A 57,496-nucleotide genomic window follows, 5' to 3' on the forward strand; every position below is an offset into this window, starting at 1 on the left:
AAAAAAAGTACGGTGGCAAGAGCAAGAAGGAAACACCTGTAACCATGCCGAACACAGCAGTTAAGCTTCTTCACGCCGAGAGTAGTTGGTGGGAGACTGCCTGCGAGGGTAGGACGCTGCCGTGCTTTTTAGCATTCCGGCTTAGCTCAGTTGGTAGAGCGCTTGACTGTTAATCAAGATGTCGTCAGTTCGAGTCTGACAGCCGGAGCGAGCAAAGAGAAGAGGACCTGAAGGTCCTCTTTTTTTCTATTCATTAACCATAAAAGGCTAGTTTTAATATATTAGAAAAATGTTAGGCAATAGTTAGAGAAAGTGACACAGAGCCTGTTTCACGGTACAATATTAGCGGATACATTTTATCTAAAGGAGGAAATCTCATGGTAGGAATTGTTTTAGCCAGCCACGGTGGATTTGCCGATGGAATTGCGCAGTCTGCGCAAATGCTGTTTGGCGAACAAGACAATTTTGCTCATGTCATTTTAAAGCCTGATGAAGGGCCAGATGATATAAGGGGCAAAATGGAAACAGCAATAACTTCATTTGAAAATCAGGATGAAGTACTGTTAATAGTTGATTTGTGGGGAGGTACGCCGTTTAATCAAGCTAATACTCTGCTTGAAAAGCATCCTAATTGGGCAGTTGTCACTGGTATGAATTTACCAATGGTTGTTGAAGCTCTAACTCAGAGGATGACAAACCCTGACATTACCGCTCATCAAATTGCAACAGCTGTTGTTGAGCCAGCAAAAGATGGTATTAAAACCAAGCCGGCAGAATTAATGCCAAAGGAAACTGCAGGTACAAAACCGCAGGCACAAACAGCATCTTCAGCTAAAAAGAAGACTATCCCGGAAGGCACTGTTGTTGGTGATGGTCACATTAAATTTGTTTTAGCTCGGATCGATTCACGATTATTACACGGCCAAGTGGCTACTGGTTGGATACCAACTATGCATCCAGACCGGGTTATCGTAGTTTCAGACAATGTAGCTAAAGACGAAATGCGTAAAAGCATGATTCGTGAAGCTGCACCTGCAGGTGTTAAAGCGCACACTGTACCGTTGAACAAGTTAGTTGAGATAGCTAAGGATCCCCGTTTTGGTAACACGCACGCCTTACTACTTTTTGAAAATCCAGAAGATGTTTTAAAAGTGATAAAAGCAGGTGTAGACATTAAAACAGTTAATGTTGGTTCAATGTCCTATAAAGTTGGAGATGTCAATGCTAACAATGTATTGTCTATGAATCAAGAAGATGTTGATACTTTCCACGAACTTGAAAAAATGGGAGTTAAGTACGATGTGCGGAAAGTTCCAACTGATAAAGAAGGCAATATGGAAGCTATTTTAAATAAAGCTCAAAGTTTGCTTGACGAGCAAAACAAGTAAGAGAATAGGAGTAAAAAATGAACGCTATTCAAATGATTTTAGTTGTCATAGTTGCCTTTCTTGCAGGTATGGAAGGCATCTTAGACCAATGGGAATTTCATCAACCATTGGTTGCTTGTACATTAATTGGCCTAGTAACCGGAAATCTGGTTTTAGGTGTTATCCTAGGTGGTTATTTACAAATGATAGCCTTGGGTTGGGCTAATATCGGTGCCGCTGTTGCGCCTGATGCTGCTTTAGCTTCTGTGGCGTCGGCTATTATTTTGGTTCAAAGTGGTCAAGGAACAAAGGGTATTGGGATGGCTACAGGTATTGCGATGCCTCTGGCCGTTGCTGGACTCTTTTTGACTATGATTGTGCGGACAATTTCTACTGGTATTGTGCACATTATGGACGCAGATGCTAAAAAAGGTAATTGGCGTAAAATTAATATGTGGCAATGGATTGACGTTTGTCTGCAAGGATTAAGAATTGCCATTCCAGCTGCATTGCTGTTAGCTATTCCAGCATCGACTGTTAAATATTGGCTAGGTTTAATGCCAGCATGGCTAAGTGATGGTATGTCAATCGGTGGTGCCATGGTTGTTGCCGTTGGTTACGCAATGGTGATCAACATGATGGCCAGCCGTGAAGTTTGGCCGTTCTTTGCTATCGGTTTTGCTTTAGCAGCTATTAAAGATTTAACTTTGATTGCTTTGGGTGCCATTGGTTTGGCAATGGCTCTCATGTATTTAGCATTAGAGTCAAAAGGTGGCAATAACAGCAGTTCAAATTCTGATGATGAAGGTACCGGCGATCCACTCGGCGATATCATAGACGACTATTAGAGTGATATTTAAGAGGAGGATTTTATAATGGCTGATAAAAAAATAAAATTAACTAAAGCCGACCGCTTCAAAGTTATGTGGCACTCACAATTTTTGCAAGCTTCATGGAACTACGAAAGAATGCAGAATGGTGGATATGCATATTCACTTATTCCTGCTTTAAGAAAACTTTATCCTAAAAAAGATGATATGGCTGCAGCTTTGCAGAGACACCTGGTCTTCTTTAACGTTCACCCTTACTTAGTATCGCCAATTCTCGGTGTTACTTTAGCTTTGGAAGAGGATAAGGCTAACGGAGCTAAAGTTGAAGATGAAGCTATTCAAGGTGTTAAGGTCGGAATGATGGGACCTTTAGCCGGTGTCGGTGACCCTGTATTCTGGTACACTGTACGGCCAATTGTTGGTGCTCTAGGTGCCTCAATGGCTATTCAAGGCAATATTTTAGGACCAATTTTGTTCTTCGTTATTTGGAACGTAATTAGATTGGCCTTCATGTGGTACACACAGGAATTTGGCTACAAGGCTGGTTCTGCGATTACTAATGATATGTCTGGTGGTCTATTGCAAAAGGTAACCCGTGGAGCTTCGATGATGGGTATGTTTGTTTTAGGCTCCCTGATTGAACGCTGGGTTAACATTAAGTTCACTCCGATTGTTTCAAAGACGCCTGTCCAAAAGGGTGGCTATATTGATTGGGGCTCACTTCCAGCCGGTGCTAAAGGTATTCAACAAGCTTTAATTGATCAGGCAAATGGCTTATCTTTAACCAAGTTTAAAGTTACTACTTTGCAAAACAACTTGGATAGTTTAATCCCTGGTTTAGCTGGACTACTTTTGACTTTCCTGTGTATGTGGTTGTTAAAGAAGAAAGTTTCACCAATCGTAATTATTATTGCCATCTTCATTGTTGGTGTCGTTTTGCATGTTCTGCATGTGCTTTAATCTAAAATGGTTGAATCAAGTAACACCAAAGTTGATTTAACGACAAATGCGACTTGGTTTCGCTCGTTATCTACATACGGAAAAGTAATGGTCGGAGATAAGGCATTTGAATTCTATAATGACCGCAACATCTCTGATTATGTCCAGATTCCGTGGTCAGAAGTTACCTATGTGGTGGCGGATGTTTATTTCCATGGACGCTATATACCTCGTTTTGAAATTCGCACTCGTGCAAACGGAAAATTTATTTTTACAACACGTAATAATAAAAAAACTTTGCGCGCTATTCGTAAGTATGTCCCCGCCAATAGAATGCGGCAGGCACTTGGATTGTGGCAAAAAATCAAAAGAAGAATAATGCATAAATAAAAAGGTGTCTGGGAAAAAACTAAATCCCAGATAACAAAAGACGATCAATTTAACTCTTAATTTGATCGTCTTTTTCTGTCTCTTTTTATTCTTGAATAAAAAAGAATGGTCCTTAGGCCATCTTCTGTGCCAATATTTGCTTAAATTCATCATCATGAAGGCTATTCCAACATCGGTTTCTACCTTCTTTTTCCCTCTTAAATGGGTTCGGCGCATGCCAAAGACGTTCTTCAAATGCCCGAAAACTGGCTCGACATCATACTTTCTCATGCTATAGCTGTGTCTGCCTTCGGGACTTTGGAGAACTGCTTTGGCTTTTTCTTTTAAGTATTGCCAGTTAGGATTATAGCGTACTTGGCGCTGATGTCCGCTTTTGGTTTTTGCCAATTGCTCTAGTTCCGGCGTTAGTTGTACTTCATCTGCTTCATAGACCTTAAAATCACGTACTTGACCAGTCGAGCGCTCCTGGCGCTGGCTATAATATTTGAAGTTGAATTTAACGCCATTTTGATCAAGGTAGTAATCGTCTTTTTCATTATAGAACCAGTTAAGCAGCTTAGTCGGATCATTCTTATATTTCCGAGTTTGTTCCTTTTCGTACATAGTATAGGGAATGTAGTACTTTTTATTTGAATACTTGTCTTCTAGCAGTGAGTAGTTATATTCACTGCCATAACCAGCATCGGCGACAATCTTGTCAAACTTATCCAGTGTCGTCATTTGTTTTAGAAATGGTTCTAGGGTCTTAAAGTCAGTTGGATTAGGATACAAAGCAAAGTCAACTACATATTGATTCGTAGTCGCTGCTTGAATATTGTAGCCTGGCTTGAGCTGCCCATTCTTCATATGATCTTCTTTCATATGCATGAAAGTCGCGTCATGGTCTGTCTTGGAATAACTATTGCGCCCGGCAAAGATTTTTTCTGCTTCTTCATATTTCTTCATTCTAGGAACATAATCTTTTTTTAGCTGATGAAGCAGCTTCTTAAGACCACGTCTTCTGGCTTTTTTAGGAGAACCGCCAGGAATGACTTTAGGCTCTTGCGCAATTTCCTCAGTCAGTTTTTCAATCTCAGCTTCGGTTTCACGCGCTAGTTCGGTCAAACCTTGGCTGGTCTGCACTTGCTCTTGCGCCATTGCTTTAACGACTTCTTTAGCAATCAGTTCGTCATAAAGCTCTGCTGCTTGACCCTTTAGCTTTTCATGAAACTTCTCGACCGCCTTGCGCCAAACAAAAGTATAGCGATTAGCATCAGCTGCAATTTTTGTGCCATCAATGAAGAGCGCCCCTTCATTGATCAGGCCTTCTGCCTCTAAAAGATTAGCAAAGTAAAGGAAGCTTTTCTTAACCAATTCGTTAGCGTGGTCGCTTGATCTAAAGTTATTGATCGTATGATATGAAATCTGCTGGTGCTCAGCTAATACCATCATCGGCAGATTTTCTGCTAGCAGCAGCTCAATCTTTCTGCCTGAAAACACTCTGCGAGAATAAGCAAAGAGCAAAATCTTCAACATCATAGCCGGGTGATAAGCAGGTCGCCCAGTTTTGGCAGTATCACCCAGCAAAACTTCTTCTGGGATCGAGTCAACGAACCAGCCAATCACGGTCGCTAAGTGATTATTAGGAATAGTAAAGTCTAAATTAAGTGTTAAAGCAGTTTGGCCTGTGATATAATCTTTGTACATGTTAGTTTCCACCTTTTTGTTTTTATTTTGTGGTGATTTAATAATATCAAGGCAGAAGCTAAAAGTATAGCAAAAGAACGATGAAATCCGTGAGGAAATCATCGTTCTTTTTTCGTAGTCTGGGAACTAGTTTTTTCCCAGACACTTTTTTACTTAATTCTTGCTTTTAATATTTATTTTTTCCACAACACCCAATTCACCAACAATTTCTGTTTCAAAGCTTGCATTGCTATGCCTTCTTTTCTTCGTGCCAAATTTTAGACAGGGTTGACAAAACTATAAAGATTAACAGTGCTGAAATCATGGAAATCCTGTTTTCAGGCAAAATCAGCAGTAATATAATCATCAAAATAAAAAAGATCAAGGTGATATAGTCCCAGAAAGGGAAACCAGGCATTTTAAAATCGGTAAGTTCTTGTGCCGGTGTTTTTTTGCGGTAAGCAATGTGGGTTAAAAGCATCAAGCACCAGATAATTAAGAACATACTGGTGGAGGTTGAAGAAATAAAATTAAATGCCTCATTGCCGATGACAATGATAACAAAAGGTGCTAAGGCCATTAGGCAGGCTGATAAGGTTAAAGCATTTTGTGGTAATTGTCTTCTTAGATGACCAAATGTCTGGTTAAATTTACCCTTACCGTTAAAAGTAACAGAAAATAATAACCGGCCTGCACTGTAAAGAATACTATTGGTTGAAGAAACAGCTGCTGAAATAACAACAAAGTTGATAATTGAACCGGCATTGCGAATACCAGTTGCTGCTAGAGTCTGCACAAACGGACTGGAATTTGTAGCCACCTTATCCCAGGGAATCACTACTAAAATAGCAATAATGGCCAGTACATAGAATAAAATGATACGCATTGGAACCTCATTAATAGCCTTTCTAATTGTTACCTTAGGATTTTGGGCTTCGGCAGCAGTTAATCCGACTAGTTCAACGCCAACAAAGCTGAAGATAACCATTTGAAAGCCGGAAAAGAACCCGGTGCCGCCTTTAGCAAAAAAGCCACCATGTGTGGATAGGTTAGCAAGAGTAACGGGTCCAAAAGAGGTTTTGCCACCAGTTATTAATAAATAGGCTACTAAAATCACGAAGGCAATAACCGTCACAATCTTAATTATGGCAAAACTAAATTCTAGATTGCCAAAAAGACGGGCAGAAAGCAAATTGATAAATAGCAAAACAGCTATGGTTACTAAACCAGGTACCCACGTAGGCAAATCGGGAAACCAGTATTGAAAATATATTCCCAAGGCTGTCATTTCCGCCATACCCAAGGTAACCCAACTAATCCAGTAGAGATAACCAGAAATAAACCCGATATTTTTACCCAAGTACTTTTCGATAAAGTCAATATAGGTATGCTTAGATAAGTCTGAAATTATGAGCTCACCTAAAGCTCGCATTAGTAGAAACAAGAAAATACCGACAATGGCATAAATTAAAATGACGCTGGGACCGGCTCGTCTAATGCTATTACCTACACCTAGAAATAAACCTGTACCAATTGTCCCACCCAGGGCAATCAATTGAATATGCGCGTTTGTCAAGGTTCGTTCGTAACCAGAACCGTTATTTTCTTCTTCTTCGCTCATTAAATCACTCCAAATACTTAAAAATTAGTTACATTATTAAATTATAGCATTATACAAAAGCGTATGTTTTTAACAAAATAAAATTTGGTCAAATTGTAAGTTTTGTTATGTTAAAAAGGGCTTTATTTAAAGACAAATTGTAGTATCATATATTTTATTAAAAATAAATTAAGGAGGAAGATTTAATGTTTACCATTGGCCAATTTACTGTTAACAACTTGGAGATTAGTTTGGTATTACCGGAAGTCAGTCATGCGGAAACCTTATACGAAATTATTGTCCATGACTGTGATCAGCTGGCACATTTTTTACCTTGGGCAGGTAAGATTGCGAGTGTCAAAGATGAAGTTGATTTTATTAAGGCAATGCGAGTTGACACCGCTAATTATAAGAAACTGGTACTAGTTGTTCTTGTCAATGGCAAACCAGCGGGAATGGTTGACCTGCACAATATTAAGTTAAAAAATGAAAGCGGCGAAATTGGCTATTGGCTGGGGCAAAAATATCAGGGTAACGGAATAATGACCCATGCCGTTAAAAAGTTAGTAGACGTATCATTCAACCAGTTTGGATTACATAGTATTAAATTACTGGCAGATCATAATAATAAACCTAGTAGAGCCATTGCTGAAAGGCTGCATTTTGAATATGTGGCCAGGCTTAAAGATGAAGTTAAGTATCACGGTAAGTTCTGTGATATGGAGTTATATATCACATTTAATCCTAAAAACTAATCAACAAAATTGCTGGTAAAATTTACCAGCAATTTTGTTATTTGTCTTCGTATCCTTGAGGATGAGTTTGATGCCATTTCCAAGCACTTGCCATCATATCTTCAGCGCTCTCGTGTTGTGGCTCCCAGCCTAAAATAGTTCTGGCTTTAGCTGAATCGGCCACTAAACTGTCAGGGTCTCCTGCACGTCGTGGTCCCATAGTATATGGAATTTCAATATTGGTAACTTTACGAGCCGCCTGTAAGATCTCTAAGTTGGAATAGCCGTGAGCAGTTCCGAGGTTGAAAACATCGGATTTGTTGGTTTTAACTAAGTATTTTAGTGCCAGTACATGCGCGTCGATGAGATCTTCGATTTGAACGTAATCTCTGACATTAGTGCCATCTTTAGTGTCGTAGTCATTACCAAAAATAGTAAATTTACCATCGCCACTGACAGCACTTTTTAAAATATTAGGAATTAAATGCGTTTCCGGAGAGTGATCTTCTCCAATTGACCCATCACTTGCAGCACCAGCAACGTTGAAATAGCGTAGTGCAATTGATTTGATACCATCAGCTTTATCTGCCCAATGCATGATTTTTTCCATCATTACTTTGGTTTCGCCATAAGGGCTAATCGGATTAAGCGGTGAATCTTCAGTAATTGGCAATTTCTTAGGGATGCCGTATGTGGCAGCGCTGGAAGAAAAGACGAGGTATTTTACATCGGCATCTTTCATGGCCTCTAGGAGTGCGATCATACCTGAAACGTTATTATCATAGTATTTCAGTGGCTTTTCCACAGATTCAGGCACTAAAGAATATGCAGCAAAGTGCATAACTGCCTCAATTTTTTCTTGACGCAATATTTGGCTAACTAAAAACTTGTTCTCAATATCTCCTTGGTAAAACTTGGCTTTAGAGTTGACTGCTTTTCTGTGTCCAGTGTACAAAGCGTCAAGGACAACAACATCATTATTTTGTTCAATTAATTTTTTAACTGCTACTGAGCCTATATAACCGGCACCGCCGATAACTAAAACACGCATAAATTCCTCCAATTATTATATGGTAATGATCTTCTGTCTAAATTTTAGCACAGTCTGTTAATTTAAAAGACAATTATTGACAGTAAAATCATTTTGCAATACAGTTACTTTTAGTAAGATAGCTAGAAAGAAGTATCAAAATGATTCATAATTCCACAATTAACCAGCAAATTAATCATCGCTCTATCAGAAAATTTAAAGATCAAACACTAAGTGCAGAGCAATTAAATACTTTGTACACAGTTTTTCAACATACAGCGACCAGCATGTTTATGCAAAATGCGACAATGCTTCATATTACTGATGAAAGTAAAAGGGCAAAAATCAGAGAATTGTGCGGCCAAAAATATGTTGGTGCTGAAGGAGATTTGTTTATCTTTATAGTTGATTTATACCGCAACCAACAAATTCGCCGCCAGTTAGGTAAAGATGACGGACGTGTTCATACCACGGATATTTTCTTTCAGGGGATGGATGACACATTACTTGCTTGGCAAAATGTGGCTAATGCTGTTGAAAGTATGAATTTAGGTTATGTGCCTCTTGGCACCATTAATGATCACCCGTTAAAAATGCTAGACGTATTAGACTTGCCTAAGCTGACATTTCCAGCGTTAGGGATGCAAGTGGGTATTCCTGATCAAGAACCGCAATTGAAACCGCGCTTGCCACTAGCATTTACTACTTTTGAAAATGAGTATCCGCGTGATTTTAAAGTGGCAGACTTGAAAGACTATGACCAAGTCGTTACCACTTACTATGACTTGCGGGATGCTAATAGACGTATTGATTCTTTTACCAAGCAAATAACTGGTGACAAGTTAAACGATAAGAGAATTGACCGTGACGAGTTGCCAAAATTGCTGCACAAGCAAGAGCTTTGCCTAGATTGGAAATAAAATAAAAGTCGCGCATTCGATTGCACGACTTTTTTTGTTTTGGTATAATTTAAACGTTGTAAAAAGTTGCTGATTTAGCTCAGTTGGTAGAGCGTTTCCCTCGTAAAGAAAAGGTCGCCAGTTCGATTCTGGCAATCAGCATTTTTAAGAATCACATAGATTAATTAGCCTTGATTTATCAACGTTTTTCGAAGATAAATAAAGGCTGATTTTAGTTAATAAAAGTAATTTGGCACAAAAAATGGCACACAGTTTTTTGCTGTGTGTCAGAAAAATCTTTTGGAGTGGAACAGTTGTTGATATAGCGGGCTTTATGCCCGTTATTTTTTGTGCCAAGAATTATAAAACTTTAAAAATAACCATTTTTTAAAACATCGTCTATTAAAGGATTTTTAACATTAAGTTGCTTATCAATACTTTTAAAAAATTTTTCGAATAGCAGATAGTCATATGGATGAGATTGAAGAAAATTTTTATACCAATTTCTGTTTTTCTTGCGATTAGATGGATTACTAAATTCTTTTCGCTTATCAGATGAAATTCTTTTCGCCTTCCTTAAAATAAATGCCCCATCAATATCAGTAGTAGCTGTACTTATTGGAGTCATGTCTAAAAAGTCACACAGTAAGTAGTAATGTGCTTTTGATACTGAATGTTTAATATCTGATGCTGTTGCTGAAGCTTCTTGAAACATTGTTTTGTCTAAATTTGTTTTTAATTCCGCTACAACATAACCTAGATTTAAGGTATTACTTTCTATTTTTGCTTGATCTGAAAATGTTTTATCAAAAGAAGCATGAACAAATAACTTTCTGCTTAAGGCGAAATCTTGGTCCTTAGTTTTTACTTTAAGACTACCAGCAATTCCGGGATTTACTAAACTTGAATTGAATCTAAGTGATGAGAATGTTTTAGTTTGACTTGCTATATCTAGTGCATCATTACCATTAAATAAGTTTGGGTGAGAAATTTGAAGACATTTTTTAACAAAAATAGGTAAAAATTCTTCCATTACAGTATTATCTAACTTAATTTGACCCTTTTGACGATAAAGGAAAGTAGTATCACTACAAAAAATAGTATTATAATCCAATTCTAATTTATAATCATTTAAAAGGCGTACCATTTTTTTAATAGCAACTTCAAGCTTTTCTTTTGAAGGGTCAATTTTATCTAAATTATTAGCCCAGGCTTCATATGTGTTTAATGCACTTTTTAATCTTTGTTTATCTGATTTAGGAACTTTTTCGTTGTTAATTGCAGAGTCTATTTTTTGACCATGAATACCTAACTTATTTTTCATTTTATTTTCCCTCTTTAGTTCGGTGATGGATTTATTGATTCAACGCCATTAATGGCTTCTGTTAACAAGGTAATTATTTTTTCATCACTGTGTTTAGCTCTTTCCAATGCATCTTGAAGTACATTTTTAGCTAATATTTTTGCTTGATCAATTATGGTTTCAACTGCTAATTTGTTTTTTTTATTATATTTAAAGTGCAGTATATCTTCATATACAATATTGCCGAATTTATTGGTAAACTTTCTTTCTTGATGTATATTTAAACTTAAGTTGAATATGGACGAAAATATGCTATTTACAATATTGCTATTATAGATAGGAATACCTAGAATATTAGATTGTCTACCAATAACAAAGATAATAGTAGAATTGAATTGAATTGAATTGAGTATTGAATTAATTGAGAGTGACATATCAATACAATACTCAGTAACAGTTTTAAATCTATTACTTCTATTTCTTCTGTTAGAACCAAATTCCTTTTTTGCTATATTAAGCACATTATAACCTAAAAGTTCTACTGATTTACGATAATTTTGATGATAATTAAAAACATTAATATATGGAGGAGATGTGAAAACTAAATTTGGCTTTTTTGGATAAGCATGAATGCTTCTAATATCTCCTCTGTATACTTTAATATCTTTATTAAATACAGGTAAAGCCATAATTTTTTCACTAATTTGAGACCACTTTTTTTCAATTTCTATGTAGTTTACTTTGCTTTTATCTTTAATGTCTAGTAATACTATTAAAAGAGACTCCAGAGTTTTAACTATGTTGTCAGTTTGAGTGTTTATATCTTTTAAAATTATAGAAATTATTTGGTCTGAGAATAAACAAGAGTCTAGCAAATGCTGTACTTTATTTATTATTGTTTTTCTTTGCTCAATGGTTAATTTAGCCATTACAAAAAAATTAGACATAAAAAAAGCTGCAGGATTTAATTCTACTCCAAATGAAGGAATTTTATTAAGTATGCCAGCATATAAAGAGTTTCCTGAACCAGCAAAAGGATCAAGTAATATGCTGTTTTTTGAACTAAAAGTAGAAATCATATTTACAGCAAAATCTGGTGTAAATTGTCCTCGCCAAGGGAATAAACTATTATTGTGTTTGTCAGTTACATCAAGAAGTGACTGCTCCATAATTGAATGGTTAATAGGCTTTGAGATTATTTTATAATAATTAGTTTTCATTTTGTGTTGACTCCAAGTTGATTTCTATTCAAAAGTTAAAATTACGTATTCTATCTTATCATAGCTTGAGATTTTTAAAGGATTTCATAACTAGAAATGTAGTTACTTATATAGAATAGAGTATATAAGATTGATACAAAATTATTAATCAACAAAAAAGTCTACATCTGCAAGATCATTTAAAGAGGTATCTCTGTCTGCAAAATGGGGCCAGTGATTTGTAAAGTAGTGTTTGAAAGTTCTAGGCATTTTTGTGCGTAAAGTATCTTGCATATCACGCAAAGCTTTAGCGTTTTGTTTGTAAACTTTTGAAAATTTAGGCATTAGTTCAATTTGCATATCGCGCAAGGCAGCTGCATTTTGTTTATAGGTATCTGCCAATTTGTGTATTAATTCTGATGCTATTAAAAAGTCCTTTTTTTCTGTTTTAATTTTGTCTAGAAAATTTTTATCTTTTTTGGTTGATTCATAAAATTTTATAAATGAACTATCAAGCTTTATTGTTTCTTGCTCTAACCTTTTGGGAAGGTTAGATTCATCGAGAATATCTTTAACATCATATCCAATCAAGAAAAGAATATTGTTTTTATCAATTTTAATTTGATCTTTTATTATCTTAGGCCAATTTTTAATAACCCATGAAGTAACTTTTTTATCAAAGTTTTTAAGACTAATCTTTTCTTCATTTTGTATAAATTCGCGTTCATAAGAATATAAAAAAGTTTTTCTAGTTCGCTCAAAGAAGTCTTGTGCAGAGTCATCGAAATAACCAGAAGTATTGTCTGAAATATAAGTAGGGAAAAAGTCAGTATTATATTCGTCAGTACCAAGCTTGCTAGATGAGTAATCTTTGTCAGCATACCAATGCCATGTAAATTCTGCATCAGAAAAAAGTGCTTCAATTAATTTTTGAGTTACTGGTAATAATGAAGTATCTATTTCGATAAATTCTTTGTTTGTTTCACCATCGTAATTTTTGACTTTAAAATTATGAATTACTTTTTCAAATATATTGTCTATAAAGTTTGTTAGTTCTTTTTTGCTTCCATAAATGGTTTGAAATTTACTCCAGCCTAATCTTTCTGAAATTTGTCCCAAAGGTTCATCGGGAATGAAAGTAGAATTATTTTTTTTAAACTTGTGGTGTTCAATACAGCTAATTAGAGCAGTATCATCGCATAAATCTAATTGCGATAATTTACGTTCATTTTTTGCTTTTATTATTCGGTCTGAAATATTATCTAGCCAAAATTTGGTAAGAGTCATGTTTTTCTCCTTTTTTATTTGTCAATGATATTTATAAAAATAAAATTTGCTATATTTATTTAAAATTATAATATTGGTTAGAAAATTAAACAATCATAGAATAATATCCGTAAAGTTCGAAAGGGCTTTACGGATATTATTTTTAAGTCCAGATATGGTGGCGCCACCAGAAGGACGGTTAAGGACAAAAGGTGAATATCGTTTGTTAATTTTTAGACCGAATTTCTGGTATCACTTTTGTTCTTTTCTGTTCGCCTGACGGAAGGGAACCACAATGGGCAAAGTAGAAGAAAAAAGAACTGTAAATATTAAGATCGTTATCAATGAATTAAAAGTTGCATGCAAGAAGCACAATGAAAAAGAAGTGCAACGTTTATGTAGTAGAGTAGATCACTTGTTTAATCAAATACAAGAAAATCAATATCGTAAAGACAGAAAGTATGGCTTGCTTAGTCTTAATTATAAATATGCTAATAATGAATTTTTGGGTTTTATATCTAGTGCAGCTTTGACACCTCTAGATTATATTTTGAAAGAAGAAAAAGTTGCTTCACTAATAGAAGCGTTAATGTCTCTATCTGAGATTGATCGAACGATTGTGATTGAAAAATGTTTGTATGGAACAGCCAATAATAAATTGGCAAAATATTTAGGACTAAGTGATAAGACTGTAAAAAGCCATTTAGATAAAGCTTTGCTTCAACTTCGAAAAAAATTAAATGAAAATATCGAAAAATCTCCGGATATGGTTGCTTAAAAGTCCATATAAGTGAGAACTCGAAAATCGAGTTCAGAATTAATCATAAGGAGGATCTTCATCATGAAGATTTCAAATAAGAAGGGTGGATACTCCACCGAAATAGCTAATAGTTATATAGATACTAAACAACCAATAAGGTTACTTAGTACTGAATTAGAAGAGCAGGTACTCTTTGAAAATGGCAAACCAACGGACGATGTGGCAGCTTATAAAGCATGGTTTACCCAAAAGGGCTTACCGCCGTTTACCGTTAAGTTTCCAGAAAAAGTGAAGTTACCTGAATATATGTCACTTATAAGTTTTGACAACTTACAAGCGTGTGAAGTTAACTATAATGTTTACTTTAAGGCTGATGGATTTAAGGAGGTTAAGTAAGGTTGGTTATGACTACTAAGGAATTACAGCAGTATTTGCTGCAGAGCTTGAATATGGCTTTATCTAATCAAATACAAGGAGAATCAAGTTATACTAATAGCTTTGATTGTAAAATTGAAGAACAAGGATTTTTGTTTTTACCGAGGTTGCCTTCGGGCTACCTCATTGATGATGAGCTGTACCAGAAGATCTTTATAATTGCTAACGCAGCATTATATCCATGTTATACATTGTTGAAACAGAATACAGCGTATTTTGTACCAATAGATACAGATGATATACATACGCAGAGAGGCTTGTTTTTTCCGTGGCGTAAAGGTATTTCGGAACGGCTGATAATACCAGATTTGGAGCAATTTGCTCAAGAAAATCAGAGTACAAAAATACCAATAATGAAGAATTTAGCAATTGATTATGGCAAGGTTACTTCAATTGCTATTGCAGGTAATTCAGGATCGGGAAAGTCTTATGCATTAACGTATTTTCTAAGTATGCTAAAAAATATTTCTGATTTGATTATTGTTGATCCAAAATTTGATACACCAAGTCGTTGGGCTAGAGAAAATGGGATAGCCGCGATACATCCGCAACCAAATCGGTCTAAATCGGATTTTGTTTCAGAGGTAAACGAACGGTTGAGTGAGTGTTTAAAGACAATTCAACAACGTCAAGCAATGCTTTATGAAAACTCAAAACAAAATTTTAAGCATTTAACAATAGTGATAGATGAAGTTTTAGCACTTACTGAAGGCGTTAATAAGTCTATTAAAGAAGCGTTCTTTTCGCTAATATCTCAAATTGCCTTGATGGGTAGAGCTACAAAGGTACATTTGTTTCTTGTAAGTCAGCGTTTTGACTACAACACGATTCCAATATCAGTTAGGGAGCAACTTAATGTTCTTATCCAGATAGGTAACATCAACAAAAAAACTACCCAATTTCTTTACCCGGATTTAGACCCTGAAGGTATTGTAATACCTATTGGTAAGGGAACAGGGCTAATTCAAGTAATTGACAATGAAAAACCATATCAAGTCTTACCATTACTTTTTCCAACATATTTTACAAAGAAAGGTATCCTATAATTCAATGAAAAAATCCTATTTTATATATACATACAATTTAAATATATTTCTTAGCTTAGTAAGCATTCCAACTATCTGTTTTGGCTGGCTAATAAAAATTTGTTTACCTAATTTATTTGGTAAACAAATGGCTCAAGTCATTAAAAGGGTAGGGTCTTATAGTCTAATAGTTGGCATAATTTTATTAGTTATTCTTTTCATTCTAATTGGGATAGAGTGGATAATAAGAATAAGAGATAAAAGCTTGCTCTATTGGTTTAAATCAATTTGGCAAACAATTCAAATACGAGGCTTTTTAAAACAGAGTCAAGTTGTCCAGAAAACCACAAACAATGGACAGCAGCAAGCCAATGTAATAAATTCAGTTATTGAGAGTTTCAATGAAGCTGTAAGTGGAAGTATTGTTGACATTAAAAAAAATACAATAATTGTGATGATACCAATTCCTAAAACTCAACAATCTCAAGCAATATTAGGAAGTATTCAATCGCAAATAAAGGATGAGATCGCAAGTAAAAATAGTAAATATTATTTTTCCCAGCCTTTGAGAGTTGGTAAAAATTTATGTATTACTGGTAATAGAAAATAAAGTTTAAAAAAAGGCAGTGCCGTGGCTCACGTAGTGAAAGCCGCAGGCACTGCCTTTTTTGTATTCAGTTAATCGACTGGGGATACTACGACCCCCAGTCGATTAGTAATCAATAATCAAAATTATTTTAAATAACAAAATATTCTTTATACGAATAGAAAATAAAGCAACTGTAATACTAATAAAGTGGCAAAAATGCGAAGCTTCCATAACATTTAATTGCTTTCTGAATATAATTTTGATGAAATTTAAATTGCAATACGCAATGCTAGTAGTAAAATATGATTATTGAAGGATTTTATATATTACTTTTTAGGGTCTTGTTCTAGGTGATTAAGGGCATATTCACATGCTTGAATTACGAATCCTGAAAAAGTAACATCTTTTCCTTTGATAGCTTGCTCAATTTTTTCAACAAGTTGCAAAGGAAACCTGACAGTTTTGTTTTCAGTTTCTTTGCGGTTAGGTCGTATTATGAACGTCAATTTAATTACCTCCTGCATGATTTTATTGTAAAAGCTAATTTGATATAAATATGCATTGCAAAATGCAATTGAAAAGTATTGCAAAAACGTGAAGTAATTAAAGAAAGGATTAGATACAGATTGAATAAAAATAAAATAGGTTTTGATTAATTATAGAGGGAATATAATGAAATTTATAAAAATAGTTAGAAATGTTACAGTAGTTGGTGTATTAGCAGCAGCAATTGGCTCAAGTTTTGAAATAATTTCAAAATCTGATGTTAGGCCCGTTGTGGTAAATGCAGCTAGTAAAAAAGTCCATCATGCTAAGAAAAGGCGTACTAAGAAACCAAAGATTAAACAGGCGACATTAATTTTGCCTAAAGGTTATACACGCGAGCGTCTTAGAGAAGCAGCTCATTATGAAAAAAAGGTAATATCAAACACTAACAATATAGAAAAAGTTGAGGGAGGGTATGTATCAAATCCAAGCCCTGCATTTATTAAGGCTTGTATGAAAGGAATGCGAATAAATAATTTTGGCGATTCTGGCGCACTTGATAGTTCTGGAGATACTAAAAAGGTTAATCCAAATAAATTAACCTTTGAGCAGACAAAAGAGCTAACTTCTTTTACTTTAAGGCTGATTAATGAAGCTAGAAGCACCCTTGGATTGAAACCATGGCTTACAAGTGATAACACACAAAAATTAGCTAACGATATTGCAACTGAATACATCAAACATAAGAAATCAATTTTTGATAATACAGCTTATGATGTTGGAATTGTTCGTGCTAGTCGAAAAAATGGTTTAAACATTGATCAAAACTATATTGATAATTATGATGGAACTGAAGCGGATGATAGTGGAAAAGATACTATTTTATATCTCAAGCAACTTGTTTATATTGATCTTGAATCATGGATATTTGGTACGCTAGACTCGAATTATGTTAGTAAAAAAGATTTTACAGATTGGACTTTTGCTAGCCAGTTATTGACAACAGGAACAGGTAACGAAAATGAGGATAATGAAACACATTATTTCGCATTAAGTATTTCACGTCTTCATGGTGATTTTACATATCATTTTATAGATATACCATCATCACTTTATACGGGTGAAATGGCTGCAAGAACAGGTACGACATTTAAACCGTAAAAATTTGTAATATTAAAGATAAAGAGAAAGGAAAAATTATGAAGTTAAAGAAAGTTTTATTAACAACAGTTGCAGGTTTAGGATTAATATGTGCTGTTAATTTTGTTCAAATACAGCAGGTTAATGCAGATATTGACGTGAATACAATAACTAAAGTACCTACTAAAGATATTAAGTTCCCAGATACACCTAAAGCTCTCAGAGGTACATGGTATTGCCCAGGATGCCCCAAGCTTAAAGTTACCAAAAATGGTCAATCAATTAAGGAATGGGGAATGCTAGGTAGAGTAATTGATGCACGCTGGGATAAATTGAGCAATGGTGGATACAGTCTATGGGTTCAAGAAATTGCTGTAGAAAAACATAACGGCAAATTAGCAATCATGAAGGATGAGGACGGTAATCTTATGAGTGCTTCAGGTTCCATTACTTATTTTGTAAAAAATGTTTCTTATAAAGGAAAAAAATATAAGGTTTTATTGGCACAAACAGCGCCAACAGATTGGCTTGAGCCACGTTTTAATCATCGAGTTTCTAGGAAAACTGGCAAGAAGTTGTTGAAGAAATGTCATTTGAGTAAGAAATCATTAAAAATAAATATTGAAGGAATGGATTAATAGTATTTATTAAATTTTTTAGGAAGCAAGTTAAATCTTGTTTCCTTTTTTGGTTGCCGTAAAAGATAAACTTAGTTCCGAATTTTATAGTCTAAAACTCCTTATGTGTAGGAGGCTGATTAACTATGAAGAAAGAACAACGATCTAGTAAATGGGCATTTTTAATTTATAGGGAAAGTGCGCCTAAAAATTATCTTGAAGTGCTTGAGCAAATACATGTTCCATTTGTGCTAAGTCCATGGCATGATAAGGATATAAATTTAGAAACAGGAGAAATTAAAAAAGCACACAAGCACGGTGCACTGTATTTTGATTCATTAAAGAGCTATTCACAAGTTTCTGAACTAATTAGTAGCAAATTGCATGGTCCAGCTCATGTTGAAGTGGTAATGTCGCCTAAAGGAATGTTTGACTATTTTACTCATGCAGAAAATCCAGCTAAAACACCTTACAATGTTAAAGATATTGAAAGTGGTGCAGGATTTGATTTAAATAAATTTTTGATGGAACAAAATCCAGATGAAGTTAATGCTAAAGTAATTGACGTTGTTGAAGAGCATAATTTTATTGAATTTAGAGATTTAACGCATTATGCACGTAAACATGATCCTGAACTCCTTAGTTTCATTATTAAGAGAGCATATTTTATTTCTAGGTATTTAGATTCAAGACGTTATAGTCTAATTAGTAATCGTGAGGAGGCTAAAGCTAATGAAGGTTCTGAACGGTAAAGAATTATGCAGTACTTTTAACTTTAGTACAACCTTGCTATATAAATTTAGAAAAGCAGGTATGCCCTATCATCAAATAGAGGGTGGAAGAGCATATTACTTAGTTGATGAAGTAGAAAATTGGTTGCGACAAGCAGGTTATCATCAACAAAACTTATGGTCTAAATAACTAATTAATAGTAAAATATGAGTGAACACTGTTTCACTCCTTTTAGTTAAGGAGTAACAATGATTAAAAAAATTGATTCTGGTAAACATGTAGGTAAGTGGTTAGTAAGAATTCAACCAAGAGAGAAAACTACTGGCAAAAGAATAGCTTGGCCGGCTCAATATGTTGACAGTAAAAGACAAGCTGTCCTGACTGAAAATCAAATGTGGGCTGACTATGAAGGTGGCGTAGATATTAATATTGGCAAAGCTGTTTTTGCTGATGAGTTTCAAAAATATGTTGATAAACGGTCTAAAACTATTAGTCCTGTAACTCTGAAAACTTGGCAAGATTCCGCAAATGCTTTTAAGAAATATTTTGGTAAAACTAAAATTAATCAGGTAACTACACAAATAGTGGAAGATTATGCTCATGATTATGTTGATAAACATAACGTGACTGTAAGTAATTCTTCAAACATTGCTAAACGCTTGGTGCAAATGCGTAACTTTTTTAAGTCTATTGAAGGAAAAGTGATTAGAGAAAATCCTGTTCCTGAAAGAGCTTTAAAATTATTTTTTAGACAAAGTGAATTTTCAGTTACGCAAGAATGGTATATCTTTACACCTAATGAATTAGCACAAATTAGGAATTTAATTATTGCTGATTTGAAGAAAAGTGATTTTGTTCCTAATTGGACTGGTCGTTTAGCTATTCTAATTGAAAGCTACACTGGTATGCGGATCGGTGAATTACAAGCCTTAAAGTTTAAAAATATTGTTCGTAAGAGTGGTATTTGTACGTTTAAGATTAATGATTCATGGTCTGATTATATTAAAGGCTTTAATGGGTCGTTAAAAGCTCGTCCTAAAGGTTATTCAAGGACACTTGTTCCAATACCTGAAGAAGTAATTGAACTTTTGCGGGTGTTCAAAGACAAGCAAAAAGAATATTTACAAAAACATAATTGTGAGAATTCATTGGACTTGATTTTCTTGAACTTACATGATTTTAAAGGCAAAAATGCACCAATTACACAACATGGTATTAATGACATGCTGAAGCAGATTTGCAATAGACTGGATATTAAATCTGATAGTAAAAGGCTAAGTGCATATTCATTTAGACACACAATGTGTACGAACTTGGCTAATACACCTCACATGTCTTATCCTTGGGCTGCTGAAAGAATGGGTCACTCTTTGCAAATGTTTATGAAGACTTATGTTGGTATTGATCCAGATATGGATAACCAAATGAGTATGCTATGGTCTGAAAAATTGACACTTAATTTGGCACAAAAATAAGTAAAAATTCAAAAGAAACGTTGATTTATAAAGAATGTTAAGCTAGCTTCTGGAGTGGCAATCAGCATTCAGAAGTTTATGTTAGATTAAATATCCTTGATATATCAGCGTTTTCTGTTGGTAAGTTAAGGTTATTTTTTGTTTATTAAAGATAATTATGCACACAATACGGAACACGATTTTAGCTGTGTTCTTGATAAAAACTTTTAGGTAGGCTTTTAGGTTGATATAACGGTATTTATAACCCCTTTTTTGTGTGCCAATTGATATGCCTCAAACAGAGTATTGTTTTTCCTTAGCAAAAACAATACATTTAAATTAAGCTACAATACTATTCACATTTTTATTTTGCATTGCATTTTGCAATGCAAATAGTAAAATATAATTGCTGAAGAAGTGGATATATTCTTGATTATTATTTCATATGCTTAAATGCGTTTTCGCATGCTGAAATAATTAATTCAGAAGACTAGAGATGAAATCTAACAGATTTATTTTCCATTTTTTAAGATTTTGTCTCATCATGACTGACAATTTGAATGTCAAAGCGTATGTAATGACAAAAGGCGTTGTTCATATAAGCTGCAAGACAGTTATATTCTTAAACTGTCTTGCGAGGTGTAAAACGAAAAGGGTTGAAGATATTTTGAATAAAAAAATAAAGATGATAATTGGGTTACTAATATGTAGCAGTTTGTTCGAGGGATGCAGAGCAAATCATAAGACTAACTCTAATGGAAGTTCTGTAAAAGTTGTTCAAGTTAACAAAAAAGTAAAGCAAAAAGATACAATTCAAAAAAATAGTAATAACAATGCTCCTCATAAAGTTGAGGCAGTTAGCAACAAGCTAAGCCATAAGATGAATTTAGCTCAAATTAGAAAAGGCAATTATTCTAGCATTGCTGGCGTATGGAAGCAAGTTGGATATGCAAATAATCGGTATGACGGCAAGGGACCTACTTGGCGAAAGCTGAATAAAAATGATATTCGGAATCTAAAAATTACTAAGAACAAGATGTTTATGGGACAAAATGAACTTATCCGAGGTAAAACGTTGACAATTGATAAAAGTATTAAAAAGTCTAAACGTAAATTAAAGTTTGAAGTTCCATCAAAGGCTAATAGAGAAGCTAAAGGAGCACTTGCTGCATATGCTGGTGATTTGATGTGGTGGGGTTTTTATTTTTATCCGCGAAATCTTTCTATAAAAAATGATGGAGTACATGGTCGAATTCATAATACTGCTGACATTAGAAAGGAACGGATAATGATTTATTATAGAAACTTGAGTCAATTTTTTTTATTTCAAAGAGACAAGTGATTTATTAGAGGTGTGTAATGAAACTTAAAGACTATTCTGGAATTAATAAAATAACTTTAGAAGATTTTTTATCTCTAAATGAGGAACAGGCAGTAAGATTCGATTTTTTAACTCAAGGGGAAGAAGCGGATCGAACAGAATTAACAAATAGTATTTATCATAAACTTTTTCCTTGGTTTGATGAAAAAAGGCATGCAGGTGATACGCTAAATACCTATCGGATAGCGGTAAAAAAGTATTATGGCAATTACTATCGTTTTCTAGACAGGAAAACACAGTTAGAAATTATTAGCATTATAAAAAAATGTACGCCACATAATGATGACCAGATTTTCGAGTTTGAACAAACTGATAAAAATGGCAAATCATATTATCAACTCTGTAATAATTATCAATTAGGAAATTTCTTTGTCTTGCCAGTTCAAGGTGGAATTAATCCTAAGAGAGCTCAAGAGCCGTACAATGATTTCTTTGATGATTTTTTAAATGTACTGATTGACTTTTATAATAATGATTTCAAAGAAACTGATAAATTAAAGGAAGCCATTCTATCTCAGAAAGATTATTTTAAAAGATTTGATAGTATTACCGATTTTCTAGATAAGAATTACTTATGGAGTTTTACAAAAAGAGTTGCAGAAGATACTATTTCACTCCAAAATTTATCAGATAAAGCAACATTTGAAGAGTATGTTTTAGCAATTACAGATATTATCAAGCAGCGAGGCAAAGAGCTTTATGATGCGTTGAAGGTGAATGATAATCAGAGTATCGCGGATAAAAGTCAAGCTAATGCCAAAAAGTATTCTCTTGATGAGAATACTGCCATTCAGTTGACAAAAATGAATGAGTATCGAAAAGTTGAAGAAAAATATGAATCAATTGCTGAGCAGTATCAAAGAACATCAAACAAAGTAAATGCAGATTTTGATTCGCAAATTTCTGCAGAACAAGCACGTACTTTTTCAAAAAAACTTATTCAAATACGTTGGTGGCGCTGGCCCCTATCATGGCTAGTAATTCAAGCTTTAAAGATTATTCCTCCAATTCGTAACTTTATGGGCGTTATTAATAAAATTTTTTGGATTGTACTTATTGTATACATAATTTATTACTTTGTGTACCAACAAAAGTTTAATAAATTTCAGGAAGATAAAGACGATAAGCTTAAAAACTTAAATGAAGAAAAAAATCAAGAAATTAATATGATAAAAAATGAGTGTCAAGAAAAGCTTGATATTTTTTATAAGATACACGAGTTTGAGTTTAATTTTGCTAGTATAATTCCAAGTGAATATCAAAGAGCTAATGATGTTACTCAATTGGTTAATTTCGTTGAGACAAAGAGAGCTGATGATTTCAAGGAAGCGTATGAATTGTTAGAAAACTTGAAGCACCATCAAAGGCTTGAAGAACAAGCAAGAAGATCTGCTGAAGCTGCAGAACGAGAAGCCGAATATAAAAGACAGTCTGCAGAACAAGAAAGAAAGGTAGCTCAAGCAAAGATAGAGAATTCAGAACGACAAGCTGAAGAAGCTAGAAACCAGTCGCAAATGTTAGAACAACAGTTAATGGAGCAAAATCAAAAACTGGCTGAGCAAAATAGACAGCTTGAAGAAATTAATCAGAAAATGAAAGAAAACAAGACTAACAAATTCAATTAACGAAAAGATAAAAATGATAACACATGAAGAATTTTCTGGTAAAATTGCCGGCATTTGGACTTATTGAGTATCAATATACTGCTTAAGGAGAAAAAGAATGAGTTTATTGCAATGTATATGAAAACTTATAGGTTTCACTGAAGCTGATATGAATAAGCAAATAAAGTATGTGGGGTTAAAATTCATACTTAATTTGGTAAAAGAAATGGCACGCAAAAATTCCTGTGTGCCATTTCTTTGAGTTCAGAATTGTGATTGACATAGTAAGCCTTATGTCTGCTTTTACTGTGCCCAAATTATTTTAGTTAGATTATTAAACAAATCATATCGCCATTATTGTTTAACATTTTAAACAGTCCATTATTTGAAAAAATATGAGCATGTACAAATATTATTACTAGCTCTCAACAAAAATATAAATATAGTCTTTAAAGTGGATAAAAACTAAAATAAAAATTAAAACAGTGCCCTGGCTAGCAATGAGAAAGCCATAAGGCACTAATTTTATATACGATTAGATAATATGAATAGTATTTATGTGGCAGTAACTGATTAATAATTAACAAATAAAAATTATATTTTGCAATATATTTAATATTGCAAAATATAATGTAAAATGTAAAATAGAACTATAGGAAATCCAGTTATTTCTTCTTGGATGTATCTTCTAGATTACTAAGAGCGTATTCACATGCTTGAATAACAAAACTAGAAAAAGTAACGTCTTTTCCTTCAATTGCTTCTTCTATCTGTTTAATAAGACTCAATGGAAAACGAATCGTCTTATTTTCAGTTTCTTTTCGATTTGATCTAATTTGAAATGCCAATTTGTTCACCTCCTGTATGGAATAATTGTAAGGAGTAATCCAGAATAAATATGCATTGCATAAAGCAAGACAAATCAACGACTACTAGTTAAGGGAGGTGAATTACTAAGTAATATTAAATGAACAATATGTTTACCGTATTAAGGAAAAATATACAGAAATATAATTTGTGAAAAATAGAATATTATTACCTAGTTTGTTCACTAGTAAGTTTTGGATTACTAGAGGAGAAAAATGATGACGAATTTTGATGTAGAACTATATGCGAGCCAAGTGGATCTTACTTTGGAAAGTGGTGACAATAAGGTAATCGTTATTCGCGGAGCTAGCGGTACTAAAATATATAAGAATGTAAAGAAGGTTACTGGACAAAAAAATTTCTGGTCAGACGATAAAATTGTGTTTGAGTATTCTGGCTGGGGCGGCTTTGAAGAAATAGACTTAACACCAGATACTATCATGAATGGTGTCAAGGTATCAGATTTTTTGAAATAGGATTTTCATATAAAAGAATAAAAGGAGAAAACTATGAAATTAAAAAAAGCCATAGTGGCATTAGTTGCAAGTTTAAGTTTAGTTGCAAGTGCTGGCAGTATTAGTACAAGTCAAGTACAAACAGTCCATGCAGCAAAAATTAAGTATGAATCGAATATGGACACGCCTAAATTTATGCGTGGTAAATGGTATTATGCTGGTGAAAAAAAGCCAGGGAACAAGTATACAAAATCCGTTTCGTCAGTCATTGGATGGGGTCAAGGAATATTTGAGGTTGAAAAAAATGTTGCTAAATGGAAAAAATTAGGTAAAAACAAATATAAATTAACAAACCAAGAGCATAACAAGGACGGAAGTAAGAGTTCGTTCATGGGCGGAACGTTTGAGCTTAAAAAAGCAAGCATTAAAAATAAGAAATATAAAGTTTTAATTCTATATAGGGACGACTTTGGTGAACGTGAGAATATTTCCTATACTCCAATGTTTAATCGCAGAATTAGTAAAAAAGATGCTAGAAAATTAGTGAAAAAGTGTCATTTAAGTAAATTTGAATTGAAATATGTGTTGAAAAGTATTTAAAAATTCAAAGGTTTTCTAGTGTAAAGGAGCAAGGCAATGAAAATAAAAAAGTTTTTAATAACGCTAGTGGCTAGTGTGGGCTTAATTACCACTGCTGCAACTGTTAATAAGAATGAAGAACAAACAGTTAATGCCGACGGGCAGTATCAGGATCCACCTAAAGCACTTAGAGGTAAATGGTATGACTTAAATAAACACGACTCAAATTATTTCTATATATTAGGCACTAAAAAAAGCATTGATGCTGGTGAGGCATACTCTGATACTCTTTATGAGAATAGTAGGGAAGATTCCAAAAATGAATGCATTAAAACTGAATATAAGAAATTGGGTAAGAATAATTACGATTTGATTCAAACAATACAGAATAAGAAATCAAAGAAAATTGTAAAAGATGTTAATAATGAAAAAGTTAAGAACATTTCTTACAAAGGAAAAAAGTATCGTGTTTTGTTAATTGGTTATCGCCATCCAGGTAGAACAGTAAAGCGCTATTGGGGTTTATTTAGCAAGAACACGTCAAAAAAGATTGGCAAGGCTTTATTAAAGAAATGTCACTTAAGTAAAAAGGTTTTGAAGAAAACAATTAAAGAATCTATTCAGTAGATTTTTAATAAGGTGATAAATAGGGACTCTTTGCGGGTCCTTATTTTAGTTAATTACAGGGAGGTAAAAGCTAATGAAAAGTATTAAGAAATTGATAATGCTAACTATTGCGTGTTCGACGTTAATAACGCCCGTAGTTGCTACTGAGCAAGTTGTTTCTGCTGAAATTCTTTCTAAAAGAGCACAAAAAGAATTTGACATGGGTAATATAGCTGATACTGTATCGAATAAGCTGGGCGACTATGGTGATGACTTAGATTATAGAATGCACCAAGGAAAAAAAGTATCCGCTAAACAAAAAAGAAAAACTGATAAACTCATCAAAGCATATTACAAAATAGTAGTTAAAACATATCCTAAGATGAATAAATTAGGAATTAGTGCATATGGTTTAGTTAATGATGCGGTCGATTCTATCAAACTTTGTAAAAAAATATGTACATGGTCTAAAGCTTCAAAGTATTTAAAAACTTTGAAAAAATATCAAAAGGAAATCAACAAAGCTAGAAAAGCGGAAATTGCGAATAATTCTCCTAAGGTAAAACTTTTTGACGGCTTGGATTATCAAACTTCATTAACTAAACATCAACAAAAAATCTTCAAAAAGAAGAATCTGTATTTAAGAGAAGATGATTTAAAAAAGTTGGCAGACTTTGAGCACATCAAGATTCCAGCAGATGTTAAGGTTGCGGATATTACATATGAGTATGCATTTTCAAATTTTAGTGGTATAGAATATAAACTTTCTAATGATCAGACAATTACTAAAGATACTAATGGAGAAATGGAATTTAATTGGACGTAGAAAGTGTTTATCTTTATGGGAGAACTAAACATGAAAATTAATAAAAAATTGTTGCAAGTGCTGTTTGCATGCACAATTACAATAATGCCAATGCTTGGTTACACAAAAACAACCTCTATCGTATATGCTGCGAAAATTGTAATTGATCCGGTAGAAAAACCTCTAGAAAAAATGAGTAAGCTCCGAAACGATCTCGATGACCATTGCCTTGAATTAAGTAGTTCTAAAGTCAGTAGTAAAAAGAAGCAAAAATATAATAAACTTTTAAAATCATTCTATGATACGGCCACAAAAGCTTGCAATATATCTGATTTAAACTCGCAGGTTAAAGCAGCTATAAATGATGGAATTGAGCAATTAGACAGTGAAAAAGATTCTCTTAAGAAAGTTAAGGGTCTTAAAATTTCAAAATATCTCACGGCTCTTAAGAAATTGAAACAAAGAATTAATGCGGCTCAAAGAACAGTACGTGAAGATAATTCCAAGTATGTTGCAGGAACTGAAAACTTTGTTTATGATAAAGACCGTGCTAAGAACATTACTGATAAAAATTTGTACTTACGTGTAAATGATTTGAAAAAATTGCATATTCCTGAGGATGCATATATAACAGCAGAAACTTATAACTTTAACGAAGTACACTATACTTTATCTAATCAGCAAAAAGTAACCAAAAAAGCTGATGGCAGTTTAGATCTTAAAACTATTCATACTGAAACTGCTGCAGAATTAGAAAAGAAAAAATTAGCAAAACAAATTAAACAATATTACAATACCACTGTCAAAAAAGGAGAAAAATACTCAACCTATAATAAAAAGTCGATCAATAAGGCTATTAAACTCTATCAAAAAGCAGATAAATATTTAGCAAGTTTTAGTACAAAAACTAATGTTAAAAAATATCGTAAATCACTCAAAAATAAAATTGGGATATTAAAAGCCGATAAAGCCGACTCTTGGCGAATGAGTAAAAAACGAATTAAAATTTCTCAAAAGACTTTACGTAAACTTGGTGTTCCAAAAAATGCCAAAGTAAAGAGAAGCTATAATAATGGGGATCTAGCTAGTGTATATGGCGAACCTGATCATGGGCGTAGCACTTTTTATGAATTTTATAAGGGTAAAAAACATGTTGCTACCGTTGTTACTTATGCTGATGGTTATAGCTATTCTATGTTTCCATAGTGACAAGCATAAACCAGCCCAGAACTAGCTTTGCAACAGGCCCCTTTGGGTTGCATTTTATGCTCTAAGTTAGCATTTTTATTTCTCTCTATTTAGGTTGCAGTGTAGTAGTGAGCTTTCTATTATAAGGAGAATAAAGATGAAAATTTTAAACGGCAAAGATTTATGCCAATATTTTAATTTCAGCACAACTCTATTATATAAGCTTAGAAAAGCTTGAATGCCATTTCATCAATTGCCTGGTGGACGTGCTTTTACTTGCCTGTGAGGTAGAACATTGGCTAAAGCAAGCAGTTTATCATTAAGAATCTAAGTGGAGTAATAAGAATTAGTAAAAAAGTTTTTAACAATTCATCGAATATTAGTTGTTTTTTATATAAAAGTTCATTTCCAAGTTCTAATAAGCAACTAATATTCAGAAAAATCGTTTAAATTAATTAGCCTTGATTTATCAACGTTTTACGAAGGTAAATCAAGGCTGATTTTTGTTATTAAATAATTGCAGAAATAGTTGGACTAACTAGGGATTAACAGACTTTTGCTGGTTGCTAATCCGTTGCAATTTTATGATATATAAAATTATGATAGTGCTTTTGTTTATACTTTAAAGCTAGTTTCTTTGATTTATAAGAATGATCGGAAACATAAAAACCCGAAGATAAAGTTAAAATTTCATGGCCATTTATTTTTGAAACATTATAATGAACATTAGTTCCAAGGACTTGATTCCAGCCTCTATATACAACATAATACCTATTTTTTTCTTTGACAGGTTTTACATAATTAAGAAAAAGCCATGAAATTCTATTATGCCTATATCCCTTACTCTTAGGGTTAAGACTATGTTTTTTATAGACATGAAGGGAATTTGTCACTTTTCCATCTTTATATCGATAAGTCATCTTATTTTTAGTAATAACTGTTTTTGTTAATGAATTGTCATCACTTGAACATGAATACCAAGTACCACGCATTTTCTTAGGAAAGGTTTTAGGGCTAACATGTAAATTTTTAAATTCGTCAATATCTTTTTTGCTTGCGGATTTTACTGTTTGTATAGAATACGAGCTTTGAAAATGTATTGTTGCAATAGCTCCAGCTAAAGTACCTATAGTTAAAACCCAAGTTAACCATTTAAGTTTGGGCTTAACTTTTATTGAATTTCGTTTTATTTGATTGATATTCATTTATTCTACCTCCGTTAATTTATAGCTTGCGTACAACATTTGATACAAGTTTATTTCTAATTTTAATATTAAGCAATATAAGCATTAAAAAATCTTGCTGACACTTGTTTCAAGTCTGACAGTAATGATATATTGAGGGAAGTATGGTTTAAATTATCAATTATGTTGAGAAAGAATAAATGCATCATGAACATCAAATTAAATAAAAAATTCATCAAAATTGCCGTTGCCGCTTTAGCACTTATTACTACTAGCGCAACCGTTGCACCAACCACTATTACTAATTTAACTACTGTTTCAGCTAAAGCTAAGAAACATCACAAGAAAATTAAGAAAACTAAAAAGACTAAAAAGAAAGCTTACGTCATTGCTAAATACTACGATGAATTCAAACTCGGTTACAGCTACACTTACAGCAAAAAGAAAGGTGTTTTCATTGGTCATAAAAAGAAGAAACACCATGCTTCAACCACTGATTCCGATGAGCCAAGAGTTGAAAAAGCCACTAGCACTTACAATGTACCTAAAGTAAAAGAATTCACTAAAGACATAATTGCAGATTATAGTTTAGAAAAATACAGATGGTTAAAAACTGATATAACAGTTAACATTCAAGACTTAACAAACGAACAACAACAAATTGCTAAAGATGCAATAGAACAAATCAATAACTTAAAAATTGTTAATTTAACCATTACAACTAAAAAAGCAAATATAACCATTGTTCAAACAGAAAAGGATAGAACAGCTCTAGCCAATACCCATCTTGAAGGTACCGGTGATACATACAAAAACCTTAACATCACAGAAACTGCAACAATAGAGCTATACAATCCTTCATTAAATCGAAACGCAAAAGGTAATTACGAGTTGAAATTAAACCAAGTAATAATACATGAATTAGGACATGCTCTAGGACTAGAACATACTACTAATAATGAAACCAATATCATGAACGCTGTTCAACATATTGATTACAATAATTTAATTGACCCAACTCATGTTGCCATTGACCAAAATTACACCAATGCTTTAGCTGTTATTTACCAAAACTAATCTTTGTTGACAACATATCGACCATATCAGTAATTATTACTGATATGGTTTTTTATGTTGCTAACAACAACAAGCTATAAATTAGAAAGGAAATTATTATAAAATTCACTACAAAACTAAAAGCAGCTATCATTACCATTTAAGCCCTTATCACAATGACACCGACTGGTTCTGTTATTCAGCTAACAACAGTTAATGCCAAAGCAAAAATCGTTATTGCTCACAAGAAACCACAGTTTAAAAAATTTAATAAATAATATATTATAGAATTAAAGCAATCATTATTTTTAATAACATAGAAAGAAAAACTTATGATGAAAATTTCATCAAAATTAGTAAAATCAGCTGTAACCTTGCTTTCATTAATAACTTTAATCGGAACAACTATACCAATCGTAGCCACTCCTACAACTATTCAAGCTAAGAAAGCCAAAAAGAAACACTATGTAACCGCCAAAAACAAGCACCAATTCAAATTTGGCTATGCCTTTACTTACAATAAAAAGAAACACTGCTACATCGGACACAAAATGTCCAAAAAAGAACGTCAACAGTTTAACATGCCAAAAGAACAAAAAATTCAAAAAGCTAAATCAAATTATGGCATTCCCAAGATTAGCAATTTTACCGATCACATTTTAAATAAATACAATCTATCAGGTGACCGTTGGGCAAAAACAACTATTACATATAATGATAATAAATTGCCAAACGAACAACAAAGAATTGTTGAAAACGCAATACAACAAATAAATGAACTAAATATAGTTACATTAATAAAAACAAAAAAGAAAAACGCTAATATTATAATTAAATTAGCAAACAAATCACCAAAAGAACCACGTTTAGGCTATACTGAAACAGAAGGTACAGGTCAAACGTATAATGGCTTATTTGTTTACAAACAAAATATCGTAACGTTATACACTGGTGAACTAAATAAAGCAACAGGTGATGATTATAAATTAACTGTTAACCAAGTTACAATACACGAGATAGGGCACGCATTGGGTTTGGATCACAATACAAGCCAATCAGAAATAATGTATCCAACATTTTTCATCAAAAAAGTCAATACTATTGACTCAACTCACGTTGCAATTGACCAAGACTACATCAATGGTTTAGCTATTCTTTACCAAAACTAATTTTTATTAACAATATCTTGACCATATCAGTAACCATTACTGGTATGGTTTTTTATGTTGCTAACAGCAGCACTATATAGTTTAGAAAGGAAACTTATCATGAAGTTCACTAAAAAGTTAAAAGCAACAATCATCACTTTTTTAGCCTTAATTACAATGACATCAACTGTTTCTATTATTGAATTAATTATAGTCAATGTAAAAGCTAAAACTTTTATTTTAAAAAGAAATCACAGTTTAAAAAATTCAACAAATAATATATCATAGAATTAAAATAATCATATTTTTAAAGGCATAGAAAGAGAAATTTATGATGAAAATTTCATCAAAATTAGTAAAATCAGCTGTAACCTTGCTTTCATTAATAACTTTAATCGGAACAACTATACCAATCGTAGCCACCCCTACAACTATTCAAGCTAAGAAAGCCAAAAAGAAACACTATGTAACCGCCAAAAATTCAAGCCAATTTAAATTTGGCTATGCTTACGTTTATAACAAAAAGAAACATTGTTACATCGGACACAAAATGTCTAAAAAAGAACGGCAACAATTTAACATGCCAAAAGAACAAAAAGTTCAAAAGGCTAAATCAAATTATGACGTTCCTAAAATTAGAAATTTTACCGACAATATTCTTAATAAAAATAACTTATATGGAATTCGTTGGGCAAAAACCACAATTACGTATAATGATAACAGCTTAACACAAAAGCAACAGCAAATAATTGGAGATGCTACAAAGCAAATTAATAACTTAAATATCATAACTTTAGAAAAAACTACAAAAAAAGCTAATATAACAATAACTTTAACCACTTCAAAAAAAACGTATCTAGGTTATTCAACAATGCCAACAACTTATCAAATGTATAAAAATCTTAATTTAATAGATCACGCTACTATACAATTATCAAATGAAACCATAATCGAACGTTGTAATGAAAACTATGATTTAGAATTAAATAAAACAATTCTTCATGAATTAGGACACGCATTAGGATTAGAACATACTTCAAATAACAAAAATAGCATAATGTATCCAACAATATTTACTAAAAACACAGATATTATTGACCCAACACATGCTAAAATCGACCAAGACTACATAGATCGTTTAGCGCTTCTTTACCAAAACTAATCTCTATTGACAATATAACTACCATATCAGTAATTATTGCTGGTATGGTTTTTTTATGTTGCTAATTTTAACTACAAACATGTAGAAAGAAAATTAATTATTATAAAAACTATTAACATAAAAAAGATATAAAAAATTCCGAGAATCATGGCACTATTTCTCCATATTAATAGGAGGTTGATTTAAATGAAAAAAGAAATTAGATCAAGTAAATGGGCTTTTCTTTTATATAAAGATAGTGCTCCAAAAGACTATTTTAATAAATTGGAAGGGTTACATGTACCATTTATTTTAAGTCCTTGGAATGATAAGGATATTAATTCCAAAACAGGTGAAATTAAAAAAGTTCATAAACATGGGGCGTTTTACTTTGACTATTTAAAAAGCTATTCGCAGGTATCTGAAATGGTAAAAGGTGTTTTAAATGGTCCAACACATGTTGAAGTAATAATGTCGCCTAAGGGTATGTACGATTATTTTACTCATGCAGATAACCCTGATAAAACGCCGTATGATATTAACGACATTAAAAGTGGCGCAGGATTTGATTTGGAAAAAATTTTTAATTGATCAGGATCCAGAAGATTTTGTTTATGGGCTAATTTTAAATAATTCAAAGCCTATCAAATAAGTCATAATATGACAGCATTTGAAAGGTTTTTATTTCTTACTTATATGAATAAATATAGATAATTAGATAAAAACGTAAGATAATCTAGAAATGTTTTGCGTATATAAAGTTAGAATAAAAACTGTTTCAATTATTAGATTTTACCTACATAAATGGCATGTACACAAAGAAAATGTATAATTAACAGATATAGGAATTAAGAATGATATATAATTTTGCAGATAAAGGGACTGAGAAGATATATAATGGGAACTTTTCCAAAAAATTGCCAGAGTCAATACAACGAATAGCTTTACGCAAATTGATGATGATAGATGCAGCTAATAATTTAAATGATTTAAGAGTGCCACCTGCTAATCATCTTGAATGCTTGAGCGGCAATAGAGCCGGACAGTATAGTATTAGAATTAATAAAGAATATCGAATCTGCTTTTTTGTTAAGAAGCAAAGTATTTTTACAAATGTAGAAATTGTTGATTATCACTAATTGAGAGGTTAATAAAATGAGTAAAATTCCAACACCCACAATTGGAGAAATATTAAAAGAAGAATTTATGAAGCCGCTACAAATTTCAGCATATAAGCTAGCAAAATTAATAGGTGTGCCAACTTCAAGAATTCAAAATATATTGCACGACAGAATTGGAATAACAGTAGATACTTCTATTAGATTAGGAAGGATATTTGGAATGAGTGACAAATATTTTCTAAATTTGCAGGAAGATATAGATTTTCGTAATGCGAAAGCAAAAAAGGGTAAAGAGTACGATCAAATTAAAAAGTATCAATCTTCTTAATCAAGAAAACGATTTTTAATATTTTTTCGTAAAAAGATTCATCAATACATATAGATATGCTTAAAAGTAAAAGATCATTCATGACTTGATTGAAGTTAATGAATGGTCTTTTTCTGGTTCCATAATTTATCCTGTTGATGACTTATCCTTGTGCTAAGCTGTTAACAGTTTAGACGAGATAACTGAAAGTAACAGGTGAAATTGCAAAGTATTTTTCTGTTTCTCCAAAAGAATGTTTTCTAGATTAAGATCACTTACTTTAAAAAATTAATTGAGTAAAAAGAAAGTCGGAATGAGTTAGCTTTGACTTTTTTGATTTTTATGAGAATTATTTTCGGAATTGTCTCAACTGTTGCTAAAATAGCAACTTTAGTATCTTACCAAACCTTGTTAATACCGAACATAACCATTAGAGCTGCATTAATTTTCTCTGACTCTAACGTACTTTTAACTTTTAATAAAAAACCATTGGCAAGAGTTCAATACTTCTCAATGTTGGTTACAGGTTTATAACTTAGTCCAAAATAAATCAGTAAAAAATACTATTAAAAAATCTAATTAAATAAAAATTATCACAAAGGTCTCTTTATATTGGAGAATGAATAATTTTTAAATTTTTTAGCCAATTTTTTACTGCTAAAATAGACTTTACTTGTTTCATCCCCTGACCCTAATAAAACTTTATAGGTTTTTCCATTTTTTCTAAAATGATATAGGCATAATGCCCGTAAGTAATATTTATCGCCACTTGATCCCTGCATTAACCATTTTCTACCATGAAACTTTTTCCAGTTTCCTTTATATTGCTCATTTTTAAGATGATTACCGTAAAGATTTTTCTCTTTCCATTTTTCTGACATTTGCCAAGGATACTTATTTGTGCCCTTGACTTTGCTAAAAGACCACAGAGAAGAATATGAATCTTTAGGATTATAATGATAATAACTGCCATAAGAGTTCAACCATGAAAGACCATGGGAATATAAATATATTGATGCAAATATATTTTTTCCATAATAAGCGTACCAGTGCCCTTGCCATTTTTTTGGTATATTAATTTTTTTTGCATTCACCACTTTATTATTGGTTGAAGCTTGCACACTTCGTATACCATATAAATGCTGTGGTGATACTGAAAATAATAATATACTTGTCACTACAATTGAAATAATGCTCAATATTTTAATATTAAATAAAACAATTTTTTTGGTAAAATTATATTTTCTCATACATAAAGCTCCTTACAAATATTAGTTTATAACTTAAAAGTTTTTAAATAAAGTAATAAAAGAATGATTTACATGATAGTTTAATTATAACTTACTAACAATAATTGCTTTTATGATAGATTTTAAATTTAAAAAGTAAGCAAATAGTAGCGGTATTACTAAAAAGTATTTGTCGTTAATAAGTCTTAAGAATATAATAAAACATATAGTTTAAAAAGATTTTATATTAAACATTTTTAATAATTTGATTCCAACATTGTGGAACTTATTTTTAAAGGGGCTAGTAATGTATAAGAAATTTATTTCAAGTTGGAAAAAATTGAGAACAGTTTGGAAGATACTTATAATTTTAGGTATACTTGGTTTTGTCTTTCTGTTAAAAGTAAAGCCCTGGATTCCAACTGGAGAAAGTTCTCCAGATAAGGTAATGGCTTGGTGTGATAAGAATGATAAAAATATATATAAAATATTCCTTTTAAATCAGATTGATCAGGGTCTGGTTGAAGGACACACAGATCAATCAGAACACAATATTATATTAATGGCTAATAAAGAATCTGGTACTTATGTATTTAGAGTTCAAAACCACTATGTATACGTTGTAAGAATTGTAGATCCGGTAGATGACAGGTATAGAGAGCAAGCTATTGGAATAAAAGAAGACAATGATGGCAAAGTTTTTTATACAGGATTATCTATCTCCGAAATGGATTCCATTGATGACAATGCAGTAGAGGATACCTCATGGAATGATTACGGATATACTCGTGAATTTCATCAAGATGACGATTAATTATATTAAAAGAAATAAAATATAAAGTAATTTTTTTACTAGGAAATTTTTTTATAAAGGTAAGCCTAAATAATAAAAATAAAGGATTAGTCTAAAAACGTATGACCAATCCTTTATTTTTATTCAAATTTTTAAAAAAATTAGCATTGCTACGAACGTATGTACTATAATTTGCTTATATAATTTTGTAACTTAATAGGATAGCTGGCATTTATGAAACAAAAACAAACTTTTTCAGATAAAGTTTTTCAATTTGATCAGGAATTAGATAATATAAAAATTAATTTACCTGAACCATATAAAATAATTAATCCTTATAGTGGCAGAAATAAAAAACAAATTTTACAAATGATCCAAATTTTCTATCACAAATATTTCAATGACAACAACAAGCGGCGCTTGATACTGGGCAGTTCTCCAGCGAGAAGAGGATCAGCAATAACAGGAGTTCCCTTTGAAGATGCTTCAAATCTCCAGAAAGAAACAGGAATTGCAATAGCAAATTTTCATGTTAATAATGCTGCTTCTAATTTTTTAAATGAAGTCATAGATAAATACGGTGGAAGGACCAAGTTTTATCATGATTTTTACCTCAATTTTGTTTGTCCTTTAGGCATTTGCAAGACCAATTCCAAGGGTAACCAAGTAAATTGCAATTATTATGAAAACAAGAGAGTTGAAGATATACTAACTTCTTTTATAATTTCCGCGCTTAAAACGCAAATTAACTTCGGAACTGATACTTCCGTTTGCTACTGCATTGGGAGTGGTCAAAATTATCAAGAACTAAGCAAAATTAATAAAAAGTGGCGCTTTTTTCAAAAAATAGTTCCACTTGAACATCCTCGTTTTATTACACAATATCATCCTGAAGAAAAAGAGAAATATTTGCATAAATACTTGGATGCTTTGATGTATAAATAATAAGCGTTAGTTTGAAAAATAAGTGAGGTCAGCAATTTATGTCTGATGTAATTCTTAAAAAAGCAAGAAAAATTTATCAAATGTACCAAAATGGCGATTTAGGTGATACTACTTTACCTGAAGATAGCAACCCCCACCTAGATCCAAGTTCCAATGAAAATGCGCTTTATTTCACGTTGCCAATGGCTTTAAACTATCAGAGAAATTCCTATACTTTGTGGGAAAGTGCCTTGAAGACATATGAAGATCCCAAAACTAGTTTTGTTTTTATACCGGCAAAAGTGATTACTGCTGAGTATGAAGCATTGCAAAAAGCTTTGACTAAGTATCGGCTTGCTTTGCAAAAGAACAAGCAAACAGATATTTGGCTTAAACTATGTCAGACATTTATGGAGCTTTCTGACGGTAATATTATCAAATTCGCTAGCAACTTGGATAATGATGTGAATAAAATAAGGCATTTTATGCAAAAAGATGCCAAGAAAAAGTTTCCGTATTTGTCTGGTAATAAGCTTTGTAACTATTGGTTGTATGTTCTCAGTAAATACACTGCTATTCCTTTAAAAAATACTAATAATATTTATATTGCTGCAGACAGGCATGTAATCAGGGCAAGTTACAAATTAGGCTTGATAACTAAAGAACAGATGGAAAGCACTAAGGTGCAAACTTATGTGATTAGTGCTTGGGCAAAAGAACTGCAGGGAACAGAATTTGTGCCAACCGACTTGCAAAATCCATTGTGGTTATGGAGCCGGAATGATTTTAAAGATTTGGATTCATACAATTGAGAGTAAAACTAGGTACGAAATGATTGGCTTTATGTCTTTTCTTATTGAAAATAAATGCATAAAAGATATAAAATTAGTGATGGTTAAAGAAATAGTTTTTTATGAAGGAAAGAAAAATGAAAATTAATCATAATATCAAAAAATTCACCAGTAAGTTGCTAGTTAGTTCTGCAATTGCAGGCATTTTGGGCGGAGTTGCTATTAATGTGATTCCTGAGAAAGCAGATCTTGTTCAAAATGTTCAAGCCAAAAAAAAGAAACGCGCAAAAGCAAAGAAGAAGGTTAAGAAGCCGGTAACTAGCCATAAAACTGCTAATGTTAATAAAAAGATTAATATTAGTAAATACTCTCAAGACAATGATTGTATTTTGAAGTTCGATCCTAGTACTAAAACCTTGCATATTAAAGAAGGTGTAAATAGTAATAAATTAGGTAGTACTCCGATTTATGATGCCGTTTATAATGCTAAGAAACATGTTTCTAAGAAAAATATGTTTAAGCCTTCTGATATTGAACATATAAGTATTGATAGCAATATTGCTTTATCAAGTGATTCCGAATATTTATTTGCTAGATTATATAAGTTACAGGACATTGCTGGTCTTGATAAGGTAGATACTGGTAAAGTTGAAAATCCCGGCTATATGTTTTTTAACGATAGAAAACTGACTCAGCTTGACCTAAGTAGTTGGGATGTAAGTTCTTTTGATCGTTATTTTGAAAGAAATATGTTTTCAGGTGATACATCTTTAAAAGAAATTAATCTGACAGGCTGGGGAGTAAAACTATCTGATGAAATCTTTGATGGCCTTGATACTACCAAAGTCAAAATTATTGGTTTTGATGAAGATAACGATTAGGCCTCAGATAAAGTTGATGTAATAATATAAAATCTTTTTAAACAAAAAACCTTTCAAACACAATTCCTAGTGAAATTGTGTTTGAAAGGTTTTTATTATATTGATTTAGATTTTAGTCACTTATAATTAATTATGAACTTTCATTCTTACCAAATTTAAGCTTACGACAATTCATAAAGATCAAGTCACACAATTAAATAGTTTGATTTAATTTTTATCAACTTTAGAGTTTATGTAAAGCTCTTTTAGAAAAGTTTCTAATGAAGTTCTTTTCGATAAGTCGTCAGCCATATTTATAAAAAATAAGCATAGCTCAATAGAGACGTCTTTAATAAAAACTAGATCATCGAAAGTCACATACTCTGTTTCACCATGGGTAAGATTGGACCTTTTGCCGTATAATTTTTTCATTCTTTTTTCAAAATCATTTCTTGTCTTTTTATCTTTATCTTTTTCCAAAATTTGAGTACTAATTTTAGTGATCTGGCGAGTAATACTAATTTTTTTGCCTTTCACTTTAAGATGCTTTTGCTCTATAAGTGCTTCTATTGCAGACATAAAATTTAAAATTCTTTTTAGTCTATCAGTTTCTGTTAGTGCTGATCCAATATAATTGACAGCAATATAAATGTTTTGCTCAACCTTAGAAATTTCGAAATTTTCAATTTTTTTATCAATTATTTTTCCTATGGCCCTTAATATCTTTAGTTGATTATCGGTTAATATGTCTCTTGATATTCTTACATGTATATATTCCGGATAATCTATTAAACAATCTTTTTGTTTATTTGTTAAGACGAAAAAGGGATTGAGCATGTTTTTATTTGTTTTTTTGTAACTAATGCCAATATTAAGTGGATTCAGTAAATCTCCCCACAAAAGCTGAAAAGTGTTAAAAATAGTATTAAGATATTCTATACTTTTGTTTATAACTGAGAACTTATAGGTATTGTTTATTGTAACACAAGCAAAATCATTTATTGCATTTTCAGATTCAAATAAATGAGTAGAATAATCTGGCCAATATTTTATAATCGTATGATCTTTATTTTTAGCAGGGCATAAAGAAATATGATTGCTAAACTTCAAATTTGTTATTTGTTCAATACCATAGACAGGAATTAAACATAAAAAATTTTGAGGACTTGCGTTTATTGCTTTAATTACTTTTTTTGTAACTTCTTCAATAGATTCATTTTTTATAAACCTATTTTTTTTAATTATATTTAAAATATCATTCGATAGATTTTCCTCGGCTTGGTAATAGTACATCTCTTTGTTTTTTATTATTAAATTTACTATCTTAAGTAATTTATCTTTAGGATACTGAAACCTTACTTCAAAATTATTATAAATGGAAATAATGGTAGTATAATTTTCCTTTTTTTCTAACATATCTGTATTAATACTAGAAATAAAGTCCTCAATATCTTTTTTACATTTTTCTTGCCAACTCATTGTTTGTCACCTTTTAAGCTCTAGACTAATTTACGACGTTTAATTTTTCACCTTTTAGAAATGCCTGCAGATTTTCAACGACAATTCCCAGCAAACGATTGCGGGTTTCGCGTGGTGCCCAGGCAGTATGAGGGGTAATGTAGCAGTTCTTAGCAGAAAGAAGTGGACTGTCAGCAGGAATTGGCTCTTTTTGTGCAACATCAATTCCAGCTGCAGCGATCTTACCTTCATTTAAAGCATCAGCGACGTCTTTTTCATTAATTAAACCGCCCCGAGCAGTATTAATTAAAATGAGGCCATCTTTCATTTGAGCAATTGCTTCTTGGTTTATCATTTCGGTAGTTGCCGGTGTTTGTGGTACGTGTAGACTAATAATATCTGCTTGCTGATAAAGTTGATCAAGTTCAACCTGCTTAACGTAATCAGGTAAGTCGGATTTAGGACGATGATTCCAAAAAATCACATTCATAGAAAAAGCATGGCCGATTTCTGCCACTTTTTTAGCTATGTGACCGAAGCCAATGAGTCCTAACGTTTTACCTTTCAATTCCATTAGCGGTTTAGCCCAAAAAGTAAAATCAGGATTGCTGCTCCAGCGACCTTCATGGACTAATTTGTTATGTAAACCGACTTGACTGGTAATTTCAAGTAGCAATGCAAAAGTAAATTGGGAAACGGCATCAGTACCATAAGTAGGGATGTTAGTTACAGGAATGCCAGCTTCACGAGCTGCAGTGGTGTCTACAATGTTATAACCAGTAGCAGTCACACCAATATATTTGATGTTGGGCGCAGTCTTAAGGACTTTTTCGTCAAGGGGCGTTTTGTTAGTCAAAACAATTTCAGCATCACCAATCCGCTTTAAAATTTCATCATCATCGTCCACTGGGGTACGATCGTAAAAGGTGCATTCACCTAGTTTTTTAAGAGGTGACCAATCTAGGTCTCCTGGATTTAGAGCATAACTATCCAAATTAACGATTTTCATAATTCAACCTCACATATAATATATCTATACCTTATAGTTTACTACATATTGCCGGCGTAACTATATATTATAAGATTGTAGTAAGATGGTGATTAAAAGAGTATTTGACAGTGTTCATAAATAATTTTAAAATTACCCTGTATTATGCATTTTAGTAATATCTTACAATTACTAGCAATGAGCTAATTAAATAGTGGTAGTATGTTATTTCTTTATGGATTTTATGCCATGCAATAATCTATAAATAGTGGTATAAAATTAAAGTAGTAAATAAATATATAAAATAGTGGAATTAAGAAGGAGTTATCAATGAAAAAATGTCCTCAATGTGGCGCCTTAATGGGAAAAGACGTCAATTTTTGTACGTCTTGCGGTTATGATTTGCGCAATGTTAGTGTACAAAAAGTAGAAGAGGCACCTACTAATCTAGTTGAAAACACTGCCCAAGTAAAGTCAAAACAAACTGAACCTCAGCCTCCAGCTGCCAGTGAGCCAGTTAATTACGGAGATCAATTTCAAAATTACTGGCAATGGTGTGTTGATTCCTGGCGCAATCCAGGCACCAGTAGTCCTAATGTGGCAAGTTGGTACGGTTGGTTGACCATTTTGATTGAAGATGCTTTTGTTGTGTTGGGTCTATATTATTGTGCCAATACTATTGTAAGTACCCTGATTAACTGGGCCAATCGCATGGGAGCCAACATTAATGGCTGGGAAAATTTTCATGTTCCCTTTAACATTATGCTGGAAATATTTGTGGTGCTGGTGATATTTGAAGCAATAGTCATTGGCGGCTTTTATGCTGGTTATCGGTATGTCTATGACAGACAGCTGGGCTTTTTTGAGTTTATCAATCGTGGTGCCCATGCCTGCAACTTCAATCTGCTTATTTCTGCCGCATTCTTTTTACTAATGCTTTTAGGACTAAATAGTATTAAATTTGTGATAGCCGTATTTATTATAATGCTAGCTTTATTCTTTGCAAGCCAGCATATTATATTATTTGGTGATCAGGGAGCAGTGCATGATAAAATTTTCGGCTTCCTAATTGCTTTTGCCATTATCTTTGTATGTCTGATGATTTTAGATTCAATTATTTATAGTTCCATGGTCCATTCAATCATCAATCAAATTATGTCAATGCAAAATGGTTCAATGTAGATAGAGTGAAGGAAATGAATGATAAAAAATTTTGTCCTAATTGTGGTAAAGAGGTAAAGCCGAATGCGGAATTTTGCCCTAACTGTGGTCAAAAATTGCCTCAGACGTTACATAGTAGAAAAGAATATCGCAGTCAGCAGAGAAATACTGCAGCGCAGCCAGTTGTCAATCAGCCACAAGCTACGGCGAGCTCAGTCCATCAGCATCAGCCTATGAAAAAAAGAAACAAGGTCTTGTTAATCTGCTTGGGAGTTTTGATTGTTGCATTTGCGGCATTCTATGCTTGGGGTTCTAATCACTATCAAAGAAATAATCAGATTAATCAAATTGCAGCCAGTTTGAAGAATCCTCATTCTGATTTAGCCCAATTCGTAGTTTCTGAAAATCCTAATGCTCGTGTGACAACGGCAGCTTTAAAGCCGACTCAGGAATATTATGCGGAACACTACGTTGAAGCAGATAAAATGGCAGATGCTTTTAAATACGGTAATGAATATGAAAACGTCAGCTTGGTCCAAAGCGGTCGTTATTTGCTTTTATTCCCCAAATATTGTTTGCAATTAAAGACTTATACACCGCAGATTAGAACTAATCACGCCAATTCTACTATTTATGTCAACAATAAAAAATTTGGTGGCGTTGACGGCAGCGGTGAGGACTATTATAAAAAAATTGCTCCTTTATTTCCGGGTAAATACCACATTGAAGTAAAATCAGTTGCCTCTGGTCACCAGTTATCTGCCGATAAAAGTACCACTATTTTTTCTAATAAAGAAATTAACATGAACATTAAAACTGTTAATTTCATGATTAAAAGTATCCCTTCTGCCACGATTTACATCAATGATAAAAAAGTAGGCAATCTTGATAAAAGGGGCGCGAAAGTGTTTAAAGATTACCCTGTAACTGATGATATGAAGATCTATGTGGTTACTAAAGTTGATGGTAAATCTATCAAATCAGAGTCTGTTGATTATGACGATATGGGCTTTGAAGATGACGATGATAGCAGCAGTAATGTCATTAAACCCGAATGGCCCGGCTTAATTAGTAAAGATGATGCTGAAGAACTTTTAGAAAATGACTTTACTTCTCCAGATGAAGATGACTTTGTTGGTGGAGCTGAAAATAAAGGCTATCAGGAACTGCATTCTCAAGATTCTGGTTTTGATAATGATGACGATATTAATGATTATAATATGGAATGTTCTGTAGTTTCGATTACTCCGGCGCCAAATAACTGTAGCAGCGTAACTTACAAGATTACTTACACCTTCGAACATGATGATTTTGAACATAAGCAAGTGATGTTATACACTGGCGGACTTTTCAAACAAACTGGCGACAGCGATGACAGCAGTCAAAAGATTAAATCAATTGGTAACGGCAAAATAATTAGTGATAAAAAATACGACAATTAACAACTTATTAACGGATAATATTATTTGAACTGTTATTCTAAAATTAAAAGTTTACATGAGGACTAATTTTCGATTTCGATCGAGTTAGTCCTTTTGTTTTGTCTAAAAAGTAGTTTTTCTCTAAATACTTTTTAGCTTTTATTACCTGAAACAATTATTTTTTTCACTGTTGCGTAGATGCAAATATATCGTGTTTTTTGAAATTTTAAGTTGCTTAGCCACAGTTGGAATGGCCTTTTTCATACTAAAAATTCCATTCTCTTTTAGTTTTAAAATAATCTGTTTGTTATGGTCTTTAGAATTAATAGTAGCATCAGCATCGACATCAGCTCTTGCCTTATTTACAGCAGCTGAAATCAATTCATCTGTAGAGTTCTCAAAGTTTTCAATAACTTTTGCTTGTTGTAAAGAATTATGTTGTGGAATGAAATTTCCCATAATTCGTGTGAATGGCGTATTCAAATAAAAATTAATACACAACAAGCCTATAATCCGGTTATTATTTCCTCTAATAACAGAGGTCATTGCTTTAATTGGTTCTCCCTTAGCATTGCGATTAAAGTAGGTCATATAATCATTAGATTGCTTTCCTGATTCTATCTTTTCCAAAATATGTAAAGCTAAGTCAGTAATTGGGTCACCAATTTTACGACCACTTAGCTGACCATTACAAATACCAATTATTGAATTTCCGTAATTTTCTAGACTGTGTAAAACAATTTCGTATCCTTCACCTAAATAAGTACTCAATGAAGAAATTAGGATTTTATATGAATCTAGAATTTTAAGATCATTTTTTGAAAGTTTCATTTTTCCTCCAAAAGATAATAATTTTAACTCCAATATAAAGGGAGAAAATTTTTAATTATAGTTTATTACTATAAAAAGTTAAAATCAAACCATAATGTAAAATAATTCATTGACTAAAAAATATTTTAGTATTAATATGAGATTGAGTTAAGAAAGAGAGGATAAAAATGAAACAATTTAATGCTACGGGTTTATCAATTGCAAAAGGTCCATATTCTCAAGCGACCATCACTGATAAATATATTTTTATATCGGGTCAAATCCCTGTTAATCCTAATTCTGGGAAAATTGATTCTGGAACTTTATCTGGGCAAACAGAACAAGTTATAAAAAACATAAATATAATTTTAGCGGAGCTAAACAAATCCTTTGCTGATGTTGTTAAAACAACATGCTTTTTAACAGATATGTCAAGTTTCGCTATTTTTAACCGAATCTATGAAAGGGCTTTTAAATCTTTCCCTGCTCGTTCATGCGTTGAGGTCAATAATTTGCCTTTAAATAGTAAAGTCGAAATTGAATTAATAGTTGAAGCATAAAGGGGGAGACAACAATGTATACCGAATTAGTTTCAAAAATAGTAAAAGATATGGGGGGCAAGGCTAATATTGCAACGCATACACATTGTATGACAAGATTACGCATAACAACTCATGATGATTCTCTTGTACTTACTGATAAGATAAAGAATCTTAAAGGAATAATGGGAGTCGTAAAAAAGGGTGATCAGTGGCAAATAGTAATAGGACCTAATGTAGAAGAAGTATATAACTCTTTTGTAGATTACTTGAATAATTCTGCAGAAAAAGGAACAATTCAGGAAAAACATTCTAAAAGTACCTGGGGAGCAAACATCCTAAACACAATAGCCGGAATTTTTAATCCTATTGTGCCAGCTCTTGCCGGTTCAGGATTAATAAAAGCAATTCTTGCGCTTTGTTTAGCTTGTCACTGGTTAACTGATAAATCACAAACTTATATCGTATTAAATGTAATTAGTGATGGTGTGTTTAACTTCTTGCCATTCTTACTGGCATATTCATCTTCTAAAATTTTTAAAATGAATACCGCGGTAGCGTTAGGAATAGCTGGGGCAATGTTGCATCCAACATTTATTCAATACTTAACGGCAGGGAAAACTACCATGCAATTTTTTGGAATTACTATGCATTTGGTTGATTATCAAACCAGTGTATTACCAATCATATTAGTTATATGGTTTGCTTCATATATTGAAAAGTTTCTAAACAGAGTAATTCCTAAAGCAATAAAAATTATTGTAGTACCGGCTTTTACTTTATTACTTGCTACTCCAATAGCTTTATTAATTATTGGACCACTAGCTCAATGGATCGGTACTGGATTAGCATCAGCAGTTAATGTAATGTTTGACCGGTGGGGAATTATAGCCAGTCTTCTTTATGGTGCATTTTACTCACTTATAGTTGTTACAGGTTTACAGCATGGTATGGTTCCAATTTTAGTTGATAGTATTTCTCGTTATGGTTTTAATCATATTAGTCCTGCATCGGGAAGTTCAAACATGGGTCAAGCTGGGGCAGCCTTCGGTGTTTGGCTTCGTTCAAAAGATAGGGACACTAAGGCGGTCGCAGCATCTGCATGTATTTCAGCTTTAAGTGGAGTAACAGAACCAGCGATTTATGGTGTTAATCTTCGCTTAAAGAAACCATTTTTATATGCTGGTATTGGAGGAGCAGCCGGTGGTCTAGTTGCAGGTATTTTAAAAGCTAAGTGCTATGCATTAGGTGGCCCTTCGTTTTTAACATTACCAATGTTTATTGGTGATCCTAATAATGTTTGGTTTGTTGTTTTAGCTTTTATAGTTGCATTTGTTGTTTCTGCTATTATTACTGTCGTATTTGGTTTTGAAGAAACGCCACTTAAGGAGGAATAACAACTTATGAATCAATTTAATTCAAGTTTTGAAAATATTAGTGGTGGTTTATTTTCGAAGATTGAAAAGGCTGATGTAGGTAATAATTATCAAAATCTAGGAAAACAAGGAGTCGATCTTTTAGGTTGGGCAGATCCATTTTATCCGGATCGGTGTGTACCTTTAGAAGTATTAAATGAAAGTGTCCGTGCTCTTAAAGGAGAATTACCGACGCACTATACCCCACCTGTTGGAAATGAAGAATTGAAGATTGAAATTGCCAAAAAGGCAGAAAAATTTAACCAACTTAAACTTGATCCTGATAGAAATATTTTAGTAACTCCAGGTTCTGATTCCGGTCTTTTCTTTGCGATGATGCCATTTTTGGAAAAAGGAGACGAAGTAATTTTACCTATTCCTTGTTATCCAAATAATATTCAGAATACAAAGTTGTTAGGGGCTAAACCTGTTTATCTGAAGTTAAAAGAAGAAAATAGGTATCAGATTACAACCAAAACTTTAGAAAAATTAGTTACCCCAAAAACTAAAATGATTGTACTTACACATCCGAATAATCCCACGACGACAGTGTTTAACCGAGAATCTTTAGAAGCGATAAGGCAAATAGTTATAAAATATGATCTAGTTTTGATATGTGATCAGGCATTTGAGGATTTTACGTTTGAAAATAAATTCATAACCCCCGCATCATTAGAAGGAATGTTTGATAGGACGGTTACTGTTTGCTCAGTATCAAAGGGGATGGGACTCAGTGGCTTTCGTGTAGCTTATATTATGACAAATGATCATTTTATGGATAAATACTATGGTGCAGCAGTTAGTGTTATTGGAGCAACAAATACAGTTTCTCAAATTGCTTTGATTGAAGCTTTTAAGCATCCTCAGTTTATGAAGAAATTTGAGCAATCATACAATTATCGCAGGAATAAAGCTTATGAAATTTTTAATTCAATTCCGGGAGTTTCAATGCTTAAACCGGAATCAGGTTTTTTAGGTTGGATCAACATTTCGGGACTTGGTAAGTCTCACGATGTCCAAAACTTTCTTATAAATGATGCAAAAGTTTTTTTAAATTCCGGTACAAATTACGGTTCAAACGGAGAAGGCTACCTAAGGATAGTTTTAGGAACTTATAAAAGTGATGAACGTTTAATTAGAGTACTTGAGCGAATTAAAAAGTCTTTGCTGAAATATCCAAAATTTATAGATTAGGAGGAACTATGCGTAAGTTGAATAAATTTCCTTCCAATTTTTTCTGGGGAGGAGCAATAGCTGCAAATCAAAGCGAAGGTGCTTGGAATGAGGATGGTAAAGGTCCTAGTATAACAGATGTTATGGTCTTGGGCTCCCATACTAAAGCTCGAAAAATAACTAAGGAACTAGATCCTGATGTTTATTATCCTTCACATAAAGCTGCTGATTTTTATCATCATTATAAAGAAGATATAAAGCTATTGGCCGATGAAGGAATTAAAATGCTTAGGTTATCGATTGCATGGACTAGAATTTTTCCTAATGGTAATGATGACAAGCCTAATCAAGCAGGTCTAAAGTTCTATGATAAAGTCTTTGCTGAATTAAAAAAATATAATATCGAACCACTTGTTACAATCTACCATAACGATTTTCCATTACATTTAACTCAAATTGGTCAAGATTGGTCTTCAAGAAAAACAATAGATGATTATATAAAATTTGCCGAATTAGTAATGAAACGATACAAAAACTATGTAAAATATTGGATACCATTTAATGAAATTAATGATCTTACTGTACCACTCGGCAACTGGAATCATGGTGGAATAATTAATGATGGAACAGAAGATTTTCAGCATCAAGTTGATAATCCAAATCTTAGATTTCAAGCCTTACATAACCAATTTATAGCTAACGCAAAAACCGTAATTTTAGGTAAGGAAATAAATCCTAAATTCAGGTTTGGTTCGATGATATGCCATATTACTGTATATCCACTGACATGTAAACCGGATGATATTTTATTAGCTCAACATGAGGATCAAATTCGTAATTGCTTTTGTGGTGATGTTCTTCATTACGGAGAATATCCATATTATGCCCTTGAATATTTTAAAGAAAATAATATTCAAATTAGTATTTCTCAAGAAGATAAGTCTATATTGAAAGAAGGAATATGTGATTTTTATACTTTTAGCTATTATATGACTATATGCAAAACTAGTACTCCACAAAAGGCTAAGAGCACCTCCGGAAATATTATGGGTGGGGCAAAAAATCCTTATTTAAAAGTTAACGATTGGGATTGGCAAATAGATCCTAAGGGCCTGCGATATACTTTAAACCATGTATATGATCGCTATCGTGTTCCAATTATTATTTCGGAAAATGGCTTAGGTGCATTAGACAAAATAACCCCTGATTGTCATGTACATGATGACTATAGAATAGATTATACTAAAAAGCACCTTCAACAGATGCAAGAAGCTATTACTGATGGTGTAGATTTAATTGGATATACCACCTGGGGTATTATTGATCTTGTGAGCTGTTCTACTGGAGAAATGTCTAAGCGCTATGGCTTTATTTACGTTGATGCTGATGACTATGGTAATGGCACATTTAAACGCTATAAAAAGGACAGTTATTATTGGTATAAAAAGGTAATACAATCAAATGGTGAGAACTTAAATGAGTTAGAGTAAGAAGGGAAAGATATGCTAAGTTTTTTTAAAAAGAAAGAGGAGAATCTTAAAATAACAGCACCCGTAGACGGTGAACTAGTACCAATAACCGAAGTAAAAGATGATATTTTTTCAAAAAAGATGTTAGGTGATGGCTTTGCAATTAAACCGAATTCAGATGATTTGTATTCTCCAGTCAAAGGCATAATTTCTTCTATTTTTTCAACAAAGCATGCTCTTGGAATAAAAACAGAAAACGGTTTGGAAATTTTACTTCATTTTGGAATTGATACGGTTGAGTTGGAAGGGAAGCCGTTTAGTATTAAAGTAAAAGAAAAAGAAAAGGTACTTTCAAATGATTATATTGGTACAATGAATCGCTCTATGGTTGAAAAAGAACAAAAAGATGATATTGTAATAGTTGTTTTTACTAATTTAAATGAAGGTATCGAGTTTCCTCAAATAATTAATAGAGAAATAAAACATGGGGAAGAAATAGGGCAAATTAAGGTGAAAAATAAGTAAAATATAGATACGGTTTCAATATAGATGACTTAGTGAATTATCATTTTGAGATAATTCACTATTTTGTTAAAAAATTCTTTTACAAAATAGGCAGCCTAAATAGAGTGGAACGAAATTTTATTTATTAATTTATTTGGAAAACGCTTTCTTATTTTTAATCAATAAAATAACATTTTTTGAGAATAAAACTACTGTAATAACTCTCAATATTGTGCTATTATTTTCTTAGACTAAGAAAGAGAGGTAGATTTCTCCATATGCATGTGTTAACTCAAAATTATGAGCAACTTGTTATGGGGAAAGTGCGGCTTTCTTATCTAAGCAAACTGTTGTTGCTGTTTTTTAATATGATCATTAATGGACTTGGCATATCACGCAATGTGAAATGCTAAGTCTTTTTTGATTGCTATATTTCCAGATCAGGAGGAAATCATGCCAAAATTTAAGAAGTTTTTAGTTGGTGCTATTGCAGTTTTGGGCACTGCTTTACTTGCTGGGTGTTCTAACTCAGCTAAAAAACAAGCTGATAGCGGTACCCCAAAGTCTCTCAACGTGCAGTTCGTACCGAGCGTTTCTGCTAATACGCTTGAGACTAAGGCCAAACCATTGGAAAAAATGCTATCTAAGCGTCTGGGAATTCCAGTTCACGTTTCAGTTTCAACAAGTGGTAATGCACTGGTAGAAGCAATGAAATCTAAAAAAATAGATGTCGGCTTTTTACCAGGGGATGACTATGTCCAAGCACATAAACAGCATGCAGCTGATGTTTTATTACAGTCAGAGCGTTTTGGTTTAACTAGACCAGATGGTAATTGGACTAAAAAGTTAGTTCATACTTTCCATTCCGAAATTCTGGTTAGAAAAGACTCTGGTATCAAGAGCTGGAGGGATCTTAAAGGTAAGAAAATTTCTATTCAAAGCCCAACCTCAACTTCTGGTTATATTTTCCCAGTTGCCGAATTAAAGCAAAAGGGACTGGATGTTCCTCGTAGCTGTAAACTGGTTACTACAACTGGACATGATCAGGCGGTTCTAAATGTTTTAAATAAAGATACTGATGCAGCCTTTGTCTTTGAAGATGCCCGTAATAATGTTATTAAAGACAACCCTAAGATTAAGTCACAAGTTGTACCAATTTATTACACAACAGAAATTCCTAATGATACTATTTCTGTCATTCCGAGTTTGTCGAAATCCTTCCGGGAAAAATTAGCTAATGCATTTATTGCCATTGGTAAATCTAAAGAAGGCAAAAAAGTAATTGAACGCGTTTATTCGCATGAAGGATATGTCAAAGCCAAAGATAGTGACTATGATACTGTTCGTAAATATGAAAAAATTGCTGAGTCAATTAAAAAGTAGCTTCGCTGATTAAATATAGAAGAAAATGCATCTTTTTCAACTTAAAAGATGCATTTTTTGTAGATAAAATATAGACTAAGTTTAGTTAAATAGGGCTTTTCCTAATAAAGACAATTTTGTTCTTGGTAAAAAGCAGTGGATTATAGTTATTAACTTATATGGTAAGGTCAAGCGCAACATTTAAGTTCAAATTTAGTTAACGAACACTTTCAAACATTGACAAACAAAAGAGAACAGCTATAATTAAAATGAACTAAGTTAGTTGCATAATCTAGTTTAAGAAGTAGGTTACTAATGTTAAAGAGTGAAAGACTGAAAACTATTTTACAAGTTGTAAAAACACAGAAATTTGTCACAGTAGACGAATTAGCACAAGCTTTAAAAGTTTCTGATATGACGATCAGGCGAGATCTGAATGAGCTCCACAAGGCAAGTAAGATTTTACGTGTTCACGGTGGCGCGCAATTATTGTCTGATCAAACCCGTACTGAAAAAAGTTATGAGCAAAAACGTGAAATCCATAGTAAAGAAAAATATGAAGTAGCAAAGAGAGCTTGTAATTTAATTCATGAAAATGATTCGATTTATGTTGGACCAGGGACGACGTTAGAATTACTGGTGGCTAATCTCAAAGTTAAACATTTACGCATTGTTACTAATTCATTGCCTGTATTTGAAGCTGCCAAAAATAATATGAATGATTACGATTTAATTATGGTTGGCGGTTCTTACAGAAGAATCAGCGGTGCTTTTGTAGGTGCTTTGGCCAATAACGAGTTAAAAACTATGTCATTTTCTGTTGGTTTTGTCGGTGTTAATGGCATTAAAGATACTTCTTTAACAACTGCTAACTTAGAAGAAGGTCAAACCGAAGGTATTGGACTGAATCATTCGCAAATAAAATTTGTGGCAGCTGATTATACTAAATTGGATCATAGTGATTTTCACCAATTTTATGATTTGCGCAATGTAGATGGTTTAATTACTAATCGGGGAATTGAGCCTGAGTTGGAAAAGCATTACAGTCAATTTACGACTATTTATAAATAGTTTTTTGAGAGGAGATTTGGCTATGAAGGTTGTCATTGGTAGTGACAAGGCAGGTTTTACCTTAAAAGAAAAAGTAAAAGATTACCTGAAGGCACATCACTATGATGTTTTGGATGTTACTCCGGAACCCGCTGAGGATTTTGTTGAATCTAGTTTAAAGGTAACTCATGAAGTATTAGACAATGGCATTAAAAAAGCCATTATGTTTGACGAATACGGCGTAGGGTCTGCCATGGCGTCAAATAAGGTTAAAGGCATGGTTACCGCAAATGTTAATGAAGAAAGAACTGCACATATGACTGCTATGCACAATGGTGCAAAAGCTATTGCTTTAGGTAGCGGTATTGTAGGCGAAAAACTGGCTTATTCAATCGTGCAACATTATTTGGATACTGAATATGCTGGCGGCCGCCATCAAGTGCGTTTAAATATGCTTGAAGAAATGATTTAAGGAGGCTTACTAATGCTAGATAATGATAGACCACAACCCGAGTTTGTTGATCCTAAAAATGATAAGCATATGGTCATTGCTTTAGGTAATGATCATATCGTTACTTCTGTTAAAATGGCTATTTCTGATCATTTAAAAGAAGAGGGATATCAGGTCATTGATGAAGGTACTCATGATAATACCAGAACCCACTATCCAATTTACGGTAAACGTGTTGCTGAAGATGTTGCTGATGGTCGTGCCGATTTAGGTATTGTCCTTTGTGGTACTGGTATCGGTATTTCTACCGCTGCAGATAAAAACGAGGGCGTTCGTGCAGCAATGGTTGGAGATGTTGCTCAAGCTGAATATGCTCGGCGCGAGTTGAATGCCAATATCCTTGGTTTTGGTGGTATCGTTTTAGGACGTGACTTTATTTTTGACATTGTTGATTCTTTCTTAAATGCCAAATATGAGTCTACTCCAGAAAGACAAGAGTTAATTGCCAAAATAGACGGTATTGCCAAACCAAATCCTGATCAAAAGGATAACGTACACTTCTTTGATGAAGAAAATAAGAAGTGGGCTGAAGGCGTATATCACGACTAAGACAGCTAAATAATATAAAAATAAAGAATTAAAATTTTAATCGCACATTAAAGCCATGATTGTAAAATCATGGCTTTTTAATATCTCAAAAATAACAAATTATTATAAATATTACTTTGAGTGATCGTGTCTTAATAAAAATTTTATTTAAAAAGGCTAGTAAGATTAAGTTTTTGATAACATGATCTTATTAGCCTTTGTCTTTGTAACAAATAATTTAATGTTGCAAATTACAATTTAGAAAAGTAAGTCAGAAATATAATAGTTAATAATTTCATTGTTACTGACTAGTTTAAATATTAATGTTCTTAAAAATGATTTATAATTTAACTGGGTTATTGGATTTTAATTTAGAAACATACTTTTGGGCATTTTCTTTAACTAGATCAAAATTGCCATCTTTACCTGGCCCCACGAGATTACTGCCTATCCCTACTGCTGCAACACCTGCTTCTACCCAATCTGAAATATTATTCATATCAACGCCTCCAGTAGGCATTAAGTTGGCATTAGGAATTGGGCCTAAAATACTTTTGACAAATTCAGTACCTAGCACATTACCAGGAAATACCTTGACAATATCTGATCCATAGGACAAGGCAGTGGTTATTTCTGTTGTGGTCATGCATCCAGGAATATATGGTCTTTGGTATAAATTGGAAATTAAGGCAATTTTTTTGTTGAAATTTGGACCAACAATAAAATCAGCACCAGCTAAAATAGCCAAGCGTGTTGAAACTTCATCCAAGATTGTTCCAGCACCTATTATGATATCATTATGGCTCTGGTATTTTTCTTTTAATTTTTTGATTACACTATCAGCCGAGGGAACGGTATAGGTGAGTTCGATTGTTTTGATGCCGCCAGCAATACATGCGATGGCATCATTATAAGCCTCTTCAGCGGAAGCTCCTCTAACAACCGCAACTAAGAAATTTTGATTAATTAATTTTAAAATATCTATTTTTTTATCCATTTTGTCTTCTCGTTTCCAAATAATAAATTATAATTACAAATGATAAATTCAATTTGAGTATAACGCTTACAGTTTTTTTAATCAAGAAAGGAAATAAATTATGGCAGATAAACTTTATGGTACTGTCCTTTTAAAAGCAAAAAGAATAATGGACGTGCTTTCTGCATCAGAAAATAGTTTAACTTTGGAACAAATATCCAGCGCAGCGGCTATACCCAAGCCAACAACATTTAAAATATTGAATACTTTGGACTACATAAATTTTGTGAGAAAAGATAAATCTGAAAAAAAATATTCGTTAGGTACGAATTTAATTGGATATGGGAGTAGAGCAATGAGCAGCTTTGATATAGTCACTATTGCTGAACCATATTTGACTGAATTAAATAAAGTAACAAGTGAGACAGTAAATTTGGGAATTGAAGAACATGATCAAATAGTTTTACTTAAAAAAATTGATAGTCCACAACCGGTTAACTTAAATTCTAAAGTTGGTGGAACTCTCGAACTCTATTCTTCTTCAATGGGTAAAGCAATTTTGGCAACGAAAACGGAAATAGAATTAGATCAGTACTTCTCTAGTGTTGAATTAAGACCTTGTACTCCTAATACAATCACTAGTATTGCTGAATTAAAAAAACAAATTGCTGCAGTTCAAGATGAAGGCTATGCTATTGATAATCAAGAAAATCAGGCGGGGGTTGTTTGTGTCGGAGCCGCAATTCAGAAATATGGTAAAGTCTTTGGAGCGATAAGTGTAAGTACGCCGAAGTATCGTTTAGATGAATTGTTACTTAGTGATTTAAAAAAGCTTGTAAAATCAACAGTTGATCAAATTAATCAAATAATTTAAAAAAAGTACTTGTAAAATCGCTTACATTGTATTATATTTTATTTGCTTGAATAAATAAGAAATTTAATTTCTTATATGGAAAGGAAAAGACGATGTATGAAGACTTAACCAGAAAAAATGATAATGCTATTTATGAAATTTTTTTAACTAAAAAAGAAATCGAAAAAGCAATAGACCAGGCATTAAAGCAAATTAAATTGAACATTGAATTTTTTGATGATCTTTTTCCTGCACCAGCCGCTACTAAAGGGGTGTACAAGAGAATTAGTAATACTGAATGGACTAATGGCTTTTGGACAGGAATTTTATGGTTAGCTTATCAGCATACTAAAGAACCGGGTTATAAAAAAATTGCAGAAAAAAATGTTACTTCTTTTGCAGACAGAATTAATAAAAAAGTTGCTGTCAATCACCATGATTTAGGTTTTTTATACTCAACTTCAGTAGTTAGTGAGTACAAAATTACTGGAAATAAAAAAGCAAAGGAAATTGCCTTAAAAGCTGCTGACTGTTTATTATCGAGATTTCAGCCCAACGGCAGATTTATTCAAGCTTGGGGCGATTTAGAAGATGATAAAGAATACAGACTAATCATTGATTCATTAATGAACATTCCTTTACTTTATTGGGCAGAACAAGTTACCCAGAATTCTAAGTATGGTGAAGTTGCTGATCAGCATTATCGAAATGTTATTAATACCGTTATTAGAGACAATGGTTCTACATATCACACATACTTTTTTGACAGAAAAAGTGGTAAGCCACTAAAGGGTATGACTAAACAAGGTTATAGCAATGACTCAAGTTGGGCTAGAGGTCAGGCTTGGGCTGTATATGGTATTCCACTTCATTACAAATATCGTCATAATCATAAAGATTTTAAGATCTTTACTGGCGTAACTAATTATTTTTTGAATAGATTACCAGCTGATTTTATTCCATATTGGGATTTGATTTTCAATGATGGTGATAATCAACCTAAAGATTCCTCTTCGGGTGCTATCGCAATTTGTGGAATTGCTGAAATGCTAAAAAATTTACCTGAATCTTTTAGTTATAAGCAAAAATATGTGATATTGCTGCACAAAATGATGAGATCTTTGATTGATAATTATGCAAATAAAGATCTGAAACCGGGCGCACCATTATTGGATCATGGTGTGTACTCTTGGCATTCAGGTAAAGGAGTTGATGAAGGAAATATTTGGGGAGATTACTTTTATTTTGAAGCACTTATGAGATTTTATGAAGATTGGAAAGTATTTTGGTAGAAAAAGGCGAATTAAATGACAAATCCTAATATTGTTGCCGTTCGTTTGGATGAGAGATTAATTCATGGTCAAGGTAGATTATGGATTTCTAATTTAGGGGTCAATTTGGTCATAGTTGCTAATGATGAGGTTGCAAAGAGTTCAATTCAGCAAACTTTAATGAAGTCACTATTACCAGACTCGATTGGAGTTAGATTTTTTACAATTGCGGAAACTATCGACAAGATTTTTAAAGCAGCCCCTCAACAATCAATTTTTATAATTGTTAAAACTGCTGCTGATACGTTAAAGCTAATAGAAGGAGGCGTACCAATTAAGAAATTAAATGTAGGAAATATCCATTTTAAAGATGGTAAAACTAAAATCACAAATTATATCTCGGTAGACCATCAAGATATGGCAGCCCTTAAAACAATGCGCGATAAATATCATATTGATTTTAATACTCGTGTTACTCCTATTGGAAACGAAGTTGGGTCAGATTTTAATTTGAATAAATACGTAGATGAATGGAAAGGAGAATAATTATGAACTTTACTGTTTGGCAAGCAATACTCGTAGGTTTATGGGCCGCATTTTGTTTTGCGGGACAAGTTTGGGGTACATATACTAACAGGGCTTTATTTATTTCTTTTGGTGTTGGTCTTATTTTAGGTGACTTAAAAACTGCGGTTATTTTTGGAGCCACGGCTGAATTAGCCTTTATGGGTTTTGGCGTGGGACCCGGAGGCTCAACACCACCTAACCCACTTGGACCAGGTATTGTTGGTTCAATTTTAGCAATATCTATGCACAAGTTATCGCCTAGTGCAGCTTTAACTTTATCGTATCCATTCGCTATGTTGGTACCATTTATTATCACTTTGATATTTACTATTAATTCAGGTTCTATGGCTTCTGCCAAAAAAGCTGTTAGCGAAGGAAAATATCACAAATTCAATATTATGTCTAATTTAACTTTGTGGGAATTTATGTTATTTGCTTTCTTGTTTGGTCTCACAGCAACATTAAGTACCTCAGCTTTAAGAGCATTTGTAATGATGATTCCACAGTGGCTAATGAATGGCTTAACCGTTGTAGGTGGATTACTTCCCGCTGTCGGTTTTGCACTTATTATGAGTACCATGCTTAAAAAAGAATACATTCCTGCAATTATTTTTGGATATATTTGTGTTGCTTACCTCAAGATGCCAGTTATTGGACTTGCGTTTGTAGGTGTAGCATTAGCATTTAACAATTATTACAATCGTAAGAAGTCTGGAAATAATAATCAGAAACAAAGCAATGGAGGTGTAGAAAATGGCATCTAGAAAACCAGTTCTAACAAAAAAAGATTATGCCATCTCTGTTTTAAGATCATATTATTTACAAAATGTTCAAAATTATGGAAATATGCAAGGAACAGGTGTTTTAAAGTCAATTTGGCCAGAATTACATAAGATTTATCAAGATGATGAGCAAGAATTCAAGCGAGTAGCTATTTCCAA

At 32.8% G+C, this 57,496-nt stretch carries 60 protein-coding genes, 2 tRNA genes, 1 rRNA gene and 2 pseudogenes (1 of these 65 cut by a window edge); 51 read left to right on the top strand and 14 right to left on the bottom strand.

The genetic code is table 11. From position 1 onward, the window contains the following. Nucleotides 1-8 precede the first annotated feature (8 nt). The 6 genes from rrf (at nt 9) to AAA926_RS09090 (ending at nt 3,526) form a co-directional block, all read left to right on the top strand. Nucleotides 9-125: ribosomal RNA gene (rrf, locus tag AAA926_RS09065) — 5S ribosomal RNA — on the top strand. A 10-nt stretch (nt 126-135) separates the two neighbouring features. Further along, nucleotides 136-208: transfer RNA gene (locus tag AAA926_RS09070), tRNA-Asn, on the top strand. Between the two features lie 169 nt (nt 209-377). Further along, a complete protein-coding gene (locus AAA926_RS09075; RefSeq protein WP_046331630.1) occupies nt 378-1,388 on the top strand; it encodes a PTS sugar transporter subunit IIB in 1,011 nt (336 codons plus the stop codon). Between the two features lie 17 nt (nt 1,389-1,405). After that, a complete protein-coding gene (locus AAA926_RS09080; RefSeq protein WP_187161169.1) occupies nt 1,406-2,215 on the top strand; it encodes a PTS mannose/fructose/sorbose transporter subunit IIC in 810 nt (269 codons plus the stop codon). Between the two features lie 27 nt (nt 2,216-2,242). Beyond that, the gene (locus AAA926_RS09085) at nt 2,243-3,157 is read left to right on the top strand and encodes a PTS system mannose/fructose/sorbose family transporter subunit IID (protein ID WP_187155042.1); all 915 of its coding nucleotides are present in this window, start codon (nt 2,243-2,245) and stop codon (nt 3,155-3,157) included. 6 nt (nt 3,158-3,163) lie between these two features. Next, complete coding sequence (locus tag AAA926_RS09090; RefSeq protein WP_338212351.1) at nt 3,164-3,526, top strand: DUF956 family protein; 363 nt, start codon at nt 3,164-3,166, stop codon at nt 3,524-3,526. Here AAA926_RS09090 and AAA926_RS09095 read toward each other — a convergent pair. After that, nucleotides 3,524-5,212 (bottom strand): annotated as a pseudogene (locus AAA926_RS09095) (IS1182 family transposase); the annotation flags it as partial. The gene AAA926_RS09090 and the pseudogene AAA926_RS09095 sit on opposite strands and share 3 nt — an antisense overlap. A 229-nt stretch (nt 5,213-5,441) precedes the next feature. Continuing rightward, nucleotides 5,442-6,812: an amino acid permease gene (locus AAA926_RS09100; RefSeq protein WP_338212353.1), complete on the bottom strand. Its 1,371-nt coding sequence runs from the start codon at nt 6,810-6,812 to the stop codon at nt 5,442-5,444. 185 nt (nt 6,813-6,997) lie between these two features. Here AAA926_RS09100 and AAA926_RS09105 point away from each other — a divergent pair, with 185 nt between their 5' ends. After that, a complete protein-coding gene (locus tag AAA926_RS09105; RefSeq protein ID WP_338212354.1) occupies nt 6,998-7,546 on the top strand; it encodes a GNAT family N-acetyltransferase in 549 nt (182 codons plus the stop codon). A gap of 37 nt (nt 7,547-7,583) precedes the next feature. Here the strand turns inward: AAA926_RS09105 and galE are convergent, their stop codons facing one another. After that, nucleotides 7,584-8,576, bottom strand: coding sequence for a UDP-glucose 4-epimerase GalE (gene galE / locus AAA926_RS09110; RefSeq protein ID WP_338212355.1), 993 nt, complete (start codon nt 8,574-8,576; stop codon nt 7,584-7,586). 140 nt (nt 8,577-8,716) lie between these two features. Between galE and AAA926_RS09115 the strand changes: the two genes are divergently transcribed. Both AAA926_RS09115 and AAA926_RS09120 read left to right on the top strand, forming a co-directional pair. Continuing rightward, nucleotides 8,717-9,475 (top strand): NADPH-dependent oxidoreductase, encoded by a 759-nt coding sequence (locus tag AAA926_RS09115; protein ID WP_338212356.1) that lies wholly within the window; start codon nt 8,717-8,719, stop codon nt 9,473-9,475. Nucleotides 9,476-9,543: 68 nt separating this feature from the next. Next, nucleotides 9,544-9,616, top strand: a tRNA-Thr gene (locus AAA926_RS09120). 208 nt (nt 9,617-9,824) lie between these two features. Here the strand turns inward: AAA926_RS09120 and AAA926_RS09125 are convergent. The 3 genes from AAA926_RS09125 to AAA926_RS09135 all read right to left on the bottom strand — a co-directional run bounded on the left by AAA926_RS09125 (nt 9,825) and on the right by AAA926_RS09135 (nt 13,243). After that, nucleotides 9,825-10,778, bottom strand: coding sequence for a Bpu10I family restriction endonuclease (locus AAA926_RS09125; RefSeq protein ID WP_338212357.1), 954 nt, complete (start codon nt 10,776-10,778; stop codon nt 9,825-9,827). A 14-nt stretch (nt 10,779-10,792) separates the two neighbouring features. Continuing rightward, on the bottom strand, nt 10,793-11,977 hold the full coding sequence (locus AAA926_RS09130) for a hypothetical protein (RefSeq protein ID WP_306269646.1): 1,185 nt from the start codon (nt 11,975-11,977) through the stop codon (nt 10,793-10,795). Between the two features lie 144 nt (nt 11,978-12,121). Then, on the bottom strand, nt 12,122-13,243 hold the full coding sequence (locus tag AAA926_RS09135) for a hypothetical protein (RefSeq protein WP_306269649.1): 1,122 nt from the start codon (nt 13,241-13,243) through the stop codon (nt 12,122-12,124). Between the two features lie 274 nt (nt 13,244-13,517). Here AAA926_RS09135 and AAA926_RS09140 point away from each other — a divergent pair, with 274 nt between their 5' ends. The 4 genes from AAA926_RS09140 (at nt 13,518) to AAA926_RS09155 (ending at nt 16,052) form a co-directional block, all read left to right on the top strand. Next, on the top strand, nt 13,518-14,000 hold the full coding sequence (locus tag AAA926_RS09140) for an RNA polymerase sigma factor (RefSeq protein WP_306269651.1): 483 nt from the start codon (nt 13,518-13,520) through the stop codon (nt 13,998-14,000). Between the two features lie 63 nt (nt 14,001-14,063). Next, the gene (locus AAA926_RS09145) at nt 14,064-14,378 is read left to right on the top strand and encodes a hypothetical protein (RefSeq protein WP_306269653.1); all 315 of its coding nucleotides are present in this window, start codon (nt 14,064-14,066) and stop codon (nt 14,376-14,378) included. An 8-nt stretch (nt 14,379-14,386) separates the two neighbouring features. Further along, nucleotides 14,387-15,463 carry an AAA family ATPase gene (locus AAA926_RS09150; RefSeq protein WP_338212358.1) on the top strand — a complete coding sequence of 359 codons (1,077 nt, stop codon included), beginning with the start codon at nt 14,387-14,389 and terminating at the stop codon, nt 15,461-15,463. A gap of 4 nt (nt 15,464-15,467) precedes the next feature. Continuing rightward, on the top strand, nt 15,468-16,052 hold the full coding sequence (locus AAA926_RS09155; RefSeq protein ID WP_338212359.1) for a hypothetical protein: 585 nt from the start codon (nt 15,468-15,470) through the stop codon (nt 16,050-16,052). A gap of 305 nt (nt 16,053-16,357) precedes the next feature. Here AAA926_RS09155 and AAA926_RS09160 read toward each other — a convergent pair whose 3' ends face one another. Then, nucleotides 16,358-16,555 carry a YlcI/YnfO family protein gene (locus tag AAA926_RS09160; protein ID WP_370466839.1) on the bottom strand — a complete coding sequence of 66 codons (198 nt, stop codon included), beginning with the start codon at nt 16,553-16,555 and terminating at the stop codon, nt 16,358-16,360. 148 nt (nt 16,556-16,703) lie between these two features. Between AAA926_RS09160 and AAA926_RS09165 the strand changes: the two genes are divergently transcribed. From AAA926_RS09165 to AAA926_RS09195, 7 genes are all read left to right on the top strand, one after another. After that, a complete protein-coding gene (locus AAA926_RS09165; RefSeq protein ID WP_306269661.1) occupies nt 16,704-17,678 on the top strand; it encodes an SEC10/PgrA surface exclusion domain-containing protein in 975 nt (324 codons plus the stop codon). 38 nt (nt 17,679-17,716) lie between these two features. Beyond that, nucleotides 17,717-18,295, top strand: coding sequence for a hypothetical protein (locus tag AAA926_RS09170; RefSeq protein ID WP_306269663.1), 579 nt, complete (start codon nt 17,717-17,719; stop codon nt 18,293-18,295). Nucleotides 18,296-18,420: 125 nt separating this feature from the next. Further along, a complete protein-coding gene (locus tag AAA926_RS09175) occupies nt 18,421-19,026 on the top strand; it encodes a replication protein (RefSeq protein WP_306269665.1) in 606 nt (201 codons plus the stop codon). Continuing rightward, nucleotides 19,007-19,195, top strand: coding sequence for a hypothetical protein (locus AAA926_RS09180; protein ID WP_306269667.1), 189 nt, complete (start codon nt 19,007-19,009; stop codon nt 19,193-19,195). The genes AAA926_RS09175 and AAA926_RS09180 overlap by 20 nt, the downstream gene beginning before the upstream one ends. 59 nt (nt 19,196-19,254) lie before the next feature. Next, on the top strand, nt 19,255-20,481 hold the full coding sequence (locus AAA926_RS09185) for a tyrosine-type recombinase/integrase (RefSeq protein ID WP_306269669.1): 1,227 nt from the start codon (nt 19,255-19,257) through the stop codon (nt 20,479-20,481). Nucleotides 20,482-20,956: 475 nt separating this feature from the next. Beyond that, nucleotides 20,957-21,802, top strand: a complete 846-nt coding sequence (locus AAA926_RS09190; RefSeq protein ID WP_338212360.1) for a hypothetical protein — start codon at nt 20,957-20,959, stop codon at nt 21,800-21,802. A gap of 17 nt (nt 21,803-21,819) precedes the next feature. Continuing rightward, entirely contained in the window at nt 21,820-23,466 is a 1,647-nt protein-coding gene (locus tag AAA926_RS09195) for a hypothetical protein (RefSeq protein WP_338212361.1), read from the top strand. A 644-nt stretch (nt 23,467-24,110) separates the two neighbouring features. Here the strand turns inward: AAA926_RS09195 and AAA926_RS09200 are convergent. After that, the gene (locus tag AAA926_RS09200; protein ID WP_045927578.1) at nt 24,111-24,293 is read right to left on the bottom strand and encodes a YlcI/YnfO family protein; all 183 of its coding nucleotides are present in this window, start codon (nt 24,291-24,293) and stop codon (nt 24,111-24,113) included. 237 nt (nt 24,294-24,530) lie between these two features. Here AAA926_RS09200 and AAA926_RS09205 point away from each other — a divergent pair, with 237 nt between their 5' ends. The 5 genes from AAA926_RS09205 (at nt 24,531) to AAA926_RS09225 (ending at nt 27,963) form a co-directional block, all read left to right on the top strand. Further along, entirely contained in the window at nt 24,531-24,788 is a 258-nt protein-coding gene (locus AAA926_RS09205) for a hypothetical protein (RefSeq protein ID WP_338212362.1), read from the top strand. A gap of 33 nt (nt 24,789-24,821) precedes the next feature. Further along, on the top strand, nt 24,822-25,367 hold the full coding sequence (locus tag AAA926_RS09210; RefSeq protein WP_338212364.1) for a hypothetical protein: 546 nt from the start codon (nt 24,822-24,824) through the stop codon (nt 25,365-25,367). Nucleotides 25,368-25,403: 36 nt separating this feature from the next. Then, nucleotides 25,404-25,973, top strand: coding sequence for a hypothetical protein (locus AAA926_RS09215; protein ID WP_338212365.1), 570 nt, complete (start codon nt 25,404-25,406; stop codon nt 25,971-25,973). A gap of 73 nt (nt 25,974-26,046) precedes the next feature. After that, nucleotides 26,047-26,778, top strand: a complete 732-nt coding sequence (locus AAA926_RS09220) for a hypothetical protein (RefSeq protein WP_338212366.1) — start codon at nt 26,047-26,049, stop codon at nt 26,776-26,778. Nucleotides 26,779-26,808: 30 nt separating this feature from the next. Continuing rightward, nucleotides 26,809-27,963 (top strand): hypothetical protein, encoded by a 1,155-nt coding sequence (locus tag AAA926_RS09225; protein WP_338212367.1) that lies wholly within the window; start codon nt 26,809-26,811, stop codon nt 27,961-27,963. Nucleotides 27,964-28,511: 548 nt separating this feature from the next. Here AAA926_RS09225 and AAA926_RS09230 read toward each other — a convergent pair. Further along, nucleotides 28,512-29,150 carry a hypothetical protein gene (locus AAA926_RS09230; RefSeq protein ID WP_338212368.1) on the bottom strand — a complete coding sequence of 213 codons (639 nt, stop codon included), beginning with the start codon at nt 29,148-29,150 and terminating at the stop codon, nt 28,512-28,514. 186 nt (nt 29,151-29,336) lie between these two features. On the opposite strand from AAA926_RS09230, the gene AAA926_RS09235 reads away from it, so the two are divergent. The 6 genes and pseudogenes from AAA926_RS09235 to AAA926_RS09260 all read left to right on the top strand — a co-directional run bounded on the left by AAA926_RS09235 (nt 29,337) and on the right by AAA926_RS09260 (nt 33,923). Beyond that, complete coding sequence (locus AAA926_RS09235; protein WP_338212369.1) at nt 29,337-30,206, top strand: matrixin family metalloprotease; 870 nt, start codon at nt 29,337-29,339, stop codon at nt 30,204-30,206. Between the two features lie 311 nt (nt 30,207-30,517). Continuing rightward, nucleotides 30,518-31,354 carry a matrixin family metalloprotease gene (locus AAA926_RS09240; RefSeq protein ID WP_338212371.1) on the top strand — a complete coding sequence of 279 codons (837 nt, stop codon included), beginning with the start codon at nt 30,518-30,520 and terminating at the stop codon, nt 31,352-31,354. A 310-nt stretch (nt 31,355-31,664) separates the two neighbouring features. Further along, the gene (locus AAA926_RS09245; protein WP_338212372.1) at nt 31,665-32,495 is read left to right on the top strand and encodes a matrixin family metalloprotease; all 831 of its coding nucleotides are present in this window, start codon (nt 31,665-31,667) and stop codon (nt 32,493-32,495) included. 186 nt (nt 32,496-32,681) lie between these two features. Next, a pseudogene (locus AAA926_RS09250) lies at nt 32,682-33,087 on the top strand (replication protein); the annotation flags it as partial. Between the two features lie 241 nt (nt 33,088-33,328). Then, nucleotides 33,329-33,613 carry a type II toxin-antitoxin system RelE/ParE family toxin gene (locus AAA926_RS09255; protein WP_338212373.1) on the top strand — a complete coding sequence of 95 codons (285 nt, stop codon included), beginning with the start codon at nt 33,329-33,331 and terminating at the stop codon, nt 33,611-33,613. Between the two features lie 16 nt (nt 33,614-33,629). After that, nucleotides 33,630-33,923 (top strand): HigA family addiction module antitoxin, encoded by a 294-nt coding sequence (locus AAA926_RS09260; RefSeq protein WP_338212374.1) that lies wholly within the window; start codon nt 33,630-33,632, stop codon nt 33,921-33,923. Nucleotides 33,924-34,495: 572 nt separating this feature from the next. Here the strand turns inward: AAA926_RS09260 and AAA926_RS09265 are convergent. Next, on the bottom strand, nt 34,496-35,152 hold the full coding sequence (locus AAA926_RS09265) for a hypothetical protein (protein WP_338212375.1): 657 nt from the start codon (nt 35,150-35,152) through the stop codon (nt 34,496-34,498). A 286-nt stretch (nt 35,153-35,438) separates the two neighbouring features. Between AAA926_RS09265 and AAA926_RS09270 the strand changes: the two genes are divergently transcribed. From AAA926_RS09270 to AAA926_RS09285, 4 genes are all read left to right on the top strand, one after another. Further along, nucleotides 35,439-35,945, top strand: coding sequence for a hypothetical protein (locus tag AAA926_RS09270; RefSeq protein WP_338212376.1), 507 nt, complete (start codon nt 35,439-35,441; stop codon nt 35,943-35,945). A gap of 213 nt (nt 35,946-36,158) precedes the next feature. Then, nucleotides 36,159-36,869 (top strand): uracil-DNA glycosylase family protein, encoded by a 711-nt coding sequence (locus AAA926_RS09275; protein ID WP_338212377.1) that lies wholly within the window; start codon nt 36,159-36,161, stop codon nt 36,867-36,869. Between the two features lie 38 nt (nt 36,870-36,907). Beyond that, complete coding sequence (locus tag AAA926_RS09280; RefSeq protein ID WP_338212378.1) at nt 36,908-37,660, top strand: hypothetical protein; 753 nt, start codon at nt 36,908-36,910, stop codon at nt 37,658-37,660. Nucleotides 37,661-37,776: 116 nt separating this feature from the next. Continuing rightward, the gene (locus AAA926_RS09285) at nt 37,777-38,520 is read left to right on the top strand and encodes a BspA family leucine-rich repeat surface protein (protein WP_338212379.1); all 744 of its coding nucleotides are present in this window, start codon (nt 37,777-37,779) and stop codon (nt 38,518-38,520) included. 207 nt (nt 38,521-38,727) lie between these two features. Here the strand turns inward: AAA926_RS09285 and AAA926_RS09290 are convergent, their stop codons facing one another. Then, on the bottom strand, nt 38,728-39,978 hold the full coding sequence (locus tag AAA926_RS09290; RefSeq protein WP_338212380.1) for a hypothetical protein: 1,251 nt from the start codon (nt 39,976-39,978) through the stop codon (nt 38,728-38,730). 25 nt (nt 39,979-40,003) lie between these two features. Continuing rightward, nucleotides 40,004-40,966: a D-2-hydroxyacid dehydrogenase gene (locus AAA926_RS09295; RefSeq protein ID WP_338212381.1), complete on the bottom strand. Its 963-nt coding sequence runs from the start codon at nt 40,964-40,966 to the stop codon at nt 40,004-40,006. 309 nt (nt 40,967-41,275) lie between these two features. On the opposite strand from AAA926_RS09295, the gene AAA926_RS09300 reads away from it, so the two are divergent. Continuing rightward, nucleotides 41,276-42,127 carry a zinc ribbon domain-containing protein gene (locus AAA926_RS09300; RefSeq protein WP_338212382.1) on the top strand — a complete coding sequence of 284 codons (852 nt, stop codon included), beginning with the start codon at nt 41,276-41,278 and terminating at the stop codon, nt 42,125-42,127. Nucleotides 42,128-42,141: 14 nt separating this feature from the next. After that, nucleotides 42,142-43,548 carry a zinc ribbon domain-containing protein gene (locus AAA926_RS09305; protein WP_338212383.1) on the top strand — a complete coding sequence of 469 codons (1,407 nt, stop codon included), beginning with the start codon at nt 42,142-42,144 and terminating at the stop codon, nt 43,546-43,548. Between the two features lie 141 nt (nt 43,549-43,689). On the opposite strand, the gene AAA926_RS09310 is transcribed toward AAA926_RS09305, so the two are convergent. After that, the gene (locus AAA926_RS09310; RefSeq protein WP_338207378.1) at nt 43,690-44,358 is read right to left on the bottom strand and encodes a helix-turn-helix transcriptional regulator; all 669 of its coding nucleotides are present in this window, start codon (nt 44,356-44,358) and stop codon (nt 43,690-43,692) included. 167 nt (nt 44,359-44,525) lie between these two features. On the opposite strand from AAA926_RS09310, the gene AAA926_RS09315 reads away from it, so the two are divergent. From AAA926_RS09315 to lacB, 9 genes are all read left to right on the top strand, one after another. After that, nucleotides 44,526-44,897: a Rid family detoxifying hydrolase gene (locus AAA926_RS09315; protein WP_338207379.1), complete on the top strand. Its 372-nt coding sequence runs from the start codon at nt 44,526-44,528 to the stop codon at nt 44,895-44,897. Between the two features lie 14 nt (nt 44,898-44,911). Continuing rightward, complete coding sequence (locus AAA926_RS09320) at nt 44,912-46,273, top strand: PTS transporter subunit EIIC (RefSeq protein WP_338207380.1); 1,362 nt, start codon at nt 44,912-44,914, stop codon at nt 46,271-46,273. Between the two features lie 6 nt (nt 46,274-46,279). After that, the gene (locus AAA926_RS09325) at nt 46,280-47,485 is read left to right on the top strand and encodes a pyridoxal phosphate-dependent aminotransferase (RefSeq protein ID WP_338207381.1); all 1,206 of its coding nucleotides are present in this window, start codon (nt 46,280-46,282) and stop codon (nt 47,483-47,485) included. A gap of 8 nt (nt 47,486-47,493) precedes the next feature. Continuing rightward, nucleotides 47,494-48,954, top strand: a complete 1,461-nt coding sequence (locus AAA926_RS09330) for a glycoside hydrolase family 1 protein (RefSeq protein ID WP_338207382.1) — start codon at nt 47,494-47,496, stop codon at nt 48,952-48,954. Between the two features lie 12 nt (nt 48,955-48,966). After that, nucleotides 48,967-49,458 carry a PTS sugar transporter subunit IIA gene (locus tag AAA926_RS09335; protein ID WP_338207383.1) on the top strand — a complete coding sequence of 164 codons (492 nt, stop codon included), beginning with the start codon at nt 48,967-48,969 and terminating at the stop codon, nt 49,456-49,458. 432 nt (nt 49,459-49,890) lie between these two features. Then, the gene (gene phnD, locus AAA926_RS09340; protein WP_223902695.1) at nt 49,891-50,820 is read left to right on the top strand and encodes a phosphate/phosphite/phosphonate ABC transporter substrate-binding protein; all 930 of its coding nucleotides are present in this window, start codon (nt 49,891-49,893) and stop codon (nt 50,818-50,820) included. 294 nt (nt 50,821-51,114) lie between these two features. Continuing rightward, nucleotides 51,115-51,870: a DeoR/GlpR family DNA-binding transcription regulator gene (locus AAA926_RS09345; RefSeq protein ID WP_265893714.1), complete on the top strand. Its 756-nt coding sequence runs from the start codon at nt 51,115-51,117 to the stop codon at nt 51,868-51,870. A gap of 22 nt (nt 51,871-51,892) precedes the next feature. Further along, nucleotides 51,893-52,321 (top strand): galactose-6-phosphate isomerase subunit LacA, encoded by a 429-nt coding sequence (gene lacA / locus AAA926_RS09350; RefSeq protein ID WP_045927617.1) that lies wholly within the window; start codon nt 51,893-51,895, stop codon nt 52,319-52,321. 69 nt (nt 52,322-52,390) lie between these two features. After that, complete coding sequence (gene lacB / locus AAA926_RS09355; protein ID WP_198181168.1) at nt 52,391-52,909, top strand: galactose-6-phosphate isomerase subunit LacB; 519 nt, start codon at nt 52,391-52,393, stop codon at nt 52,907-52,909. A 319-nt stretch (nt 52,910-53,228) separates the two neighbouring features. Here lacB and AAA926_RS09360 read toward each other — a convergent pair whose 3' ends face one another. Then, nucleotides 53,229-53,885, bottom strand: a complete 657-nt coding sequence (locus AAA926_RS09360; RefSeq protein ID WP_198181109.1) for a bifunctional 2-keto-4-hydroxyglutarate aldolase/2-keto-3-deoxy-6-phosphogluconate aldolase — start codon at nt 53,883-53,885, stop codon at nt 53,229-53,231. 100 nt (nt 53,886-53,985) lie between these two features. Here AAA926_RS09360 and AAA926_RS09365 point away from each other — a divergent pair, with 100 nt between their 5' ends. The 5 genes from AAA926_RS09365 to AAA926_RS09385 form a co-directional block, all read left to right on the top strand. After that, nucleotides 53,986-54,738, top strand: coding sequence for an IclR family transcriptional regulator (locus tag AAA926_RS09365; RefSeq protein WP_198181110.1), 753 nt, complete (start codon nt 53,986-53,988; stop codon nt 54,736-54,738). 92 nt (nt 54,739-54,830) lie between these two features. Further along, on the top strand, nt 54,831-56,009 hold the full coding sequence (locus AAA926_RS09370; RefSeq protein WP_198181111.1) for a glycoside hydrolase family 88 protein: 1,179 nt from the start codon (nt 54,831-54,833) through the stop codon (nt 56,007-56,009). A gap of 15 nt (nt 56,010-56,024) precedes the next feature. Continuing rightward, a complete protein-coding gene (locus AAA926_RS09375; RefSeq protein WP_034980599.1) occupies nt 56,025-56,534 on the top strand; it encodes a PTS sugar transporter subunit IIB in 510 nt (169 codons plus the stop codon). A gap of 2 nt (nt 56,535-56,536) precedes the next feature. Next, complete coding sequence (locus AAA926_RS09380) at nt 56,537-57,319, top strand: PTS mannose/fructose/sorbose/N-acetylgalactosamine transporter subunit IIC (protein ID WP_034980601.1); 783 nt, start codon at nt 56,537-56,539, stop codon at nt 57,317-57,319. Continuing rightward, nucleotides 57,309-57,496 carry the 5' end (the start) of a PTS system mannose/fructose/sorbose family transporter subunit IID gene (locus AAA926_RS09385; protein WP_034980604.1) on the top strand. 628 nt of this gene lie beyond the right edge of the window, so the window shows 188 of its 816 coding nt (coding positions 1-188); the start codon lies at nt 57,309-57,311; its stop codon lies off the right edge, out of view. The genes AAA926_RS09380 and AAA926_RS09385 overlap by 11 nt, the downstream gene beginning before the upstream one ends.

Origin of the sequence: Lactobacillus juensis, assembly GCF_036246285.1 — a bacterium.
Taxonomy (GTDB): Bacteria; Bacillota; Bacilli; order Lactobacillales; family Lactobacillaceae; genus Lactobacillus; species Lactobacillus juensis.

Coding starts and splice junctions, on each gene's coding strand:
- AAA926_RS09135 (WP_306269649.1), bottom strand. CDS start 13,243: ATGACTCTTACCAAATTTTGGCTAGATAATATTTCAGACCGAATAATA.
- AAA926_RS09165 (WP_306269661.1), top strand. CDS start 16,704: ATGAAATTTATAAAAATAGTTAGAAATGTTACAGTAGTTGGTGTATTA.
- AAA926_RS09105 (WP_338212354.1), top strand. CDS start 6,998: ATGTTTACCATTGGCCAATTTACTGTTAACAACTTGGAGATTAGTTTG.
- AAA926_RS09370 (WP_198181111.1), top strand. CDS start 54,831: ATGTATGAAGACTTAACCAGAAAAAATGATAATGCTATTTATGAAATT.
- AAA926_RS09330 (WP_338207382.1), top strand. CDS start 47,494: ATGCGTAAGTTGAATAAATTTCCTTCCAATTTTTTCTGGGGAGGAGCA.
- AAA926_RS09160 (WP_370466839.1), bottom strand. CDS start 16,555: ATGCAGGAGGTAATTAAATTGACGTTCATAATACGACCTAACCGCAAA.
- AAA926_RS09360 (WP_198181109.1), bottom strand. CDS start 53,885: ATGGATAAAAAAATAGATATTTTAAAATTAATTAATCAAAATTTCTTA.
- AAA926_RS09345 (WP_265893714.1), top strand. CDS start 51,115: ATGTTAAAGAGTGAAAGACTGAAAACTATTTTACAAGTTGTAAAAACA.
- AAA926_RS09240 (WP_338212371.1), top strand. CDS start 30,518: ATGATGAAAATTTCATCAAAATTAGTAAAATCAGCTGTAACCTTGCTT.
- AAA926_RS09280 (WP_338212378.1), top strand. CDS start 36,908: ATGTCTGATGTAATTCTTAAAAAAGCAAGAAAAATTTATCAAATGTAC.
- AAA926_RS09295 (WP_338212381.1), bottom strand. CDS start 40,966: ATGAAAATCGTTAATTTGGATAGTTATGCTCTAAATCCAGGAGACCTA.
- AAA926_RS09380 (WP_034980601.1), top strand. CDS start 56,537: ATGAACTTTACTGTTTGGCAAGCAATACTCGTAGGTTTATGGGCCGCA.
- AAA926_RS09210 (WP_338212364.1), top strand. CDS start 24,822: ATGAAATTAAAAAAAGCCATAGTGGCATTAGTTGCAAGTTTAAGTTTA.
- AAA926_RS09270 (WP_338212376.1), top strand. CDS start 35,439: ATGTATAAGAAATTTATTTCAAGTTGGAAAAAATTGAGAACAGTTTGG.
- AAA926_RS09310 (WP_338207378.1), bottom strand. CDS start 44,358: ATGAAACTTTCAAAAAATGATCTTAAAATTCTAGATTCATATAAAATC.
- AAA926_RS09325 (WP_338207381.1), top strand. CDS start 46,280: ATGAATCAATTTAATTCAAGTTTTGAAAATATTAGTGGTGGTTTATTT.
- AAA926_RS09150 (WP_338212358.1), top strand. CDS start 14,387: ATGACTACTAAGGAATTACAGCAGTATTTGCTGCAGAGCTTGAATATG.
- AAA926_RS09235 (WP_338212369.1), top strand. CDS start 29,337: ATGAACATCAAATTAAATAAAAAATTCATCAAAATTGCCGTTGCCGCT.
- AAA926_RS09100 (WP_338212353.1), bottom strand. CDS start 6,812: ATGAGCGAAGAAGAAGAAAATAACGGTTCTGGTTACGAACGAACCTTG.
- AAA926_RS09290 (WP_338212380.1), bottom strand. CDS start 39,978: ATGAGTTGGCAAGAAAAATGTAAAAAAGATATTGAGGACTTTATTTCT.
- AAA926_RS09255 (WP_338212373.1), top strand. CDS start 33,329: ATGATATATAATTTTGCAGATAAAGGGACTGAGAAGATATATAATGGG.
- AAA926_RS09315 (WP_338207379.1), top strand. CDS start 44,526: ATGAAACAATTTAATGCTACGGGTTTATCAATTGCAAAAGGTCCATAT.
- AAA926_RS09175 (WP_306269665.1), top strand. CDS start 18,421: ATGAAGAAAGAACAACGATCTAGTAAATGGGCATTTTTAATTTATAGG.
- lacA (WP_045927617.1), top strand. CDS start 51,893: ATGAAGGTTGTCATTGGTAGTGACAAGGCAGGTTTTACCTTAAAAGAA.
- AAA926_RS09185 (WP_306269669.1), top strand. CDS start 19,255: ATGATTAAAAAAATTGATTCTGGTAAACATGTAGGTAAGTGGTTAGTA.
- galE (WP_338212355.1), bottom strand. CDS start 8,576: ATGCGTGTTTTAGTTATCGGCGGTGCCGGTTATATAGGCTCAGTAGCA.
- AAA926_RS09180 (WP_306269667.1), top strand. CDS start 19,007: ATGAAGGTTCTGAACGGTAAAGAATTATGCAGTACTTTTAACTTTAGT.
- AAA926_RS09140 (WP_306269651.1), top strand. CDS start 13,518: ATGGGCAAAGTAGAAGAAAAAAGAACTGTAAATATTAAGATCGTTATC.
- AAA926_RS09130 (WP_306269646.1), bottom strand. CDS start 11,977: ATGAAAACTAATTATTATAAAATAATCTCAAAGCCTATTAACCATTCA.
- AAA926_RS09155 (WP_338212359.1), top strand. CDS start 15,468: ATGAAAAAATCCTATTTTATATATACATACAATTTAAATATATTTCTT.
- AAA926_RS09300 (WP_338212382.1), top strand. CDS start 41,276: ATGAAAAAATGTCCTCAATGTGGCGCCTTAATGGGAAAAGACGTCAAT.
- AAA926_RS09125 (WP_338212357.1), bottom strand. CDS start 10,778: ATGAAAAATAAGTTAGGTATTCATGGTCAAAAAATAGACTCTGCAATT.
- lacB (WP_198181168.1), top strand. CDS start 52,391: ATGGTCATTGCTTTAGGTAATGATCATATCGTTACTTCTGTTAAAATG.
- AAA926_RS09285 (WP_338212379.1), top strand. CDS start 37,777: ATGAAAATTAATCATAATATCAAAAAATTCACCAGTAAGTTGCTAGTT.
- AAA926_RS09075 (WP_046331630.1), top strand. CDS start 378: ATGGTAGGAATTGTTTTAGCCAGCCACGGTGGATTTGCCGATGGAATT.
- AAA926_RS09145 (WP_306269653.1), top strand. CDS start 14,064: ATGAAGATTTCAAATAAGAAGGGTGGATACTCCACCGAAATAGCTAAT.
- AAA926_RS09305 (WP_338212383.1), top strand. CDS start 42,142: ATGAATGATAAAAAATTTTGTCCTAATTGTGGTAAAGAGGTAAAGCCG.
- AAA926_RS09335 (WP_338207383.1), top strand. CDS start 48,967: ATGCTAAGTTTTTTTAAAAAGAAAGAGGAGAATCTTAAAATAACAGCA.
- AAA926_RS09275 (WP_338212377.1), top strand. CDS start 36,159: ATGAAACAAAAACAAACTTTTTCAGATAAAGTTTTTCAATTTGATCAG.
- phnD (WP_223902695.1), top strand. CDS start 49,891: ATGCCAAAATTTAAGAAGTTTTTAGTTGGTGCTATTGCAGTTTTGGGC.
- AAA926_RS09205 (WP_338212362.1), top strand. CDS start 24,531: ATGACGAATTTTGATGTAGAACTATATGCGAGCCAAGTGGATCTTACT.
- AAA926_RS09225 (WP_338212367.1), top strand. CDS start 26,809: ATGAAAATTAATAAAAAATTGTTGCAAGTGCTGTTTGCATGCACAATT.
- AAA926_RS09245 (WP_338212372.1), top strand. CDS start 31,665: ATGATGAAAATTTCATCAAAATTAGTAAAATCAGCTGTAACCTTGCTT.
- AAA926_RS09320 (WP_338207380.1), top strand. CDS start 44,912: ATGTATACCGAATTAGTTTCAAAAATAGTAAAAGATATGGGGGGCAAG.
- AAA926_RS09265 (WP_338212375.1), bottom strand. CDS start 35,152: ATGAGAAAATATAATTTTACCAAAAAAATTGTTTTATTTAATATTAAA.
- AAA926_RS09220 (WP_338212366.1), top strand. CDS start 26,047: ATGAAAAGTATTAAGAAATTGATAATGCTAACTATTGCGTGTTCGACG.
- AAA926_RS09080 (WP_187161169.1), top strand. CDS start 1,406: ATGAACGCTATTCAAATGATTTTAGTTGTCATAGTTGCCTTTCTTGCA.
- AAA926_RS09215 (WP_338212365.1), top strand. CDS start 25,404: ATGAAAATAAAAAAGTTTTTAATAACGCTAGTGGCTAGTGTGGGCTTA.
- AAA926_RS09365 (WP_198181110.1), top strand. CDS start 53,986: ATGGCAGATAAACTTTATGGTACTGTCCTTTTAAAAGCAAAAAGAATA.
- AAA926_RS09375 (WP_034980599.1), top strand. CDS start 56,025: ATGACAAATCCTAATATTGTTGCCGTTCGTTTGGATGAGAGATTAATT.
- AAA926_RS09090 (WP_338212351.1), top strand. CDS start 3,164: ATGGTTGAATCAAGTAACACCAAAGTTGATTTAACGACAAATGCGACT.
- AAA926_RS09115 (WP_338212356.1), top strand. CDS start 8,717: ATGATTCATAATTCCACAATTAACCAGCAAATTAATCATCGCTCTATC.
- AAA926_RS09190 (WP_338212360.1), top strand. CDS start 20,957: ATGAAATCTAACAGATTTATTTTCCATTTTTTAAGATTTTGTCTCATC.
- AAA926_RS09230 (WP_338212368.1), bottom strand. CDS start 29,150: ATGAATATCAATCAAATAAAACGAAATTCAATAAAAGTTAAGCCCAAA.
- AAA926_RS09170 (WP_306269663.1), top strand. CDS start 17,717: ATGAAGTTAAAGAAAGTTTTATTAACAACAGTTGCAGGTTTAGGATTA.
- AAA926_RS09195 (WP_338212361.1), top strand. CDS start 21,820: ATGAAACTTAAAGACTATTCTGGAATTAATAAAATAACTTTAGAAGAT.
- AAA926_RS09260 (WP_338212374.1), top strand. CDS start 33,630: ATGAGTAAAATTCCAACACCCACAATTGGAGAAATATTAAAAGAAGAA.
- AAA926_RS09085 (WP_187155042.1), top strand. CDS start 2,243: ATGGCTGATAAAAAAATAAAATTAACTAAAGCCGACCGCTTCAAAGTT.